General features: G+C 71.2%; 42 protein-coding genes, 1 tRNA gene and 1 other RNA gene (1 of these 44 cut by a window edge). 18 read left to right on the forward strand and 26 right to left on the reverse strand.

Annotation, left to right across the window (positions count from 1 at the left end; all coding sequences use genetic code 11):
• A protein-coding gene (locus D455_RS0108355; protein WP_017570287.1) for a LacI family DNA-binding transcriptional regulator crosses the window boundary here: on the reverse strand, nucleotides 1–539 show its 5' portion. It extends 289 nt beyond the left edge of the window; 539 of the gene's 828 nt are visible here — the first part of the coding sequence; the start codon lies at nucleotides 537–539; its stop codon lies off the left edge, out of view.
• Nucleotides 539–3,007, reverse strand: coding sequence for a glycoside hydrolase family 2 protein (locus D455_RS0108360; RefSeq protein WP_017570288.1), 2,469 nt, complete (start codon nucleotides 3,005–3,007; stop codon nucleotides 539–541). Before D455_RS0108360 ends, D455_RS0108355 begins: the two co-directional genes overlap by 1 nt.
• A gap of 146 nt (nucleotides 3,008–3,153) precedes the next feature.
• Here D455_RS0108360 and D455_RS0108365 point away from each other — a divergent pair, with 146 nt between their 5' ends.
• Nucleotides 3,154–5,337, forward strand: coding sequence for an alpha-galactosidase (locus D455_RS0108365; protein WP_017570289.1), 2,184 nt, complete (start codon nucleotides 3,154–3,156; stop codon nucleotides 5,335–5,337).
• Nucleotides 5,338–5,602: 265 nt separating this feature from the next.
• Nucleotides 5,603–6,853 carry an ROK family transcriptional regulator gene (locus D455_RS0108370; protein WP_017570290.1) on the forward strand — a complete coding sequence of 417 codons (1,251 nt, stop codon included), beginning with the start codon at nucleotides 5,603–5,605 and terminating at the stop codon, nucleotides 6,851–6,853.
• Between the two features lie 9 nt (nucleotides 6,854–6,862).
• On the opposite strand, the gene D455_RS0108375 is transcribed toward D455_RS0108370, so the two are convergent.
• The 4 genes from D455_RS0108375 to D455_RS0108390 all read right to left on the reverse strand — a co-directional run bounded on the left by D455_RS0108375 (nucleotide 6,863) and on the right by D455_RS0108390 (nucleotide 11,483).
• Nucleotides 6,863–7,399 (reverse strand): PadR family transcriptional regulator, encoded by a 537-nt coding sequence (locus D455_RS0108375; protein ID WP_017570291.1) that lies wholly within the window; start codon nucleotides 7,397–7,399, stop codon nucleotides 6,863–6,865.
• A 29-nt stretch (nucleotides 7,400–7,428) separates the two neighbouring features.
• Nucleotides 7,429–8,286 (reverse strand): Rieske 2Fe-2S domain-containing protein, encoded by an 858-nt coding sequence (locus tag D455_RS0108380; protein ID WP_017570292.1) that lies wholly within the window; start codon nucleotides 8,284–8,286, stop codon nucleotides 7,429–7,431.
• A 121-nt stretch (nucleotides 8,287–8,407) separates the two neighbouring features.
• Nucleotides 8,408–10,417, reverse strand: coding sequence for an NADPH-dependent 2,4-dienoyl-CoA reductase (locus D455_RS0108385; RefSeq protein ID WP_017570293.1), 2,010 nt, complete (start codon nucleotides 10,415–10,417; stop codon nucleotides 8,408–8,410).
• A 142-nt stretch (nucleotides 10,418–10,559) separates the two neighbouring features.
• Entirely contained in the window at nucleotides 10,560–11,483 is a 924-nt protein-coding gene (locus tag D455_RS0108390; protein WP_017570294.1) for an alpha/beta fold hydrolase, read from the reverse strand.
• A gap of 137 nt (nucleotides 11,484–11,620) precedes the next feature.
• On the opposite strand from D455_RS0108390, the gene D455_RS0108395 reads away from it, so the two are divergent.
• Entirely contained in the window at nucleotides 11,621–11,935 is a 315-nt protein-coding gene (locus tag D455_RS0108395; RefSeq protein ID WP_017570295.1) for an ArsR/SmtB family transcription factor, read from the forward strand.
• A gap of 99 nt (nucleotides 11,936–12,034) precedes the next feature.
• On the opposite strand, the gene D455_RS0108400 is transcribed toward D455_RS0108395, so the two are convergent.
• Nucleotides 12,035–13,066 carry a mechanosensitive ion channel family protein gene (locus D455_RS0108400; protein WP_040684709.1) on the reverse strand — a complete coding sequence of 344 codons (1,032 nt, stop codon included), beginning with the start codon at nucleotides 13,064–13,066 and terminating at the stop codon, nucleotides 12,035–12,037.
• A gap of 277 nt (nucleotides 13,067–13,343) precedes the next feature.
• On the opposite strand from D455_RS0108400, the gene D455_RS0108405 reads away from it, so the two are divergent.
• Both D455_RS0108405 and D455_RS0108410 read left to right on the forward strand, forming a co-directional pair.
• A complete protein-coding gene (locus tag D455_RS0108405; RefSeq protein WP_017570297.1) occupies nucleotides 13,344–13,544 on the forward strand; it encodes a type 1 glutamine amidotransferase family protein in 201 nt (66 codons plus the stop codon).
• A gap of 32 nt (nucleotides 13,545–13,576) precedes the next feature.
• Nucleotides 13,577–13,912, forward strand: coding sequence for a hypothetical protein (locus D455_RS0108410; protein WP_017570298.1), 336 nt, complete (start codon nucleotides 13,577–13,579; stop codon nucleotides 13,910–13,912).
• Between the two features lie 403 nt (nucleotides 13,913–14,315).
• Here D455_RS0108410 and D455_RS0108415 read toward each other — a convergent pair.
• Nucleotides 14,316–14,400: transfer RNA gene (locus D455_RS0108415), tRNA-Ser, on the reverse strand.
• An 83-nt stretch (nucleotides 14,401–14,483) separates the two neighbouring features.
• Nucleotides 14,484–15,836, reverse strand: a complete 1,353-nt coding sequence (locus D455_RS0108420; RefSeq protein WP_017570299.1) for a DUF2252 domain-containing protein — start codon at nucleotides 15,834–15,836, stop codon at nucleotides 14,484–14,486.
• 133 nt (nucleotides 15,837–15,969) lie between these two features.
• On the opposite strand from D455_RS0108420, the gene ffs reads away from it, so the two are divergent.
• Both ffs and D455_RS0108425 read left to right on the forward strand, forming a co-directional pair.
• Nucleotides 15,970–16,065: signal recognition particle sRNA small type (gene ffs, locus D455_RS32640), an RNA gene on the forward strand.
• Nucleotides 16,066–16,172: 107 nt separating this feature from the next.
• Nucleotides 16,173–18,365 (forward strand): DNA polymerase III subunit gamma and tau, encoded by a 2,193-nt coding sequence (locus D455_RS0108425; protein WP_017570300.1) that lies wholly within the window; start codon nucleotides 16,173–16,175, stop codon nucleotides 18,363–18,365.
• Nucleotides 18,366–18,486: 121 nt separating this feature from the next.
• Here D455_RS0108425 and D455_RS0108430 read toward each other — a convergent pair whose 3' ends face one another.
• A complete protein-coding gene (locus D455_RS0108430) occupies nucleotides 18,487–19,122 on the reverse strand; it encodes a TetR/AcrR family transcriptional regulator (RefSeq protein WP_017570301.1) in 636 nt (211 codons plus the stop codon).
• A gap of 119 nt (nucleotides 19,123–19,241) precedes the next feature.
• On the opposite strand from D455_RS0108430, the gene D455_RS0108435 reads away from it, so the two are divergent.
• A complete protein-coding gene (locus D455_RS0108435) occupies nucleotides 19,242–19,448 on the forward strand; it encodes a DUF6243 family protein (RefSeq protein ID WP_017570302.1) in 207 nt (68 codons plus the stop codon).
• Nucleotides 19,449–19,527: 79 nt separating this feature from the next.
• On the opposite strand, the gene D455_RS0108440 is transcribed toward D455_RS0108435, so the two are convergent.
• Nucleotides 19,528–20,697, reverse strand: a complete 1,170-nt coding sequence (locus tag D455_RS0108440) for an rRNA adenine N-6-methyltransferase family protein (protein ID WP_026122439.1) — start codon at nucleotides 20,695–20,697, stop codon at nucleotides 19,528–19,530.
• Between the two features lie 224 nt (nucleotides 20,698–20,921).
• Entirely contained in the window at nucleotides 20,922–22,058 is a 1,137-nt protein-coding gene (locus D455_RS0108445; RefSeq protein WP_083922179.1) for an alkene reductase, read from the reverse strand.
• 68 nt (nucleotides 22,059–22,126) lie between these two features.
• Here D455_RS0108445 and D455_RS0108450 point away from each other — a divergent pair, with 68 nt between their 5' ends.
• Nucleotides 22,127–22,474 (forward strand): MerR family transcriptional regulator, encoded by a 348-nt coding sequence (locus D455_RS0108450; protein ID WP_017570305.1) that lies wholly within the window; start codon nucleotides 22,127–22,129, stop codon nucleotides 22,472–22,474.
• Nucleotides 22,475–22,551: 77 nt separating this feature from the next.
• Here D455_RS0108450 and helR read toward each other — a convergent pair whose 3' ends face one another.
• Complete coding sequence (gene helR, locus D455_RS0108455) at nucleotides 22,552–24,672, reverse strand: RNA polymerase recycling motor ATPase HelR (RefSeq protein WP_017570306.1); 2,121 nt, start codon at nucleotides 24,670–24,672, stop codon at nucleotides 22,552–22,554.
• A 372-nt stretch (nucleotides 24,673–25,044) separates the two neighbouring features.
• Here helR and D455_RS0108460 point away from each other — a divergent pair, with 372 nt between their 5' ends.
• The 4 genes from D455_RS0108460 (at nucleotide 25,045) to D455_RS0108475 (ending at nucleotide 28,828) form a co-directional block, all read left to right on the forward strand.
• Nucleotides 25,045–25,389 carry a YbaB/EbfC family nucleoid-associated protein gene (locus D455_RS0108460; protein ID WP_017570307.1) on the forward strand — a complete coding sequence of 115 codons (345 nt, stop codon included), beginning with the start codon at nucleotides 25,045–25,047 and terminating at the stop codon, nucleotides 25,387–25,389.
• 330 nt (nucleotides 25,390–25,719) lie between these two features.
• Nucleotides 25,720–26,319 (forward strand): recombination mediator RecR, encoded by a 600-nt coding sequence (recR, locus tag D455_RS0108465; protein WP_017570308.1) that lies wholly within the window; start codon nucleotides 25,720–25,722, stop codon nucleotides 26,317–26,319.
• Nucleotides 26,320–26,498: 179 nt separating this feature from the next.
• On the forward strand, nucleotides 26,499–27,770 hold the full coding sequence (locus D455_RS0108470; protein WP_083922180.1) for an aspartate kinase: 1,272 nt from the start codon (nucleotides 26,499–26,501) through the stop codon (nucleotides 27,768–27,770).
• A complete protein-coding gene (locus tag D455_RS0108475) occupies nucleotides 27,767–28,828 on the forward strand; it encodes an aspartate-semialdehyde dehydrogenase (protein ID WP_017570310.1) in 1,062 nt (353 codons plus the stop codon). Before D455_RS0108470 ends, D455_RS0108475 begins: the two co-directional genes overlap by 4 nt.
• Before the next feature lie 83 nt (nucleotides 28,829–28,911).
• Here D455_RS0108475 and D455_RS0108480 read toward each other — a convergent pair whose 3' ends face one another.
• The gene (locus D455_RS0108480; RefSeq protein ID WP_026122440.1) at nucleotides 28,912–29,655 is read right to left on the reverse strand and encodes a GntR family transcriptional regulator; all 744 of its coding nucleotides are present in this window, start codon (nucleotides 29,653–29,655) and stop codon (nucleotides 28,912–28,914) included.
• 366 nt (nucleotides 29,656–30,021) lie between these two features.
• Here D455_RS0108480 and D455_RS0108485 point away from each other — a divergent pair, with 366 nt between their 5' ends.
• Complete coding sequence (locus D455_RS0108485; RefSeq protein WP_026122441.1) at nucleotides 30,022–30,372, forward strand: PLD nuclease N-terminal domain-containing protein; 351 nt, start codon at nucleotides 30,022–30,024, stop codon at nucleotides 30,370–30,372.
• Nucleotides 30,373–30,503: 131 nt separating this feature from the next.
• Nucleotides 30,504–31,151 (forward strand): hypothetical protein, encoded by a 648-nt coding sequence (locus tag D455_RS0108490; protein WP_017570313.1) that lies wholly within the window; start codon nucleotides 30,504–30,506, stop codon nucleotides 31,149–31,151.
• Nucleotides 31,152–31,153: 2 nt separating this feature from the next.
• Here D455_RS0108490 and D455_RS0108495 read toward each other — a convergent pair whose 3' ends face one another.
• The gene (locus tag D455_RS0108495; RefSeq protein ID WP_017570314.1) at nucleotides 31,154–31,528 is read right to left on the reverse strand and encodes a DUF952 domain-containing protein; all 375 of its coding nucleotides are present in this window, start codon (nucleotides 31,526–31,528) and stop codon (nucleotides 31,154–31,156) included.
• A 72-nt stretch (nucleotides 31,529–31,600) separates the two neighbouring features.
• A complete protein-coding gene (locus D455_RS0108500) occupies nucleotides 31,601–32,023 on the reverse strand; it encodes a hypothetical protein (protein ID WP_017570315.1) in 423 nt (140 codons plus the stop codon).
• A 337-nt stretch (nucleotides 32,024–32,360) separates the two neighbouring features.
• Here D455_RS0108500 and D455_RS0108505 point away from each other — a divergent pair, with 337 nt between their 5' ends.
• Nucleotides 32,361–33,038, forward strand: a complete 678-nt coding sequence (locus D455_RS0108505; RefSeq protein WP_017570316.1) for a hypothetical protein — start codon at nucleotides 32,361–32,363, stop codon at nucleotides 33,036–33,038.
• Nucleotides 33,039–33,076: 38 nt separating this feature from the next.
• Nucleotides 33,077–33,253, forward strand: coding sequence for a hypothetical protein (locus tag D455_RS34135; RefSeq protein WP_017570317.1), 177 nt, complete (start codon nucleotides 33,077–33,079; stop codon nucleotides 33,251–33,253).
• Here the strand turns inward: D455_RS34135 and D455_RS0108515 are convergent.
• The 5 genes from D455_RS0108515 to D455_RS0108535 form a co-directional block, all read right to left on the reverse strand.
• Nucleotides 33,223–34,314, reverse strand: a complete 1,092-nt coding sequence (locus tag D455_RS0108515) for a hypothetical protein (protein ID WP_017570318.1) — start codon at nucleotides 34,312–34,314, stop codon at nucleotides 33,223–33,225. The two genes, D455_RS34135 and D455_RS0108515, sit on opposite strands and share 31 nt — an antisense overlap.
• 297 nt (nucleotides 34,315–34,611) lie before the next feature.
• The gene (locus tag D455_RS0108520) at nucleotides 34,612–35,925 is read right to left on the reverse strand and encodes a dihydrolipoamide acetyltransferase family protein (protein WP_017570319.1); all 1,314 of its coding nucleotides are present in this window, start codon (nucleotides 35,923–35,925) and stop codon (nucleotides 34,612–34,614) included.
• A gap of 15 nt (nucleotides 35,926–35,940) precedes the next feature.
• Nucleotides 35,941–36,954 (reverse strand): alpha-ketoacid dehydrogenase subunit beta, encoded by a 1,014-nt coding sequence (locus D455_RS0108525; protein ID WP_026122443.1) that lies wholly within the window; start codon nucleotides 36,952–36,954, stop codon nucleotides 35,941–35,943.
• A 13-nt stretch (nucleotides 36,955–36,967) separates the two neighbouring features.
• A complete protein-coding gene (pdhA, locus tag D455_RS0108530; RefSeq protein ID WP_017570321.1) occupies nucleotides 36,968–38,074 on the reverse strand; it encodes a pyruvate dehydrogenase (acetyl-transferring) E1 component subunit alpha in 1,107 nt (368 codons plus the stop codon).
• A 605-nt stretch (nucleotides 38,075–38,679) separates the two neighbouring features.
• Nucleotides 38,680–39,357, reverse strand: a complete 678-nt coding sequence (locus tag D455_RS0108535; RefSeq protein WP_017570322.1) for a GntR family transcriptional regulator — start codon at nucleotides 39,355–39,357, stop codon at nucleotides 38,680–38,682.
• Nucleotides 39,358–40,102: 745 nt separating this feature from the next.
• Between D455_RS0108535 and D455_RS0108540 the strand changes: the two genes are divergently transcribed.
• The gene (locus tag D455_RS0108540) at nucleotides 40,103–40,867 is read left to right on the forward strand and encodes a phosphatase PAP2 family protein (protein WP_017570323.1); all 765 of its coding nucleotides are present in this window, start codon (nucleotides 40,103–40,105) and stop codon (nucleotides 40,865–40,867) included.
• Nucleotides 40,868–41,068: 201 nt separating this feature from the next.
• Here D455_RS0108540 and D455_RS0108545 read toward each other — a convergent pair whose 3' ends face one another.
• The 5 genes from D455_RS0108545 to D455_RS0108565 all read right to left on the reverse strand — a co-directional run.
• Nucleotides 41,069–41,581, reverse strand: a complete 513-nt coding sequence (locus D455_RS0108545) for an SRPBCC family protein (protein ID WP_017570324.1) — start codon at nucleotides 41,579–41,581, stop codon at nucleotides 41,069–41,071.
• Between the two features lie 249 nt (nucleotides 41,582–41,830).
• Entirely contained in the window at nucleotides 41,831–42,064 is a 234-nt protein-coding gene (locus D455_RS0108550) for a hypothetical protein (RefSeq protein WP_017570325.1), read from the reverse strand.
• A 25-nt stretch (nucleotides 42,065–42,089) separates the two neighbouring features.
• Nucleotides 42,090–42,992 (reverse strand): polyphosphate polymerase domain-containing protein, encoded by a 903-nt coding sequence (locus D455_RS0108555; protein WP_017570326.1) that lies wholly within the window; start codon nucleotides 42,990–42,992, stop codon nucleotides 42,090–42,092.
• Nucleotides 42,989–43,591 (reverse strand): DUF4956 domain-containing protein, encoded by a 603-nt coding sequence (locus D455_RS0108560; protein WP_017570327.1) that lies wholly within the window; start codon nucleotides 43,589–43,591, stop codon nucleotides 42,989–42,991. Before D455_RS0108560 ends, D455_RS0108555 begins: the two co-directional genes overlap by 4 nt.
• Nucleotides 43,592–43,791: 200 nt before the next feature.
• The coding region (locus D455_RS0108565) for a winged helix-turn-helix domain-containing protein (protein ID WP_017570328.1) at nucleotides 43,792–44,090 on the reverse strand (299 nt) is incomplete at its 5' end.

Raw genomic sequence — 44,090 nt, forward strand, 5'->3', positions numbered from 1 at the left:
GCCGTGAGCCTCTCCCCGGCCTCGTCGGAGTAGTCACCCTCCACGATCACAGGGTCGGCCACCCCGGCCGCACGGCAGGCCGCCACGAGGGCCTCCGTGCGGGCGCGGGTGTGCAGCAGGTCCGCGGGGCCGGTCAGCCGCGCGACGCGCCGGTGGCCCAGGTCCAGCAGGCGCGCCAACGCCTCCCGGACCGGGGAGGCGTGGTCGGTCCGGACGGAGGGCGTGCCGGGGTCCGGGTCGGGGCCCCCGGCGATCACGGCGGGCAGTCCCAGTTCGCGCAGTGCGGCGGGGCGTTCGTCCCCGTAGGCGGGGTTGACCACCACGACCACGTCGACCAGGCGCCGCTCCGCCCACCTGCGGTAGGCGGCCAGCTCGGCCTCCCGCCCGGTCACCAGGTGCAGCAGGACCGCCATGTCGCGCTCGGCCAGCCGTTCCTCGATCCCGGCGATGAACTCCATGAAGAAGGGCTCGGTGCTCAGCAGACGGCGCGGCCTCGCCAGGACCAGACCGACCGCGCCCCCGGCCCCGGACCCGCCCATCAGGCCCGCCGGACGTGCAGCGAGTTGGCCGAGCGCAGGACGGGAGCGGAGGTCAGCGCCGCGGGGTCCACCTCCGCGTCCGTCCGCACCATGAAGCCGTGCGTCTCACCGGCCAGCAGGTCCACGAGCATGTCGTCCACCCGGGCGTCGGGGGCCACCCGGTCGGCCATCACGGAGACGTCCCTGGCGAAGGACGAGGCGCGCACCTCCACCCGGTAGCCGCCCTCCACGGGAGTGGCGGTGGCGGTCAGCGCGTCGGGGTCGTAGGACAGGTGGACGTCCTCACGGAAGGGCCGGACGAGGCGTGCGTCCTCGGTCGTGACCACGAGCACCTCCTTCTTCGCGTCCCCGGCCGCGAGCAGTTCCCGCGCCAGGTCGAGCTCCGCCACGGAACGGGGCGGCACGGCCAGGTCGAACCCGTCCGTGTGGAGGACCTCGCCACCGAAGGCCCGGCGTTCCGCCCGGACCGGCGCGGACCAGGCCTCGTCGGTGTCGTTCACGGCCACCAGGACCAGGCGCCCGTCCCGGGGCTGGACGGTGAGCAGGCGCGGCGCGTAGGCGCGGCGGAGCCCGTACCAGAGCGGCTTGGGCCGCTCGTCACCGTCCACGGCCGCCCAGGAGGTGACCGGCCAGCAGTCGTTGATCTGCCAGACCAGGGAACCGGCGGTGCGCGGCCACCAGGACCGGAAGTGCTCGACGCCGAACGCGACCGCGCGGGCCTGGTTGAGCTGGGTGGCCCAGTGCCAGTCCTCGAAGGTGCGCGGCGTGGTCAGGTGCGCCTTCATGCCGCGGTCGAGCTTGCCGTTGCCGTCCTCGGCCTTCTGGTGCAGCAGGAAGGCGGGGGAGACGGGGGTCAGCGGCTCGTCGTGCACCCAGTCGGTGAGGGTGGCCCAGGTCGGCGGGCCCTGGAATCCGAACTCGGAACAGAACCGGGGCACCTGGTCCTGGTAGGCCCGGTAGTCGGTCTGGTTCCACACGTCCCACTCGTGGCGTGTGCCGTGCCCCTCGTCGTTGGGGTGGACCTCGTCCAGGGCGAAGCGCGGGGTGTAGGGGCTGCCGTCGGAGTAGAACCGCGTGGGGTCGAGCTCGGCGACGATCCGGGGGAAGAGGTCGGTGTAGTAGCCGTGGCCCCAGGTGCGGCCCTCCAGCTGCTCCTGCCAGCCCCAGTCCATGAAGCCCCAGAGGTTCTCGTTGCCGCCGTTCCACAGGGCGAGCGAGGCGTGCGAGGTCAGGCGCGCGACGTTCTCCCTGGCCTCGGCCTCGAACTCACTCCACAGGGGCTCCTCCTCCGGATAGGAGGCGCAGGCCAGGAGGAAGTCCTGCCACACGAGGACGCCGCGCTCGTCGCAGACGTCGTAGAAGTCCTCGCTCTCGTAGATGCCGCCGCCCCACACGCGCAGCATGTTCATGTGGGCGCCCACGGCCTGGTCCACGCGCCTGGCCAGGCGCTCGCGCGTGATCCGGGTGAGGAAGTGGTCGTCGGGGATCCAGTTGGCGCCCTTGACGAAGATCGGCTTGCCGTTGACCACGACGGTGAAGGGGGTTCCGTGCTCGTCGGGCTCGGTGTCCACGGTGATCGTGCGGAATCCCACGCGGCGGGCGGCGGAGTCCAGCGGCCCGTCGCCGCCCTCCTCGGTCAGGGTGACGGACAGGTCGTACAGGGGCTGGTCGCCGTGGCCGACCGGCCACCACAGGCGGGCGTCGGGCACCTCGACGACGACCACGCCCGAGCGCTCGCCGGGCGCCACGGTCGCGGTGGCCCGCCGCCCGGCGACCTCGGCGGCCAGGACGAGGCCGGTGTCCTCCCCGGCCCGCTCGACGTCGGCGTGCACCTCGACACGTCCGGTGCCGTCCTCGCCGACGGTGACCAGCGGGCGCACCTGGGACAGGCGCGCGGTCCGCCACCGCTCCAGGCGTACGGGCTTCCAGATCCCGGCCGTCTGGAGGTCCGGCCCCCAGTCCCAGCCGAAGGAGCAGGCCATCTTGCGGACCATGTTGAACGGGTGGGTGTTGACGTGCGGCCGGGCGCCGAGCCTCTCGCGCGTCTCCTCGGCGTACTCCAGGGCGGAACGGAAGGAGACCACGAGCTCGTTGGTCCCGGCGCGGAGCGCGTCGCGCACGTCGAAGCGGTACCCGCGGTGCATGTTGGCGGTGGTGCCGAGTTCGACGCCGTTGAGCTCCACGGTCGCCACCGTGTCCAGGCCGTCGAAGGCCAGGTCGACGCGCTCGTCGGGGCCGGCCGCCTCGGCCTCGAACGAGAGGGCGTAACGCCAGCCGACGCGGTGCGCCCAGGCCAGCTCGGTCTCGTTGGTGTCCAGGTAGGGCTCGGGGATCAGCCCGGCCGCCAGCAGGTCGAGGTGGGTGCTTCCCGGGACCTGGGCGGGAACGGAGCGGCCCGCGACGTCCTCGGGGACGGGACCGGTGGTCGCGGACAGCTGCCAGCCGTCGTGAAGGGTGTGACGGATCATCTGTGCCTCTCCGGGCAGGGATCGGGGGACCGCTCGGGGGTGCGCGGTCGTCGTCGTTGCCGGTACCTCTTGCGTGGACCGGCCATGTCGGAGATTCTTACTTTTCTGAACAAAGTAAGTCAACCCTGTTCCCGACCACGAAGGACGTGGCGACCGTGGCATCGCACCACCCCCTCCCCGGCGGCTCCGACCTCCCGCACCTGCGCGCCGCCGGAGTGAGCCTCCTCCTGGACCTGAGCGGCGGAGCCCTGCCCCGGATCCTGCACTGGGGCTCGGACCTGGGCGACCTCTCCCGCGAGGAACTGGCCGACCTGCGGCTCGCCCTGCGCGCGCAACCGATCGGGTTCTCCGTGGACGGACCCGTGGACGTGGCCGTGCTCCCCGAGCAGTCCGCCGGATGGCTCGGCACCCCCGGCCTCGTCGGCAACCGGGGCGGCGCCGACTTCTCCACCGCCTTCCGCGTGCGCGAGTCGGCGGTGGAGCACGGTTCTCCGGCGGGCGGGCGCCTGGCCGTCCGTGCCGAGGACGCCGGAGCGGGGCTCGCCCTGGACCTCGTGATCGAACTGACCCCCTCCGGCCTGGTCCGCCAGTGCGCCACCGTCACCAACGAGGGCGGCACCCCCTTCTCCGTGGACGCCGTCAACCTCACCCTGCCCGTCCCGGCCGAGGCGGTCGAGCTGCTCGACTTCACCGGCCGCCACATGCGCGAGCGCAGCCCCCAGCGGACCGCCTTCACCCAGGGCCTGCGCGTCCGGGAGAACCGCACCGGGCGCACCGGATACGACTCCGCCCACCTGCTGGCCGCCGGGACGCGCGGTTTCGACAACCGCTCCGGAGAGGTGTGGGCCGTGCACACCGCATGGTCGGGCAACCACCGCACCTTCGCCGAACGCACCTACCACGCGGTGTCCCTGCTGGGCTCCGGCGAGCTCCTGCTCTCCGGCGAGGTCGTGCTGGAGGCGGGCGGGTCCTACACCACGCCGTGGCAGTACGGCTCCCACGGGCACGGTCTGGACGAGGTGTCCGCGCGCTTCCACCGCCACCTGCGCTCGCGTCCGCACCATCCCTCCGGCCCGCGTCCGGTGGTCGTCAACACCTGGGAGGCCGTCTACTTCGACCACGACCTCGACCGGCTGCGCGCACTCGCCGACGCCGCCGCGCGCGTGGGCGCCGAGCGGTTCGTGCTCGACGACGGCTGGTTCGGCTCGCGCCGCGACGACCGACGCGGCCTCGGCGACTGGTACGTCTCCGACGAGGTGTGGCCGGACGGGCTGGGGCCGCTCATCGACCACGTCACCGGGCTCGGGATGCGGTTCGGACTGTGGGTCGAACCGGAGATGGTCAACGAGGACTCCGACCTGGCCCGCGCGCACCCCGACTGGATCATGGCCGCCGGTGACCGGCTGCCCCGACCGGCGCGCTCCCAGCAGGTGCTCGACCTGGCGCGTCCCGAGGCGTTCGCCCACGTCCTGGAGCGCCTGGACGAGCTGCTGTCCGCGTATCCCGTCGCCTACCTCAAGTGGGACCACAACCGGGACCTGGTCGAGGCAGGACACCGGCCGACCGGACGCGCGGGGGTCCACGGGCAGACCCTGGCGGTGTACCGGCTGATGGACGAGCTGCGCCGACGCCACCCGGGGGTGGAGATCGAGTCCTGCTCGTCCGGCGGCGGACGGGTGGACCTGGGGATCCTGGAGCGGACCGACCGCGTGTGGGTCTCCGACTGCATCGACGCCCTGGAGAGGCAGGACATCCAGCGGTGGACCAACGCGCTCGTCCCGCTGGAGCTGATGGGCACCCACGTGGGGTCGGGGACCGCGCACACCACCGACCGCCGCCACGCCCTGGACTTCCGGGCCGGGACCGCCCTGTTCGGCCACTTCGGGATCGAGTGGGACCTCACCCTCGCCGACGCCGACGAACTGGAGCGCCTCCGGGAGTGGGTGGGACTGTACAAGGAGCTGCGCGGGCTGCTGCACACGGGCACCGCCGTGCACGGGGACCATCCGGATCCGGCGGTCCGGGTGCACGGCGTGGTCGCCGAGGACCGGTCCGAGGCGGTCTACGCGATCGTCGCCACCGGAACCTCGGAGTCGTACCCGACCGGGCCCGTCCGGCTGCCGGGCCTGCACCCCGAGTCGGTCTACCACGTCCGCCCGCAGGCGCCCGGAGACGTGCCCGACGGCAACGCCCACCGGTGGGGCGTACCCCTGCCGTGGTGGACCGCCGAGGGGGTGCGCGTCAGGGGCGGGGCGCTGGAGGGCGCGGGCCTCCAGGCGCCGGTGCTCTTCCCGGAACGGCTGGTGCTGGTGCGCGCCACCCGGGTCTGACCGGCCGTGCCGGGAGGGAGCGGGGGAGGATCCCGGTTCCCTCCCGGGCGACGGCCGAGGACTCCCGGCTCCGGACCGTGTCCGGTCACCGAAGCAGGGTGTCACGTCCGAGGTCCGGTGTGACGTGCGCGTCCGCCGGACTTGCCGTTGCCGCGTGAAGGAGCGACACTTCATCAGGCAGGTGAAGAAAGTAGCGGAAGGGGACGTTCCTCCCCAGCCGCGACCGTTGCTGGAAAGTCCGATCATCGAGGGTGCGGAGGTTACGGTGGGCGGGTCGTCACGGGCCATTCCGCACACGACGAGCAGGGCGGCGGTCCTCGACGTCATCCGGGCGGCGGGCACGATCAGCCGCGTCGGGCTGGTCGAGGCCACCGGGTTCACCGGGGCCACGATCTCCACCGTCGTCCGCGGGCTCATCGACGACGGGCTGGTCCTGGAGACCGGACGCGCCGAGTCCACCGGAGGCAAGCCCCGCGTGCTGCTCCGACTCGATCGGGAGGCGCGCTACGCCGTGGGCGTCCACATCGACCCCATCGGCATCACCTACGCCCTCACCGACCTCACCGGTGCCGTCGTGTCCCGGATGACCCGTGCCGGGATCGGCGACGAGGACCCCGCCGAGATCACGGCGCGCATGGCCGGGCAGGTGGACGCGCTCGTGGAGGGCGCCGGAGTGGACCGCGAGCGGGTGCTCGGGGTCGGGCTGGTGGCGCCGACCGACGGGCTCCACCGGCACCCGTCGCTGCGGCGCTGGGCCGACTACCCCGCGGCCGAGGAACTGGAGAACGCCGTCGGCCTGCCCGTGGTCCCGGGCAACGACGCGACCGCCGCCGCCCTCGGCGAGTACTGGTCCGGCGTGGTCAACGGGTCCACCATCTTCGCGGCCGTGTACATGGGCACCGGCGTCGGCGCCGGGGTCCTGGTCAACGGCATTCCGTACGCCGGGGCCAGCGGCAACGCCGGGGAGATCGGGCACGTGTGCCTGGACGTCGACGGCCCGTTGTGCTGGTGCGGCGGACGCGGGTGCGTCGAGGCGATCGCCGGTCCCGCCGCCGTCGTGGCGGCGGCCCGGGCGGACGAGGCACTCGCGCGGACCGCGGACCTGACCCGCGAGGGCGGCCGGACCCGGCCGTCGGTGGCGGCGGAGTTCACCGCCGTGGTCCGTGCGGCCCGCCAGGGTGAGCCCACGGCGCGCGCCCTGCTGGACCGCTCCGCCCGCCACCTGGCCGTGGCGGTCCGCACCCTGGCCAACGTGATGGACGTGGACCTGCTGGTGCTGACCGGTTCGAGCCTGGCCGTGGCGGGGTCGGTCTACCTGCCCGTCATCCAGCGGGAGCTGGACCGGGCGTTCTTCGCCCGCGCCACCCATCCGGTCGAGGTGCGGCTGTCCACCTCGGCCGCGACCGCGCCCGCCATCGGCGCGGCCACCATGGTCCTCCAGTCCCAGCTGGTGCCGATGAGCCCGGGGCTGCGGCTGCCCGGGAACCTGGCGGAGGTCGAGGCGTCCCAGGGCTGAGGCACCCTGTCAGCCGGATCCCTCCAGCTCCTCGATGGCGCGGGACAACCACGACACCCACCCGGCCTCCACGTCGATCCCGCCGAGCAGGACCAGGCGCTGAACCCTCTCCCGCTCGGTGGTCGGCCCGCCGGGGTAGTCACGCCGCTCGAACGCGCGGTACTCCTCCAGCCGCAGCAGGTGCAGGTCGCGGTGGCGGCGCAGCTCCGGCACCAGGCCGCGCACGCCCACCACCCCGGCCGCGCGCAGGCGCAGCGGCAGCGGGTCCCGCGCGACCCGGGGATCCTCGCGTACGTCCACCCACCGCTCCAGTTCCTCCCGCCCGGCGGGCAGCACCTCGTACTCCTTGCGCTGGCCGCGGGTGGGGACCTCCGCGGGCAGCGCCCGGATCAGTCCCGTCCGTTCCAGCTTGCCCAGCTCCCGGTAGATCTGCTGGTGGGTGGCCGACCAGAAGAACCCGATCGAGCGGTCGAAGCGCCGGGCCAGCTCCAGGCCGGACGAGGGCTTCTCCAGCAGGGCGGTCAGGATGGCGTGGGGCAGGGACATGGGCGCATTCTAGGCAGCCCGCGGGCACGTCACTCCTCTGGTTCGCGCAGGCGGACCATCACCCTTCCGTCCACGACCGACGCCTCCAGGGTCTCCAGCGAGGCGGTGGCGGGTCCGTGCACGACCATCCCGTCGTCCAGGTGGAACTCGCTGCCGTGCCAGGGGCAGCGCACGCATTCGTCCACCCGTTCGCCCTCCGCCAGGGGAGCGCCCATGTGGGGGCACGCGCCCAACAGCGCGGTCACCGAACCGCCCGTCCGCGCCACCACGACCGGAACGCCGTCCACGTCACCGCCATCGAGCCCGCCGTCGGCGAACCCGTCCAGCGGGCCGAGGTCGTGCCATCCGTCGGGCACCAGGTCGGCGAGGTAGTCGGCGCTGTTGGCGCCCGCCGCGCGGTAGTAGGCGATGTGTCCGCCCAGGGATCCGCTGAACCCGATGATGCCCACACCGGTCAGGGCCAGGAACTTCCCCCAGCCCTCCCGGCCGCGGGCCCGGGCCAGCGAGGAGGCGCCGAACAGCAGGGTGCCGACGCCGTTGGCCGCCGCGTGCACCACGCCCACGCGCTGCTGCCGCTCGTGCTGCTGCGACCAGTCCGCCAGGCCGCTCACCACCGACGGAAGGGTGGTGAGCAGACCGGCGTTGACCAGCGCGTGCGCGCTGCGGCGGTGGTCTCCTGGCAGCATGTCCAGCAGCACCGCCGCCATCCAGGTGCCGATGGGCAGCTGCACGAGGATCGGATGCGTGGGATGCCCGAGCTGCACGCCGTGCAGGGCGTCGCGGACAGCGCCGGACGGGATGCGTTCGGCCAGACGTTTCATGCGGGAGACCGCGGGATCGAGCCGTTCGTCGCGTTCGATCCCGCGGATGCGTTCACCGAGTCTCATGGTGCTGCGGCTACCCCGGGTGCGCGCGTGTCACTCGCGCGTCACCGGGTTCCACGGATCCTTGAACCCGACTTTCCCGAAAACTCCCCGGGGGACCCGTCCGGAGCACCCGGGGCGGGGATCACAGGGCCGCGGCCAGGCGGGTGCCCTGGTCGATCGCCCGCTTGGCGTCCAGCTCGGCCGCCTCGTCGGCGCCGCCGATCAGGTGGGCCGCGCGCCCCGCCGCGGTCAGCTCCTCGGCGAGGTCCCGGCGGGGCTCCTGGCCCGTGCACACCACGACCGTGTCCACGTCGAGCACGCGCTTCTCCCCGCCGACGGTCAGGTGCAGCCCCTCGTCGTCGATCCGGTCGTACTCGGCCCCCGCGACCATCTCCACGCCGCGGTGGCGCAGTTCCAGGCGGTGGATCCATCCCGTCGTCTTGCCGAGCCCCGCGCCGACCTTGGTGGTCCTGCGCTGGAGCAGGTGCACACCGCGCGGCGTCGCCGGGCGCTCGGGCTTCCGGAGCCCGCCCCGGGAGGCGGGGTCGTCGTCCACGCCCCACCTGCGGAGGAACTCGTCGGTACCGACCCCGTCGCCGTCGTCGGTGAGGAACACGGACACGTCGAAGCCGATACCGCCCGCGCCGACGACCGCCACCCGGTCGCCGACCTCGACGTTTCCGCTGAGGACGTCCACGTAGCCGACCACCTTGGGGTGGTCCACACCCGGAATCCCCGGCACACGCGGGGTGACGCCCGTGGCGAGTACGATCTCGTCGTAGCCGTCCAGGTCGGCGGCGGTCACCCGGGTGCCGAGCCGTACGTCCACCCCGTGCTTGTCGAGCTGGACGCGGTAGTAGCGCAGGGTCTCGTCGAACTCCTGCTTGCCCGGCACGCGGCGGGCCAGGTTCAGCTGGCCGCCGATCTCCCCGGCCGCGTCGAACAGGGTGACCGCGTGCCCGCGCTCGGCGGCGGACACGGAGCAGGCGAGCCCGGCGGGGCCGGCGCCGACGACGGCCACGTTCTTCCTGAGGCGGGTGGGGGAGAGCACGAGTTCGGTCTCGTGGCAGGCGCGCGGGTTCACCAGGCAGGAGGTCACCTTGAGGCTGAAGGTGTGGTCCAGGCAGGCCTGGTTGCAGCCGATGCAGGTGTTGATCTCCTCGGGGGTGCCCGCCGCGGCCTTGGCGACGAAGTCGGGGTCGGCCAGGAAGGGGCGTGCCAGGGAGACCATGTCGGCGTCGCCCCCGGCGAGGACCTCCTCGGCGACCTCGGGGGTGTTGATGCGGTTGACCGCGACGAGCGGTACGGACACCAGGCCCTTCAACCTGCGCGTCACCCAGCTGTAGGCGCCGCGCGGCACGGACGTGGCGATGGTGGGGACGCGCGCCTCGTGCCAGCCGATGCCGGTGTTGATGATGGTCGCCCCGGCCTCCTCCACGGCCTTCGCCAGGCGGACCACCTCGTCGAACGTGGAGCCGCCGGGGACCAGGTCGAGCATGGACAGCCGGTAGACGAGGACGAAGTCGTCGCCGACGCGTTCGCGCACGCGCCGCACGATCTCGACGGGGAAGCGCATGCGGTTCTCGAAGGAGCCGCCCCACTCGTCCTCACGCCGGTTGGTGGCCTCGGCGATGAACTGGTTGATCAGGTACCCCTCGGAGCCCATGACCTCCACGCCGTCGTATCCGGCGTGCCTGGCCAGTTCGGCCGCGCGGGCGAAGTCATCGATGGTCCGCTCGACCTCGTCGCCGGTGAGCGCGCGCGGGGTGAAGGCGCTGATGGGGGCCTGGATCGCGCTCGGCGCGACCGAGTCCTCGCTGAAGGCGTAGCGGCCGGTGTGCAGGATCTGCATGGCGATGCGCCCGCCCTCGCGGTGCACGGCGTCGGTGACCACGCGGTGCTCCTCGGCCTCCGCCTCGGTGGTCATCTTCGCGGCACCCGTGTACGTGGCGCCCTCGGCGTTGGGGGCGATGCCGCCGGTGACGATGAGACCGACGCCGCCCCGGGCCCGCTCGGCGTAGAAGGCGGCCATCCGCTCGAAACCGCCCGGCACCTCCTCCAGACCGACGTGCATGGAGCCCATGACCACGCGGTTGGGAAGGGTCGTGAAGCCCAGGTCCAGCGGTTCCAGCAGGTGGGGGTAGTCGCCCATGTCGTCTCCTCGCGCGGTGCCTCGCGGGCCGGTGTCCGGCCGACCCGACCTCATTATGCAACAAGTTGCAAAACTGGACGCGAGTGCCCTCGGCGATCCGGTGCCCGGCGCGGCGGAGCGCCGCCGCGCCGGGAGCGGAGCGTCAGGCGAGGAAGGACTCCAGCGCGTCGACGACGGCCTCGGGCCGCTCCTCGGGGATGTAGTGGCCGCAGTCGTCGACCGCGACCACGCGCACGTCGGTGCCCTTGGCGGGCATCACCTCGCGGAGCGAGTCGTGGTTGCTCAGCACGCCGCCGAGCACGAGGAGCGGCGCCGTCACGGGCGCGTAGGTCCGCTCGTCGGCGATGTCGGTGGTGAACGCCCGGTACCAGGCGTTGCCCGCGCGGACGGCGTCGGCGGTGGAGAGGGCGCGGGCGTAGACCTCGCGGGAGCGGTCGTCGATGGAGGCGGGGTCCTTGGTGATGTGTTCGGCGAGCCAGTCGACCAGCACGCGGGCGCGCCCCTCCAGCAGCTTCTCCGGCAGCCCCAGGACCTGGTTGAAGGCGAACCACCACAGGAGGGGGCTCCCGCCCTCACCCAGCGGGGTGTTCACCGGCTGGCCGTGCTCGGGAAGCAGCCGGTACTCCGCCCACCCCCCGTCCGGGTGCGCGACGTCCAACATGCAGATCCTCCGCGTCGCCTCGGGGTGGTTGGCCGCGTACGCGTAGGCGACCATGGCGCCGATGTCGTGACCGGCGATGTCCACGGACCCCAGGTCGAGGTGGCGGACGAGCTCGCGGATGTCGCGCGCCATCGTCCTCTTGTCGTAGCCGTCGGCGGGCTTGGCGGAGCCGCCCATGCCGCGCAGGTCCACGGCGATCACCCGGTGGCGGCGTGCGAGCGCGGGCATGACCCTGTGCCACTGCCACCAGGTCTGCGGCCAGCCGCCCAGCAGGAGCAGGGGGGTGCCGGAGCCGCCCTCGACGTAGTGCAGGCGGACGCCGTTGACGTCGGCGTGGTGGCTGGTGAAGCCGCCGTCGAGCGAGCGCGCGAGTTCGGCGTCGTCCAGCGGGTGGGGTGTGGTCATGGGGGTTCCTCCGGGGTCGGGCGTCGCCCACGGCGGGCGGCGATCAACGTTCGAATGTACGAGATCATCGTACTAACGAACAGTATGTGTCAACCCCGTGCTCGCCGATCGGTACGGCATCCGCGTACAGTGGCGCCATGGCCGTACTGCACCATCCCGACACCTCGGAGATCGAGCTCGTCGACGTGCTGGCCGCCCTGGGACACCCCGTCCGTCTGGACGTCGTGCGAGCGCTGGCCGACGGCGAGGAGAGGTTCTGCGGGGAGGTCCTCTCCGGTATCCCGAAGTCGAGCATGACCCACCACTGGAGGGTCCTCCGCGAGAGCGGGGTCATCCACCAGCGCCGCGCCGGACGCAGGCTCTACATCACGCTGCGCCGCGACGAGCTCGACACCCGCTTCCCCGGCCTGCTGGACCTGGTCCTCTCGGACCGCGTCCCGGGCGGGGCCTGACCGGGACGCGGCGACGCCGGTGGGGGCGCGGGGCCAGACGCGACGCGTCCCCCGTCCCAGCGGAGGGACGGGGGACGAGGCGCCTGGTCGCGGGCTCCGTCAGTTGTGCTGACTGCCCATACCGGTGACGTGTCCGTTGCCGTCCGAGCCGGCCTCCGCGCCGTTCCCGTGGCGCATCCACACCGTGCGCTGCTGGAAGGGAATCCTGATCCCCGCGTCATCGAACGCGTCCTTGACACGCCGGCGCAGCTGGCGGGTGATGCCCCACTGCTGCAACGGCACCGTCCTGACGACCATGCGGACCGTGACGGAGTCGGCCTCCAGGGCCTGCACACCCCACACCTCCGGGTCCTCGATGAGGAACTTGCCGTGTTCGGGGTCCTGGCGCAGCTCGGCTCCGGTGCGCTCCAGGACCTCGTAGACGGTGTCGAGGTTGGAGCCGTGGTCGACGCTGACGTCGAGGATGGCGCGGGCCCAGTCCTGGCTGTCGTTCTTCACGCGCATGATCTCGCCGTTGCGGATGTACCACAGCCCGCCGTCGAGGTCGCGGATCTTGGTGATGCGCAGGCCGACGTGTTCGACCGTGCCGATCGCCTCGCCGAGGTCGACGATGTCGCCGACCCCGTACTGGTCCTCCATCATGATCAGCAGGCCCGCCATGTAGTCGGCGACCAGGGACTGCGCGCCGAAGCCGATCGCCAGTCCGACCACGCCCGCGCTGGCGAGCAGCGGGCCGAGCGCGATGCCGACCTCACCCAGGATCATGGCCAGCGCCGTGATGGTGATGACGACGGTGACGATGCTGTTCAGCACCGTTTCCAGGGTCTTGGCACGCTGCTCGCGCCGTTCCTTGGCACGGGTGTCGCCGCGCTGGAGGACGGCCATTCCGCGGCCGTTCCGGCGGGGCTTGTCGCCGTCACCGTCACCGTTCTGGACGGGCTGGGTGATGCGCTTCAGGGCGCGGTTGATCATGCGCCTGCCCACGGCCCGTGCCAGGACGGCGACGACGATGATGAGGAGGATGCTCAGGAGCGTGCTGACGAGAGCCCCGGCGTTCTCACTCAGCCAACCCGGCACGCTGAGGGCCTGCTCGGCCAGCCCCTCTTGGGCGAGGTTCATGTGGGGTGACATGGGATGGTTGCCTTCTTGTTCGTAGGGACGGAGGTCTTCCGGGTCGGCGTCCAGGAGGGAGTGTGCGCGGAGCCTGCGCTGTTGGATGCGCACCCGTCACTTCTGCCCCGACCGTCCCCCCGAGGGTAGGGGGGACGAACCGCCCGGTCAGGTGAAGGGCGAGGAGGGAGAGGGAGGTCGCAGCGGGGCCCGTCACCGGCCGTCGGTGCCGCGGAAGGCGCGTCGGTAGGCCTGCGGGCTGGTGCCGACGACCTGTCGGAAACGTTCGCGGAACGCGGTGGGGGAGCCGAACCCCGCCCGCGTCGTCGACGACGGCGACCTGGTGACCGCTGCCGGGGTCACCTCCGGGCTGGACCTGGGCCTGTACCTGCTGGAACGCGAGGTGGGCCCGCGCGTCGCCCACTCCGTCGAGCGGCTGTTCTCCCACGAGCGCCGCGGCGTCGTCTGGCGGGCCGAGGGCCCCGAGGCCGTCGCGTGAACCGCCCGCACACCACGAGGAGCACAGAGGACATGTCGGTCGATGGAACCTGGGACCTGACCATCACCACGCCGGTCGGCAGGCTGCGGCCGACCGTGCGCATCACCGGGGAGGGCGGCGAGCTGACCGGAACCGCCCTGGGTGCCGGGGAGGAGGTGGAGCTCACGGACCTGGCCCTGGACGGTGACCGCCTCACCTGGCGCCAGGCGGTCACCAGGCCGATGCGCCTCGACCTCGCCTTCGACCTGACCGTCGAGGGGGACCGGATGGCCGGGACGTCGAGGGCCGGGCGGCTGCCCGCCTCCAGCGTCGTGGCCCGGCGCCGGACGGACGACGGTTCCGCAGAGGCCAACGGAGACCGAAACTGAGGCTGCGAACGACGAAGGCCCCGACCGGTGTCCGGTCGGGGCCTTCCGCCTGCTGGCCCCTCGGGGGTTTCGGAGGGTCGTCCCCCTGGGAGATGCTTCGGCCCGTGGGGAGGACGACCGAGGGTCGTCGACCATCACGGGCTCTTCGGGGGTTTCGGGGGGTCGTCCCCCTGGGAGATGCTTCGGCCCGTGGGGAGGACGACCGAGGGTCGTCGACCATCACGGGCTCTTCGGGGGTTTCGGGGGGTCGTCCCCCTGGGAGATGCTTCGGCCCGTGGGGAGGACGACCGAAGGTCGTCGACCACCACGGGCTCTTCGGGGGTTTCAGGGGGTCGTCCCCCTGGGAAATGCTTCGGCCCGTGGGGAGGACGACCGAAGGTCGTCGACCACCACGGGCCGCTCGCGGAGGATAGGGGATTCGAACCCCTGAGGCGTTGCCGCCAACACGCTTTCCAAGCGTGCGCCCTAGGCCACTAGGCGAATCCTCCGCGAACAACTCTACATGCCGTCACGGAGTGCTCTGAACAGGTTTTCGCGATCTCCCGGAAGCACCCGTGCTCCGTGCCCGGGTTCACGGGACGCGGCTGGAGGTCACCCCGCTGATGGCGTTGTTTCGGAAGGCGTCCACGAACAGCGAGTGGTCGGCCCGGGTCTGGGCCGCGTACCGGTGCGCGAAGTCCACGCACCACCGCGTGAACTCCGTCTCGCGGCCGTCGAGCACCTCCATGACCGCCTCCTCCGTCTGGCCGCGCACCAGAGTGGCGTCCGCGTGCGAGTCGGACACGCAGTGCGCCTTGGCGGTGGCACGACCCAGGTAGTCCAGCACCGGCGCGATCTCCGCGGGCTCGGTGAGGTCGTTCCAGTCCAGGTCGTTGGTGTAGGGGGAGACCTCGCTCACCACGAAGCCCACGCCGTCCAGCTCGGTGTGGCCCAGCAGCGGGTCGGCGTGCGCCTGGAGCGCGCGTTGGGACACGGCCGTGCGGTGCCCGTGGTCCCTGAAGTAGTCCATGATGCGCTGGTCGGTCACCACCCGGGACGGCGCGGCCACGTTGCCCTGCTTCATGGACAGCACGATGTCGTTGTCCCACGCCTCCGACTGGCCCTCGATGAGCAGGGTGTAGGCGGGCAGGCCCGCCGAGCCGATCCCGAAGCCGCCGCTGCCCACCACGTCCTTGACCGCGTAGTTCAGCGACGCGAACCGCCGGTCCTCGGGGATGGTCCCCAGGTAGGTCTCGTAGGCCTTCATGACCCGTTCCCGCTCGGCGTCGTCCAGGCGCCGCGCCCGGGGACCCTCGGTGAACCGGCGGGTGTACCCGTCGCGGGTCGTCATGGACGTCAGCATCTCGGCGCGGCTGTTGAGCCGTGTCCTCTGGAGTACGTCGTGCACGGTGCCGTCGGTGTTGCCCAGCTTGAGCGAGAACTCCGAGTCGCGGGACGTCGTCGCGAACTCGCGCACCTGGCTGATGTAGGCGTTGACGTAGTGCGGTACGAGCAGGCCGATGTCGTTGTCGGACAGGGCCTTCTGCCAGCCCATGACCCCGATGCTGGCCACGAACCTGAGCACGTCCCAGGTGAAGTGGCCGAGGTAGGCCTCGTCGAAGTCGTTGACGTCGAACACCAGACGGCCGGTGGAGTCCATGTAGGTGCCGAAGTTCTCCGCGTGCAGATCGCCCTGGATCCACACCCGTGAGGTTCGTTCGTCGGCCCAGGGGTCGTCCATGTCCGAGACGTCGTTGTAGAAGAGTGCTGCGCTGCCCCTGTAGAAGGCGAAGGGGTTGGCCGCCATCTTGCGGAACTTGACGCGGAACGCGGCGGGGTCGGAGGCCATCAGGTCCGAGAAGGCGTTCTCCAGGGTGGCCACGATGAGGTCGCGGCGGTCACGGGAGCTGTCCGTGGTGTCCAAGGGGTCGATCATGCCGTCCATGGTCTCTCCGAGAGCGGTGTTTGCTCCAGTTGTGACGCATGCACCCGTTCCGTTCGTTCCCACGGATCCGTCCGAAGGACGGGATGTCGCGCAGACGGTTGCCCGAGCAGTCCGGAGGTCGGATACACTCGAGGCAGACCCCTCGTGCGGCGTCACCCCATGAACCTCCCCAGGGCCGGAAGGCAGCAAGGATAAGTGGGCTCTGGCGGGTGCGCGGGGGGTCCTTCTCTTTCTCCGGCCCGGTCGAACCCCTCCCGGTCTGCGCCAACCGGCGCGAGTTGTCACCGCTCGCGGGTTGAATGGACACGTGGCAGGGACCAGGGGAGTGATCACACCGTGAGCATCGCGCTGTACCGCAAGTACCGCCCCGCGACGTTCGGGGAGGTGCGCGGGCAGGAACACGTGACGGACCCGCTGCGCCAGGCGCTGCGCAGCGGACGGATCAACCACGCCTACCTGTTCAGCGGACCGCGCGGCTGCGGCAAGACCACCAGCGCCCGCATCCTGGCCCGCTCCCTCAACTGCGTGGAGGGCCCCACCCCGGACCCCTGCGGCACCTGCGACTCCTGTGTGGCGCTGGCCCCCGACGGCGGCGGCAGCATCGACGTCATCGAGATCGACGCCGCCTCCCACGGTGGTGTGGACGACGCGCGCGACCTGCGCGAACGGGCCTTCTTCTCGCCGGTCAACTCGCGCTACAAGATCTACATCATCGACGAGGCGCACATGGTGACCCGCGAGGGTTTCAACGCGCTCCTCAAGCTGGTGGAGGAACCCCCGCCGCACCTGAAGTTCGTGTTCGCGACCACCGAGCCCGAGAAGGTCATCGGAACGATCCGCTCGCGGACCCACCACTACCCGTTCCGCCTCATCCCGCCGAGCACCCTCAAGGAGCTCATGGAGGACCTGCTCAAGCAGGAGGGCATCTCCTACGACCAGGCCGCGCTGCCGCTGGTCGTGCGCGCGGGCGCGGGCTCGGCGCGTGACACGCTCTCGGTCCTGGACCAGCTCATCGCCGGTTCGGGCGAGGACGGCATCACCCGTGAGGGCGCCGTCTCCCTGCTGGGTTACACCGACTCCAGCCTGCTCGGCGAGATGGTCGACGCGCTCGGCGCCCGCGACGGTGCCGCCGTGTTCGGGTTGATCGACCGCATGGTGGAGGGCGGCCACGACCCGCGCCGGTTCACCACCGACCTGCTGGAGCGCTTCCGCGACCTGGTCGTCCTGGCCGCCGTGCCCGACGCCCTGGACAAGGGACTGATCAACGTCGCGCCCGAGGCGACCGAGCAGATGAAGGACCAGGCGTCACGCCTGGGCCCGGCCGAGCTCACCCGCGCGGCCGACATCCTCAACCAGGGCCTGACCGAGATGCGCGGGGCCACCGCGCCCCGGCTGCTGCTGGAACTCATGTGCTCGAGGGTCCTGCTGCCGGGCACCGACGGAGACCAGGGGGTGGCCCTGCTGGCACGTCTGGAGCAGATGGAGCGCCGGATCGCCTCCGGTGCCGTCGCTCCTCCCACGGCGCCGGGCCGACCCGCCTCCGCGCCGGTCTCCCCGACGGTTCCCTCCGAGCCCGTGCGGGCGGCCCCCGCGCCTTCCGTCACCGCTCCGGCACCTGAGGCCGCACCGGCCGCACCGGCCGCGCCGAGGCCCGAACCCGCCCCGGCCCCCGCCGAACGGAGTGCCGAGCCCACGGGCTGGGACGTCCCGGCCCGGCCGAGCGCTCCCGCGCGAGCCCAGGCACCCGCTCCGTCCGGCGGCCCGCTCGACCTGGGGCGTGTGCAGGGCGCGTGGAGCCAGATCCTGGAGTCGGTCAAGGGCCGACGCCGGTTCACCTGGATGGTGCTGAGCGGCAGCGACGTCCGTCCGGTCGGTGTGGAGGGCAACACCGTCCTGCTCGGCTTCGCGCGGCCCAACGACGCCAAGGGTTTCAGTAACAGCGGCAGCGACCAGGTGGTCGCCGCCGCGATCCAGCAGGTCCTCGGGGCGGAGGTGCGCGTCGCCGCGGCTGGCAGCGCCGCCGCGGCGTCCGCCGCGCCCGCGCGCAGGCCCGAACCCGCGCGTCCGGCGGAGCCCGCAGGGTGGGACGCGCCCGCGCGACCCGGCGCACCCGAGCCCGGACCGGCTCCGGAACCCGCCCCGGCACCGGGGCCCGCTTCCGAACCCGCGCCCGCGGCGGAGGCCGCACGGGCAGCGCGGCCCGCACCGGACGGTCCACCGCCCGACCGCATCGTCACCGGGCTCCAGGAGCCGCCGCCCGACCCCTACGAGGACGCGTCCGCCGCGCCCCCGCCCGAGTACGGTGACCCGTCGTCCGCGGAGCCCTCCCGGGCGTCGAGTCCCTCCCCGGAGCCCGCCCGGCGGCAGCCGGAGTCCGGGGCCCCCTCGGCCGCCACGGGAACGGCGTCCCCGGGCGGTTCCGCGCCCTCGAACGGCTCCGCGTCACCGGGAGCCGGGCTCATCGAGTCCGAGCTCGGCGGCCGGGTCATCGAGGAGATCGAGCACGAGGCACCGGACGCCTCCCTGTGAGGCGGTGACCGCCAGGGTTCCCCGGCTCGCCGCCGTCGACACCCCGCGGTGACGCGGCAAGCGGAGACCCGGGAGCCCTGGGATCGTCCGCGGGAGGGTCCCGCGCGTTTCCCGTCCCCGGTCAGACCGCCTGGCGGTCCCGGGGGCGCAGGGCGCGCAGCACCGTGTCGACCAGTTCGTCCACGTACTCGTGGGTGAGCGGCCCGGTGCGCAGCAGCCAGCGGTGGTGGATCGGTCCGGTGAACAGTTCCACGGCCAGCCCGAGGTCGGTCTCCGGATCGACCTCGCCCGCGTCCACGGCGGAGCGCAGCCGGTCCCTGATCGCCTCGGTGTTGGGACGGAGCAGCCGCTCACTGACGGCCTCGGCGAAGTCCGGGTCGTTCTGGAGTTCGGTGGTGAACGCCCGCGTGGTCCGGTCCATCTCGGGGATGCGGAACTCGTCCACCGTGGCGCGGAACACCGTCTTCAGGTCCGCGGCCAGATCGCCGGTGTCGGGCAGGGGATCACCCGCGTTCCCGCCGGTCAGCGCAGTGAAAACGTCGAAGACCACGGCCGCCTTGGACGGCCACCAGCGGTAGATGGTCTGCTTGCCCACCCTGGCCCTGGCGGCGATCGCCTCCATGGTCAGCTTCGCGTATCCGACCTCGCCCATCAGCTCGGTGGCGGCGTCGAGGATGGCGCGGTGCGCGCGTTCGCTGCGGCGCCGGGGATCGGGGCCTCGGCGGTTCCGGGACTCTCCCTGTGCGGTGTTCTCCATACCCGCCACGGTAGCCGCTGAAAAATGACGAGACGTATCGTCTTGACTTCGCTACCCTCTCCGGAGTTGGATCAACTCAGCGAGACGTCTCGTCTCGCACAGAGGGAAAGGAGGTCCGCATGGCCAGGAACGGCAACAACCTTCTCGGCGTCGGCGGACAGCGCACCACCGTCTCCCGCTCCACTCTCCGCGGGGGCAAGGCCGGCGGCAAGGGAGGACCCAGCGCCGACGCGGTGGAGCACAAGCAGGAGCTCCTGCGCAAACTCCGGGAGAAGAGCGGCAGGAACCCGAAGAGGCCCGAGAGCGGTGTCGAGGGACGGGTGTGAGCGCGCGGCGGCGGCCCCGCCGCGGGGTCACCGCTACTCACCGCCGCCCGAGGGGGATCCGGTCCTCGGGCGGGCGAGGTCACACCTTCCAGCTCCGGCTCTCCGGCGAGTCCAACCACACCCGGTGCGTGCCGTCGGCCTCCACCGAGAGCCCGAACCGGTCGGGTCCGGGCTCGCCCAGATCCGTCCACAGCTCCAGGGCCTCCTCGAACTCGTCCCAGATGCTCCTCGGGCCGCCCTGCTCGATCATCCACGAGGTGCCGTAGGGATACACGCGCACCCACGAGCCGCCGTCCTGGTCGAACACCCACACGCCCGACCCGGTGCCGATCCAGCGCCGCCGCACCCGCCAGCCGGGCACCATCACCGACAGCGCGAACGCTGACGGGAACGCCATCAGCGACGCCATGGGGTCGGTCTGGGTGAGCCGGTACTCGTCGGGCTGCTGCCCCGAGTCCCGCACCAGACGCGTCGGGGCGTCGGCGGAGCGCAACGGCACGAACCCCACACCCCCGTGGAAACTCGCCCGCGCGGAACCGTCCCCGGGGCACTCCATCCGCGCGATCACCCCGGCCCCCTCCAGCAGCCCCCACGGGCACACCACCAGGCCGTCGGGGCGCAGCTGTTCCATCCACGCGGGCGGTACCCGTCGCACACCGCAGGTCGAGGTGATCCGGTCGTAGGGGGCGTTGTCCGGGCAGCCCCCGTACCCGTCGTCCAGGAGGATGGTGGGGGAGTAGCCCTCCACGCGAAGCCTCTCCCGGGCGCTCCCGGCCAGGCGGGGATCGATCTCCACGGAGGTGACGGCGCCGTCGCCCAGCCGGTGTGCCAGCAGGGCGGTGTTCCAGCCGGTCCCGGTGCCCACCTCCAGGACCTTCTGCCCGTTGGCGAGGTCGGCCAGTTCCAGCAGGCGGGCGAGCACCCTGGGCGCCGAACTGGACGAGGTCGCCGCCTCCGCGCGCTCCCGTGCTTCCTGTTCCCGTGATGCGAGCTCCTCCCCCGGCTGCGGGAGGCCGAACTCGTCCACCCGGGTGACGATGGCGTTGTCGGCGTACACGGCCGCGAGCCACCGCTCCGGGTTGCTGTTGGCGTTCAGAGCGGTTCCGTGTGCGGTCAGCGCGCCCGTCTCGGGGATGAACCGGTGCCGGAGCACGGCCCGGAACGTGTCGATGAGGGCGGCGTCGGTCAGCGTGCCGTCCGCGACCATCGCCTCGACCAGCGCCGAGTGGCGTTCCCTGGCGGTTAACACGTCCTCAGTCCCCCGTGGTTTTTGGTCCTGCCGTCGGCGCCCGAGAGCGCCGCCGGGACTTTTGTGCCCCGCGGGGCACCATTTCAACCGAGAGTGATGTTAGTACCACTCTTCGCTCCCGACCCTGGTGGAAACCCCGGGAGTCGCCCCGGGCCGTGGACGGGGAGCGGGACCGGCCCCGGTGTCCCTCCCGACCCGGGGGCGGTCCGCGCGCCTCCCGCGGGCTATCCCGCCGTGGCGGCCGGGGGATAGTCCACGTACCCCCGGGGGCCGGAGATGTAGTGGAAGTTCTTTTCCCGGATGCGTGCCCAGGGAATCCCGGCGGCGATCCGCTCCACCGCGTCCGGATTGGAGATGTAGGGGCGTCCCACCGACACGAGGTCCGTGCGCCCGTCCGCCACCAGCCGGGCGGCGCTCTCCGGGGTGGTCTCCTCGTGCTCACCGGTGTTGCCCACCAGGGTCCCGCTCCAGCGCGGACGCAGGTCGTCCAGGGCCGGGTAGGCCGGATCATCCGTGACGTGCAGGTACGCCAGCCCGAGCGGGTCCACGGCGGCCAGCAGTTCCCGGTAGACGGGCGCCGGATCGCGTTCGACCATCCCGAATTGGGGGTTGCCCGGCGCGATCCGCAGTCCCATCCGCTCGGCGCCGACCGCGTCGGCCACCGCCTCGGTCACCTCCACGGCGAACCGGATCCGTCCGGCCGTGTCTCCTCCGTAGCGGTCCGTGCGCAGGTTGGTGTTGTCGGCGAGGAACTGGTGCGGCAGGTAGCTGTTGGCCCCGTGGACCTCGACCCCGTCGAAGCCCGCGCGGATCGCGGCGCGTGCAGCGTCGGCGTGGTCGGTGACGGCCTGGCGCACCTCGGCGGTGGTCATCGCGCGCGGGACCACGGAGTCCACCTTGCCGTCGAGCGTGTGCAGGGGTCCGGGCGCGCGCACCGCGGAGGGCGCGAGGGGAACGCCGCCGTCCTGTCGGTTGGCCGGGTGGCCGTTGCGTCCCGCGTGCATGATCTGGGCGAATATCCGGCCGCCCGCGGCGTGCACGGCGTCGGTGACCCGACGCCAGGCCTCCACCTGCTCCTCGGTGAACAGGCCGGGCTGGTTGAGGTACTGCTGACCGGTCGGGCTCGGCGCGATGCCCTCGGAGACGATCAGCCCCGCTCCGGCGCGTTGCGCGTAGTACTCGGCCATCACCGGCCGCGGGACCGCGCGGCGGTCGGCGCGCAGGCGGGTCATGGGCGCCATGACCACCCGGTTGGGCAGGGTGAGGCGGGGAAGCGCGTACGCGTCGAGCAGCGGATTCACTGCCGTCCCGGCGGCCGGACCGGCGGTGGAGGACGTGGCGTTCCTGCTTGTCGTGTTCATGAGCCGAGCGTAGAATCTGACATCCATGTCAGATTCAACCCCTTGTGCTGCACATCACAGGAGGAGCGGTGCGCATCGGTGAGCTGTCGCGGCGGACCGGGGTCAGTCCCCGCTCGCTGCGCTACTACGAGGAGCAGGGGCTGCTCGCCTCCGTCCGGACCCCCGGCGGGCACCGCGAGTACGGGGAGGACGCCCTCGAACGGGTCGACCGCATCCAGTGCCTGTTCGCCGCGGGACTCAACAGCGACACCGTGCGCGAACTCATGCCCTGCATGTACGCCCACGAACGCGGCGACCCGGCGCCCGACCTGCTGGACGGGCTCCGGGCCGAACGAGCGCGCGTCGACGCCGCCATCCGCCAGCTGGAGCGGACCAGGGACGCGCTGGACGTGGTGATCGGCAACGCCGCCTCCTGACGCCGGGTGCCGCGACGTTGACGGAAACCCAGGGTCCGGGTGGGGCGGTCGGCTCCGATCGGCGAGGTCAGGGGAGATCAGGGGCTCGTGAGGATGACGAGCCGCTGTGTCGCCCGGGTCATCGCGACATAGCGGTCGACCGCTCCCTCGATGCCCCCGCCGAACCTCTCCGGGTCGACGAGGACGACCAGGTCGAACTCCAGCCCCTTCGCCATCTCCGGGGTCAGCGACCGGACGCGGGAGGTCGCCCGGAACGCGGGGTCGCCGATGACGCAGGCGGTCCCCTCCGCGTTCTCGGCGAGCCAGGTGGCGAGGACCGTGTCCAGGTCCGCGACGGGTCCGTGGACGACGGGGACACCGCCGCTGCGGATGGATGTCGGCACGTTGGCGTCCGGGAGCGCGGCCCGGATGACCGGTTCGGCCTCCGCCATGACCTCCTCCGGCGTCCGGTAGTTGATGCTCAGGGAGGCCAGGGTGATCCGGTCGAACCCGACCCGTTCGAGCCGTTCCCGCCATGACTCCCCGAACCCGTGCCTGGCCTGGGCGCGGTCCCCCACGATGGTGAAGCTCCGGGACGGGCACCGGAGCAGCAGCATCTGCCACTCCGCGTCGGTCAGCTCCTGTGCCTCGTCCACGACGACGTGAGCGAACGGACCGGCGAGCGGGTCCCGTTCGGCGCCGGGCAGCGCGCTCTCGTCGACCAGGCTGTTGCGCAGGTCCCCTCCGTGCAGCATCGTCACCAGGCCCTCACCGTCGTCGTCGGCTTCGAGCAGGTTGTCGATGACGGCGGACATGCGCTCGCGTTCGGCCGCCTCGGCCGCCTCGTACCGCCGCCTGCGCCGTGACGCCTCCGGGTCGCCGAGCCGCCGGTGCGCCGCGTCCAGGAACGGCAGGTCGGACACCGTCCAGGCCTGGGGGTCCTCGCGCTGCAACGTCCGGACCTCGTCGACGTCGAGCCAGGGAGCGCACCTGCGCAGGTAGGCGGGTACCGACCACAGGTCTCCGACGAGGTCGGTCGCCTCGATCAGCGGCCACGCGCGGTACAGGGTCCTCATCAGCTCCGTGTCCCGTCGCAGCGACGCCCGGAGCATGTCGGGTGTGACGTCCTCGTCGTCATGCTTGTCCGCCAGGATCGCGACCAGTTCCTCCAGGATCTGGTCGCGTGCCTCGTTGTGCGGAACGCCCGGGTCCAGCGACGCGAACGCCTCGGCCCAGTCGTCGGGGCCCAGCCAGAGATCGAACCAGTCCGTCGTGACCGTCATCCCCCGAGTGGGCGGCTGTTCGTAGAACCTGACGGCCGGTTCGATCGCCTCCACCAGGTCCGCGGACGCCTTCAGACGGGCGACCTCGGGGTCGGCCTCGTCCACCGCCGCGGCCCCCTCGGGGACGAGGTCCCGCAGGGTGCGGGTCCGTACGCCCTCCTCCCCGAGACTGGGGAGGACGTCGGCGACGTAGGCCAGGTAGGGCTGGTGCGGACCGACGAACAGCACACCGCCCCGACGGTGGCCGAGACGCGAGTCGGAGTAGAGGAGGTGGGCGGTGCGGTGCAGGGCGACGACGGTCTTCCCCGTACCCGGGCCGCCGTCGACGACGAGCGCGCCGCCGGAGCCCGCGCGGATGACGGCGTCCTGGTCGGCCTGGATGGTGCCGAGCACGTCCCGCATGCGGGACGACCGGTTGGCGCCCAGGCTGGCGATGAAGGCGGACTGGTCGTCGAGCGCGGCGTGCCCCTCGAATCCGTCCGCGGTGAACACCTCGTCCCAGTAGTCGCTGATCCGGCCGCGGGTCCAGCGGTACCTGCGGCGGGGCCNGAAGAACGGTTCGGCCGCGGGCGAGCGCCAGTCGAGCAGCAGACGGCGCCCCTCGCCGTCGGTGAGGCCGGTCCGTCCGACGTACACGGGCTCGGCGCCGTCCTCACCGACGACGCGCCCCAGGCACAGGTCCAGGCCGAAACGGCGCAGGGTGCGCAGACGGGCGGCCATCTGGTGGATCTCCCTGTCCCGTTCCATGACCTCCCGGCCCGTGCCGCGGGGCGCCCTGCGCCTGGCGTCGAGGCGGTCGGACAGCTCGGTGATCGACTGTTCGAGGCTCTCCGTGATGGCCGCGAAGTGCCGCTCGTCGTCGGCGACCAGGGCCGGGTCGGCTTTGGGAGAGAGGTGTTCGGGAAGGTCAAAAGCGCTGGTGGCCTGCGGTTTCACGCCGTCTCCCCTGTGGTGGGTTCTGCTCACGATCGACGATTGTGCGGCATGACCCGGGTCTTGCCGCAAGCCCCGGGGTGCGCTATAAGTTAAGAGTGGCGGGGAGTGCCCGGAATCCTCCCCCGGCCGCCCGGAGCCGAGCGCGGGCGGCGGCCCCTCCCCCCGCGACCGTGGTGCCGCCCGACGTCCCCGAGGCGCGCGGGACGCGCTTCCGGCCCCTTCACCACCGAGCTCGGACCCACGCTTCCGGACGTCACTCGCCGTGCGCGCCCACATGTTCCCTATGACCGGTTACGCTCGCAGCAACAGCGACATCACAGCGAGAACCAGCACCGAGCGTGCGGCGAGGAGACGGCCGTGAACCCTGGCGGAATGGACATGCAGGCCCTGCTCCAGCAGGCCCAGCAGATGCAGCAGCAGCTCGTGGAGGCCCAGCAGGCACTGGAGGACGCCGAGGTCGAGGGCACCTCCGGCGGTGGCCTGGTCAAGGTCAAGCTGAGCGGACGCGGACAGGTCGAGGACATCACCGTCGACCCCCAGGCGGTCGACGCCGCGGACGCCGAGGAGAGCGCCCAGACCGTGGCGGACCTGGTCCTGGCGGCCATCCGTGACGCCGAGGCGCAGGTGGAGCGGCTCCAGCAGGAGAAGATGGGCCCGCTCGCCCAGGGCCTGGGCGGCGGTGGTATGCCGGGCATGCCCGGTCTTCCCGGCTTCTGAGCGGGGACCGGAAAGGTCGCCCGGCCCGGCCTCACGCGCCGTGACCTTGTACCCGTGGCGGGTCCCGACGTACCCGTGGCGGGTCCCGACCGCTCGACCCCGTCGTGGGTACGAGGTCAGCACGTCAGCACGGGCCAGGGTCCATCACGCCACGTCGGCGACGTTTCCGGTCACCTCAGCGGGGGCGCTCTCCGGGGCTGGTCCCGGGGGACCGGCCCCGGGTCCGTCCCCGGCCCGGCCCGTGTACGAGGCGGTCCGTCCCTCCGGATACGGTGGGGAGGAGGGGAGACGGACCGCCCCGAAGATCCGGTCCGACCTGGTGGGTAGGCGATGTACGAAGGCGCGGTGCAGAATCTGATCGACGAGCTCGGGCGGCTGCCCGGCGTCGGTCCGAAAAGCGCGCAACGCATCGCCTTCCACCTGCTGTCCGCCGAGCACGCGGACGTCAAACGCCTCGTCAACGCGCTTGTCGAGGTCAAGGAGAAGGTGCGCTTCTGCTCGGTCTGCGGCAACGTCGCCGAAGAGGACCAGTGCCGCATCTGCCGCGACGCCCGCCGCGACCCCGCGGTCATCTGCGTGGTCGAGGAGTCCAAGGACGTCGTGGCCATCGAGCGCACCCGCGAGTTCCGGGGCCGCTACCACGTCCTGGGCGGCGCCATCAGCCCCATCGAGGGCGTGGGCCCCGACGACCTGCGCATCAAGGAACTCATGACCCGCCTGGCCGACGGCCAGGTGACGGAGCTGATCCTGGCCACGGATCCCAACCTGGAGGGAGAGGCCACCGCGACCTACCTGGCGCGGCTGGTCAAACCCATGGGGTTGAAGGTCACCCGTCTGGCCAGTGGGCTGCCGGTGGGCGGCGACCTGGAGTACGCCGACGAGGTCACCCTCGGCCGCGCCTTCGAGGGTCGCCGCAGCCTGGAGTTCTAGCTCACACTCGCAGTCAATCGGAGTGAAACGCGAATAACCTCCGCCTGACGGGGTAAGCCCGAGCGCTGGTGTGTCAAGACGCCACGCCCTCCCGTCGCAGGTCGGACGGGGTCGACGAGGACGTCGCTGGCTACACTCCATTTCATTGTCTTGATCCCAACTCCTCAGGAGCATCGATCGTGGCCCTAATCGTGCAGAAGTACGGTGGGTCTTCCGTGGCCGACGCGGAAGCCATCAAGCGAGTAGCCCAAAGGATCGTGGCTCAGAAAAAGGCGGGACATGACGTCGTGGTCGTCGTCTCCGCGATGGGCGACACGACCGACGAACTGTTGGACCTGGCCGAGCAGGTCTCTCCGATGCCCCCGGCGCGCGAGCTCGACATGCTCGTCACCGCGGGTGAGCGCATGTCCATGGCACTCGTGGCGATGGCCATCGAGAACCTCGGTTACGAGGCACGCTCCTTCACCGGCTCCCAGGCCGGTGTCATCACCACGTCGTTGCACGGCAACGCCAAGATCATCGACGTGACGCCCGGACGTATCCAGGAGGCCGTCGGCGAGGGCGCGATCTGCATCGTCGCCGGTTTCCAGGGCGTCTCCCAGGACACCAAGGACATCACGTCCCTGGGCCGTGGCGGCTCCGACACCACCGCCGTCGCCCTCGCGGGCGCGCTCAACGCCGACGCCTGCGAGATCTACAGCGACGTGGACGGTGTGTTCACCGCCGACCCGCGCGTCGTTCCCACCGCGCGGCGCATCCCGCAGGTCTCCTACGAGGAGATGCTGGAGATGGCCGCCAGCGGTACCAAGATCCTGCACCTGCGCTGCGTCGAGTACGCGCGCCAGTACAACATCCCCCTGCACGTCCGCTCGTCGTTCAGCCAGAAGCCCGGCACGTGGATCGTTTCGGAAGTCGAGGAAAGCGAAGGCATGGAACAGCCCATCATCTCCGGGGTCTCCCACGACCGGAGCGAAGCCAAGATCACCGTCGTCGGCGTCCCCGACAAGGTCGGTGAGGCCGCGACGATCTTCAAGGCGCTCGCGGACGCCGAGATCAACATCGACATGATCGTGCAGAACGTGTCGGCGGTCTCCACCTCCCGCACCGACATCTCCTTCACCGTCCCCAAGGACTTCGGCAAGGAGGCGGTCGCCGCGCTGAAGAAGGTGCAGGACAAGGTCGGCTACGACTCCCTGCGCTACGACGACAAGATCGGCAAGGTCTCGCTGATCGGCGCGGGCATGCGCTCCTACCCGGGTGTCACCGCCCGCTTCTTCGACGCGATCGCCACCTCGGGCACCAACGTGGAGATGATCTCCACCTCGGAGATCCGCATCTCGGTGATCGTCGAGGAGGACCAGATCGACGCGGCCGTCCGCGCCGCCCACAGTGAGTTCAGGCTCGACGCCGACCAGGTCGAGGCTGTCGTGTACGGAGGTACCGGCCGATGAGTAACCGTCTTCCCACCCTGGCCATCGTCGGCGCCACCGGCGCCGTGGGCACCGTGATGCTGGACATCCTGACCCAGCGCGAGAACGTCTGGGGCGAGATCCGCCTCGTCGCCTCCCCGCGCAGCGCGGGCAAGGTCCTGAGCGTGCGCGGCGAGGACGTCGTGGTCCAGGCCCTGGCCCCCGAGGTCTTCGACGGCGTCGACGTCGCCATGTTCGACGTTCCGGACGAGGTGTCCAAGGAGTGGGCGCCGATCGCCGCCGCCCGCGGCGCGGTCGCCGTCGACAACTCCGGCGCGTTCCGCATGGACCCCGACGTCCCGCTCGTGGTGCCCGAGGTCAACGCGGACCAGGTCCGCAACCGCCCGCGCGGCATCATCAGCAACCCCAACTGCACCACCCTGTCGATGATCGTGGCGATCGGTGCCCTGCACCGCGCCCACGGCGTCACCGACCTGGTGGTCTCCTCCTACCAGGCCGCCTCCGGCGCCGGCCAGGAGGGCATCGACACCCTGCGCGACCAGATGGCCAAGGCCGGTGCCGACCGCAGCCTCGGCGAGAAGGCGGGCGACGTGCGCGCCGCCGTCGGCGAGCTGGGCCCGTTCCCGGCGCCGCTGGCCTACAACGTCGTGCCGTGGGCGGGTTCGCTCAAGGACGACGGCTGGTCCTCCGAGGAGCTGAAGGTCCGCAACGAGTCCCGCAAGATCCTGGGCCTGCCCGACCTGCGCGTCTCGGCCACCTGCGTCCGCGTCCCCGTGATCACCACCCACGCGCTGGTCGTCCACGCGACCTTCGCCGACGAGGTGACCGCCGACGCCGCCCGTCAGGTGCTCGGCTCCGCCGAGGGCGTCGTGGTCCAGGACGACCCGGCCAACGGCGAGTTCCCGACCCCGGCCGACGTCGTGGGCACCGACCCGACGTGGGTCGGCCGTGTCCGCCAGTCGCTGGACGACCCGAGGTCGCTGGACCTGTTCCTGTGCGGGGACAACCTGCGCAAGGGCGCCGCGCTGAACACCGCGCAGATCGCCGAGGTCGTGGCCAAGGAGTTCACCCAGGCCTGACCGCACGGGTTCTTCCGCCGGTCGTCGACCGGTGAGGGCGGTGGTCTCCTTCCTTCGTGGAGGAGGCCACCGCCCTTCTCGTGTCAGTACCGGCGCGGGTCGCCGGAGCGGCGGGGCCGGGCCAGTGTCAGTTTGTAGAGGAGTCGACACTGCTCGGCCGACCCGATGAGGTCGGAGGTCTCCACCGGCCGGTTGCCGCTGAAGTGGGTGCGCTCCACCACCAGCACGGGCACCCCCGGCGCCGAACCGAGCAGGGAGGCCTCGGAGTCGCGCAGGGCGCGTATGCCCACCTCCTCCACCACGCGGTCGACCGGGTGGCCCGCCGCGCTGAGCCGTTCGAGCAGTCCGGTGTTGGGGGCGCTGTCGAAGGGTGTGCGCAGGGTGCCCACGGTCAGGGCCGCGGGCTCCCAGGACCGGTGCAGGGTGATGGGCAGTTCCGAGGACAGCCCACGCGAGGTGGTGCGGTACACCGGGTCGCCCTCGCGCAGCCGGAGCCGGGAGCTCAGCGGCGGGGAGCACTGCTCCTGCTGGGTGCCGATCGCCTCACGGCTGAGCCGTCCCAGACCGGAGCCGGAGGAGGAGTCGGTCCGGCAGATCCGGAAGAGTTCGGGGACGGTGCGTACGTAGTACCCGGAGCCGGGGCGGGACTCGACCAGACCCTCGGTGACCAGGAGTCGGAGCGCGGTGCGGGAGATCTGCTCGCTGACGCGGTAGGAGCGGGCCAGCCGGGTCCGCGAGGGGAGTCGCGTGCCGGGTGGCAGCTCCCCGCTCAGGATCGGCTCGCGCAGCTGTTCGGCCAGCCAGAGGTACCTGGGTTGCCTGACCACGGTCACGGGGTCCCGGTCGTGGTGCCTTCCGTCGTCCGTTGGCCTCTGTGCCTCCCCGGCGGAACGGGGGTGGGGTGGTGTTCACGGATGCCGGTTCCGCCACCGTCTCCGGTGCGGACTCCGGTGGTGAGGAGGGGAGTGAACCTGCCAGATCGCCGAAGCTCGCCCATGGTTCCCAGTAAAGCAGCGGAAAAGGCCTGGTAGGGCGCGTTCCTGGAAAGTCGTTGCCCGTAGTCGATGGCGGGCCACGGTATCGGAACCCGGGCCGGAGGCCTCGGAAACGCCCGAAACCAGGAAATAGACGGGAGCTCGTACCTCAACGGTTACCCTGCGTAACAACAGGAGTGTGCCTTGCTGGGGGGAAACATGATCACGAGTCTCGCGGACACCGCGCGGACGGCAGCCACCTGGATGAGTGGGATCACCGCGATGGTCCTGTTGTTCGTCGTTCTGGCCCTGCTGGCGCTGACGCTCGCGGCGGTCGTCTCGGCGCTGGTCAACCGTGACACGACAGGGGGCGGCAAGTTGCTGTGGGTCATCTTCGTCCTCTGGTTTCCGCTGTTCGGGGCGATCGCCTGGTTCGTGGTGGGCAGGAGGGGACACCTCAACCGTTTCCTCGGCATCGACAAGGGCAGGGCGCGCCACACGATTCCGGTCAGCGTCGGCCAGCACAGTGACGCCGTTCCCCAGCGGAACGGCAGTCTGCGCCACGTCTGAACCCGCGGGGGAGCCCCGGAACCGGTCCCGGTTCCGGGGCTCCCCCGTGTCGGGGATCCCGTGGACGACCGCGACGACTCCGCCCACCCGGGTATCAACCCGGTGACGCACACCTGGAGGGGGACCGGGAGATGACCAAGCACGCCGACATCGCCCACGCCGTGGTGGACGAGGCGGGGACGACCCTCGCCGCCGAGGCCGGGATCAGGCTGGGGGGCAGGCCCGCCGCGCTGTGGCAGCTGCTGGTGCTGGTGAACCTGCTGTCCGCGCGCATCTCGGCGGAGATCGCGATCGCCGCCGCCAGGGAGCTCAACGAGGCGGGTGGCACGACCCCGGACGGGATGGCCTCGCTCAGCTGGCGGGACCGCGTGGACGCGCTGGGTCGGGGGCACTACGTGCGCTACGACGAGAGCACCGCCACCCGGCTGGGGGAGTGCGCCGACCGGGTGCGCGAGGAGTACAAGGGGGACCTGCGCAGGCTCGGAGAGCGCTCCGAGCACAGGGCCCACAGGGTGGAGTCGATGCTCCAGGAGTTCTCCGGTATCGGGCCGACGGGCGCCGTGATGTTCTGCCGCGAGGTCCAGGCGGTGTGGCCCTGGCTGCGGCCCTACACCGACAAGTACGTGCTGGGCGGAGCCAGGAAGGTCGGCCTGCCCAGGGACGGGGACAAGCTCGCCAGGCTCGTGGAGGGGGACGACATCGTGCACCTGGCGGCCGGGCTGGCCCGGATCGCACGCGACGGCGACCTCGCCGACCGCGTCCGCGAGAGGATCGGGTGAGGTCAGGGGCCGTCGCCGGGCGCCCCGATCCCCGTGTACCGGCCCGAGGCGTCGCGGCGCATGTGGAGCACGTCCACCACGGACGCGCGCGGGATCGGCCCGTAGACGTGCGGGAAGAGGACGCCGCGTCCCGCCTCTCCCGGAGGCGGGGCGGGCTCGGGCGCCTCCCAGCGCACCTCGCAGCCGACCGCGTCGGTGTCGATGACGAGGGCGACCATCTGCTCCGTGGCCTCGGCGTACAGCGCGTTCGCCACGGCCAGGAGGGTGGGCGCGTCCGGTGAGGCGTGCACGAACCCCTGGGTGTACAGGGACTCGGCCTCGACGTCACCGCCGGAGTTCCAGCGTCCGAGCTCGGTCATGTGCAGCACGAGGGGCATGCGGCCGACCGTACACCAGGGTTTGTCCACAGCCTGTGGACGGTGTGTCGCGGAGGTCCACACGTGAACCGGTCAGTGACGCCGCGTCAGGTGCGCGACGCACGCCCCGGTCAGGATCACCACGGACACCACGGCCAGGGCGGTGGTCACCGGATTGACCCAGACGGGGACGATGTCCACGGCCCCGCCGTACGCGGAGGGGCACACGGTGCTGAGGGGGAGGCCGCTGTGGAACACCGGGTATTCCTTGGAGCCCGCGTTGGACATGCAGGTGTCGTCCGGAAACAGGCCGGGGGAGTACTTCAGCCACGCGTAGCAGTAGAGGGCGAACGCGCTGGTGAGCACCACCAGGGCGAGGGGGATCAGCGACCGGGGCGCCACCACCTCCGTCCAGGGCCAGCCCCGCTTCGCGAGTTTGCCGACCCGTCTCAGGAGGAGGAAGACGGGGCCGAGGAACACGACTGACGCCAGCAGGCACAGGAGGAGAAGGAGCATGGAACATGGTCGCACGCCCGCCCGGGGGCGTGCGGGCCGAGTCGTCGGCGGCGGAGGTCGAACCCCCCGAGGAGCGGGTGGGGCCGTCGCCATGATGCCCGGCCGCCCCGGGAGAGCGTCCGTCCGGGCCGTGCCTTTGAGGGCGACGCCGACGGTGGCGGCGCCATGGGCACCGTTCCCCTGGGGTTCCGGCTGATGCTTCCCCGGTCTCGTCCGGTCCCCGAAAGGTGGGGGAGGGAGCCGTAGTGCGGATGGAATGAGGGGCTTCGTTTTCCTTGTGTATAGTTCGGAGATACGAAGTAAGGATTTCCGGGGGCGTCAGAGAGGATGTACGACCATGGCAACGGAAAGCGCCGGGTACCCGAAGCCCGGGTTCCGCTCCCCCTCGCCCTCGGGGTTCGTCTACGTCGGGTTGTCGGTGGACCCGCCGCACACGCCCCTGGTCAGGAGCAGCGCCGAGCGCGATGACGCGATCGGGGAGTGCCTGTCCACGGCCCGGCGGCTGTCGAGCCGCGACGACGTCCTCCGGGCCAGGGTTTTCGAGGCGGTACTCATACCGCCTCTGAAGGGTTCACCCCGCTTCGACGTGATGATGCTCGTGGAGACCGCCTCCCCCGAGCGCAACGGTGACGTCGTCGCCTCCGCGGGGTTCGACCAGCTGGGCGCCGACCTGGTCATGCCCGCCGACAACCCGGCGCGTATCGGCGATCCGGAGAGCCCCTCCACGGGGATCTACCTGTTCAACCACTTCACCGCCCCGGACGGGGACGCGGGGGTCCGCGTCTGGGAGGGACTGGCCGGTTGGTACACCGCCAAGACCGGTGTCGACAACTCGATCCCGCTGCGGTCGGTCGGCGACGAGCGCTTCGCCTTCGTCAACTACGCGCGGCTTCCCGGCGGAGCGGCGTCCTTCATGGTCAACCAGCTCGTCCGTCCGAGCTTCCACCGGTTCGTGCGCGGGCGGCTCAGGGCCAACGGCATGGTGGCGCTGCCGATCCTCTGCCGACCGGTCTGACCGGGCACCGCGAGCAGCGCGACTGGAGGGAGAGGGGCATGGCGTACGGAGAGGCGCGGCTGGTCATGGAGCAGACCCCGCGCGAGATCATCGAGTTCGTGCTAGACCTGCGCGAGTACCAGACAGAACCCGTCGGAGTCATCGACGCCCCGGTCGTGTCCGGCCGGGGCATCGTGCGGGCGGCTCAGGGGTTGGTCCTCACGGCGAGTCCGTAGTCGATGACGTGGTAGTCGTCGTCCGACCCGTCCTCCGAGGGGAACCCGACGTGGTCGGCCCAGTCGGTCAGCGACAGGTCCGCGGGAGAGGGGATCCCGAGTGCCTCGGCGGTCTCGATCACCATCATCGCCAGCCGCACCCCGTTGACATCGTCGTAGGGGTACCTCGGCGAGTGGTAGGCGATCTCCTGGCGCCGGTGGCGCTCCTCAGTGGACTTGGTCCAGCCCAGCTCCTCCGGCGTGGGGGTATCCGGGCCGAAGAGGTCGGCCACCGCGTCGTCCAGGCCGAGCTCCCCGTGTTCACCGAGCTCGAACTGGAAGACCCAGGGCCCGCCCTCACCCGGGATCAGACCGTGGAAGCCGAAGGAACGCGAGAGGCCCAGGGCGGTCAACTCGGCGGGCAGGGTACGCAGGGAGTCGGCCAGTGACCTGCCGTACCCCTTCCAGTCGGTGTGTCGGGTGATGCCGGCGAAGAACATACCGGAGTTGTCCCTGACCGGGCGGGTGCCGATGAACCCGCCCACGGTCCCGGCCCCGTGTTCGCGGTTGTACCAGAACCACCCCTCGGCGGGACCGTTGGGCAGAAGCGACAGCATGGGGCCCTCGGTGCCCGCCCGCAGTTCCAGGCTGTTCTCCCGTCCCCTCCACCGCATGAAGGGAGCGCCCCAGTGGGGGACGTCGTCGTGGAAGGAGGCGGTGGTGTCGTCGGCGCCGAGGACATGGGGCTGGACGAATTCTGCACGGAGGCTCTCGGCGACCTCCCCGAACGCCTCAACGTGTTCCCTGACCCCGCCCCGGACCTCCTTCGCGAGGAAGTGCAGACCCACGTACTCCTCCGTGGTCACATGGATCTCCATGAACTCGTTCGCAGGCCGCAGGCGGCCCTCGCCGAAGTCCTCCCCGGCGCGCAGAAGCGGCCCCCGCCCGCCGTCGACCCACTCCCAGCCCTCGCGGGTGGCCATCGCGCGCAGGTCCGCCTCGGTCCACTTCCCGGGGGAGAGGCGTCGAAGTCGGCGGGCGAGCCCCACGACGTCACTGACTGCCCGGGTTCCCTGGACCATGCTTCCTCCCACGTGTCGTTCGGACCGCACCGATCATGGCAGGTGCCGGTGACGGAACGGGATCGGCGCGCACCCGAACGAAACCACGGGTGTCCGGTCGAGTGTCCACAGCCTGTGGACGGAGGACCCGGAATCCGGACCCCGGTGCTTCGCCGCCATGTCGACTCGTCGGCATGGACATCTGTTCACTCGTCCACAGGTCGTGGAGGCGACATGTCGACGCCACCCCGGAAACGACGGGCGCCCCGACCGTTCCCGGCCGGGGCGCCCGTCACGTGTGCGGAGCGCGCGTCTCCCCTACAGGAGGATCCGCATCGGCTCCTCCAGGATCTCGGCGAGGTCCTTGAGGAACGCGGCGCCCACGGCGCCGTCCACCGCGCGGTGGTCCACCGACAGCTCCAGGGAGATCCGGTTGCGCGCGACGACCTCGCCGTCCACGACCACCGGCTCCTGGCGCATCGCGCCGACCGCGAGGATCGCCGCCTCCGGCGGGTTGATCACCGCGGAGAAGCTGTCCACGCCGAACATGCCCAGGTTGGACACGCTGAACGTGCCGCCGCTCATCTCCTGCGGCTTCAGCTTGCCGTCACGGGCCTTGCCCGCCAGCTCACGCGTGTTCGTGGAGATCTCCGACAGCGTCGCCTTGTCCGTGTCGTGCAGCACCGGCACCACCAGCCCGGCGTCCACGGCCACGGCCACGCCCACGTTGATCCGGTGGTGCTGGAGCAGCTTGTCGTCCACCCACGAGGTGTTCACCGCCGGGTGCAGCTTGAGCGCCGTCGCGCTCGCCTTGACGATCAGGTCGTTGAAGCTGACCTTCACGCCCGTGCTGGACAGCTGCTCGTTGATCTGCGCGCGGAAGGCCTTGAGGGCCTCGGCGTCGATCGTGCGGCGCAGGTAGAAGTGCGGCACCGTCTGCTTGCTCTCGGTCAGGCGGCGCGCGATCACCTTGCGCACGTTGCTGACCCTGAGCTCCTCGGAGTCGCGGCCGTCGTCGAAGGCGGGTGCGCTCACGGCCTTCTCGGCCGCGGGCTTGGCCTCCTCCTTGGCCCGTGCGGCGGGAGCGGCCTCCTCGACGCCCCTCTCCCGGGCGGCCTCGATGTCGGCGCGCACGATCCGGCCCTTGGGACCGGAGCCCTGGATCCTGTTGATGTCCAGGCCGTACTCCTTGGCCAGCCGCCTGGCCAGCGGGGAGGTGCGCGGACGCGGGGCCTCCTCGCCGCCGGGGGGCGGCGCGGGCGCCTCGGAGGGCTTCTCGGCCTCGGTCCCCCTGGCGGCCTCCTGGATCTCCTCGGCCTTCTCCGCCTGCTCCTCCTTGGCGGGCTCGGGCCCGGCCTCCGCACCGCCGTCGCCGGACTCCTCGGGCACCGCGTCCGGGGAGTCGGCGATCACACCGATGACCGCGCCGATCGGCACCGTCTCACCCTCGGAGACGGACTGCTTGACCAGGAAGCCGTCCTCGTAGGCCTCGTACTCCATGACGGCCTTGTCGGTCTCGATCTCGACCAGGACGTCACCGGAGGCGACCTTGTCGCCCACGTTCTTGACCCACGTGCTGATGACGCCTTCCTCCATGGTGTCGGAGAGGCGCGGCATCTGGATTTCGCTCATGCTGGGAATCTCCCTCTACCCGACCCGTTTGCCGACGGCGCTCAGGGTCTCCTTGATGGCGGTGCTGATCGACTCGACCGACGGCAGGGCCGCCGTTTCCAGCGGCTTGGCGTAGGGCATGGGCACCTCCGCCATCGCCACGCGGCGGACCGGGGCGTCCAGGTAGTCGAAGGCGCCCTCCTGGATCGAGGCGGCGATCTCCGCGCCGATCCCGTAGGTCAGCCAGTCGTCCTCGCAGATCACGGCGGCACCGGTCTTCCTGACCGAGTCCACGAAGGTCTGGCGGTCCAGCGGACGCAGGCTGCGCAGGTCCACGACCTCGACGTCGATGTCCTCCTCGGCCAGCTTCTCGGCGACCTGGTTCGCGACCATGGCCATCCGGGAGTAGCCGATGAGGGTGATGTCGCTGCCCTCGCGCGTGACCTTGGCCCGGCCGATCGTGGCGACGTTGTCGTTCGACGGCTCGGCGTAGTCGTCGGCGACCTCGCCCTTGGAGTTGTACAGCCCCAGGTTCTCCAGGAACAGGACCGGGTCGTCGTCGCGGATGGCCGCGCGCAGCATCTCCGACGCCTCGGCCGGGGTGCTGGGAGCGAGCACCTTCAGGCCGGGGATGAAGGAGTAGAACAGCTCGATGTTCTGCGAGTGCGTGGCACCGAGCTGCTGGCCGCCGCCACCGGGAGTGCGGATGACCATGGGCACGCTCGTCTGTCCGCCGAACATGCCGTAGATCTTGGCGGCGTGGTTGATGATCTGGTCGATGGCGATCAGCGAGAAGTTGATCGTCATCAGCTCGACGACCGGGCGCAGGCCCAGCATGGCCGCGCCGATGGCCGAACCGACGAAGCCCTCCTCGGCGATGGGCGTGTCCTTGACCCTGCGGGGGCCGAACTCCTTGAGCAGGCCCTCGGTGATCTTGTAGGAGCCCTCGAAGACGCCGATTTCCTCGCCCATGACGAGGACGTTCTCGTCGCGGACCATCTCGGCGCGAAGGGTGTCCCGCAGAGCCTGGCGGTAAGTGATCACAGACATGTGGGTTCCTTCCCTACTCCGCGAACACCGGGTCGGCGGGCATGCGGGTGGACTCGTTGGGCACCGGGGTGGCGTAGGTGTAGTCGAAGAGCGTGGAGACCTCCGGCTGCGGGCTGTTCTCGGCGAACTCCGCGGCCTCGGCGACCTCGGCCTTGACGGAGGCGGCGATCTCGTCGCGCAGCTCGTCGGTGAGGATGCCCTCCTCGCTGAGCTTGGCGCCGAACAGGACGATCGGGTCGTTCTCCTCCGAACGCGCCTCGGTCTTCTGCTCGTCGGTGCGGTACTTGGCCGGGTCGACCACCGAGTGGCCCTTCATCCGGTAGCTCCACGCCTCCAGCAGGAACGGGGTCTGCTCCTCGCGGGCGCGCTCGATCAGCCTGGACGCGGTGTCGCGGACCGCGAGCACGTCGCGGCCGTCCACGCGCTCACCCTCGATACGGAAGGCGGCGCCGCGCTTGTACAGGTCCGGCTCGGCGGAGGACATCTCGACCGTGGTACCCATGCCGGTGAAGTTGTTGACCACCACGAAGACGATCGGCAGGTTCCACAGCTTGGCGATGTTGAGGGACTCGTGCCAGGCGCCGATGTTGGTGGTGCCGTCGCCCATCTGGCACATGACGACCTCGTCGCCGCCGCGGTAGGAGATGGCCAGCGCGGCACCGGTGGCCAGCGGCAGCTGACCGCCCACGATGCCGTAGCCGCCGAGCATGCGGGTCGCGGTGTCGTACATGTGCATGGAGCCGCCCCAGCCCTTGGACACGCCGTCGACGCGTCCGTAGAGCTCGGCCATGACCCGCTTGGGGTCCATGCCCTTGCCGATCGCGTACCCGTGGTCACGGTAGTTCGTGAACAGGTAGTCGCGCTCCTGGAGGGCGGTCATGAGGCCGACGACGGTGGCCTCCTCACCGAGGTTGAGGTGGCAGTAACCGCCGATCCGCGCCTGGGTGTAGGCCTGCGCGGTGCGCTCCTCGAACCGCCGGACGAACATCATCTGGCGGTAGTAGTCGAGCAGGGTCTCGGGCTTCTCGTTGGCGATGCCGGGGGAGGTGTCCTTACGACCGCGACGCCGGGTCCCTGAGGACCTGGCGGTGCGGCCCTTCGGCTTGGCCGTGTCAGCCATGGTGTGCCTTTCTACGTGCGAGAAGGCCTGTCGCCCCGGTCTGTGGACCGGGGAACCAGGCGCGCCGTGATCCCGCTGTCGGGCGTGATCGCGGCGTGCGTCCCCGCCGGGCTCATACGGCGGTGGCGCTCTGTGGCTGTTGCGGGGTGCGTTCCGGGGGAGTGTGGCTCGTCCTCCCTGGACGCAGGGCGCTGGTGGGGTCTCGTGTGCAGTTGTCCGCCGGACCCCTGACCGCATTGCTTCCCGGTCTGCACCTGCCTAAGCATGCGTGGTCCGACGCGGATGGTGCCGGTCACGCGGATTCGTCCACCGGCCGGATGAACGACTCCACGCGCCCGGGAGGGGCCGCGCGTGTGTGACGTGCGTCGCGCACACTCTACGGTCTGATCGATGATCGATCAATACAACTGTACGTCAGGGACTCCCGACCAGGCACGACGGGGCAGAGGGGCGCGACGTTCCGCGAGCGGGGCGCCGCGTACCGGACCAGGCCGGTCGGGTCGTCACCGTGGGCGGGGCCGCGGAGGGGCGGTGTGACCGCGAAGGAGCGGGATCGGAGCGGACGCCGGCACGGGACCCTGACGGCGAACGGATCGGGGCCGGTGTCAGCGCGTGACCCCGTGCGACTTCATCGCCGCCTCCACGTAGTTGAGTACGTGGTCGCTGAGCATCTGTCCCACGGAGGGGTCGCCCTCACGGAAGGCGCGCGTGATCTGGGCGTGGTCGGCGGCCTTGGCGTGCAGCTCCATGTTCAGCCAGCGCACCGACAGCGCGGTCCACACCTCCACGCCCAGCGACTCCCAGGTGTGCAGCAGCACGCTGTTGTCGGCGGCGCACACGATCTCGCGGTGGAACTCCACGCTGTGCCGGATCTGCTCGGACACGTCGCCCCGCGCGGTCGCTTCCTGGAGCGCCTCCACCTCCCGCTCCAACCGGGAGGGGTCGGCGGCCAGCCGGGGCGCGGCCAGCTGCGCCGCGACCAGTTCCAGACCGGCGCGCACGGGGTAGATCTCGGCCATGTCCTGAACCCCGAAGGCCCGTACCCGTGCGCCCTTGTTCGGGACGGTCTCGATCAGGCGCAGACCCTCCAGCTCGCGCAGCGCCTCGCGCACCGGGGCCTGGCTCACCTTCAGCTCCGTGGCGACGCGGCGCTCCACGATCCGCTCGCCGGGCTGCCAGCGCCCGGACAGCAGGCCCTCGACCAGTACCTGCCGGATCTGCTCCCTGAGCGGCTCACGGGCCAGCTTCGAGGGATCATCCGGCAGCTGTGGCAGGTCGACCATCCAGGGCCCTTCCGTCTCACGGCCAGCGCACGGCTCGTGTGCTGGCCGGTGCGCTCGGCGTCGTACAAGCTCCTTGAAGAGTGCCACACACCCGCGGGTCAACCGGACAGCAGGCCTCGAACCGCTAACGGAAGGCTCACGAACAGGTCGCATGGCGGTGAACCGGCGCCGTCCAGCACCGGGGCTTCCGGCAAAGTCCGAGGTGGTGGCAGGCGTACGTGTGCCACCACACCAACAACACGGGTAGGGGTCCAGGTAGGCTCATCTGTCGGCAATATTCACACAAAGCTGCGCGGAGCGTGACACACGTAACGACGAGGAGTTCGATCAGGACGCCCTGACCTGCGCCGATCATCACTGGGCCACCGCGCCCAGCGCAAAGTAGACGCCACTGTCGACCCCCTTGTTCCTCGGACACCGATCCTGCCCAGCGGCCGGTTCACGACACAGCGAACCAGTCCCAAGGAACGGCCGTCGAACGGAGTGGGCGGAAGATACCGATCCATCCGCCACGTCCACCCCGAGTCGGCCCTGAGGACGTCAGATCAGTCCCAGCAACCGCGGCTAGCCGTCCCCCACGCTTCACAAGTGCCACAGGCAAGCCCACGACGTGTGAGACAGCACTGAGCACATGACGCACTCTTCGAGGACCCGACAACATCCACGGGCCAGGCAGTTGACCACACCACACGACAGGAAAGAGCGGACGGCCCCGCTCGCGGGTCCGTACAGCGGACCGATCCCCGTGGTGCGTACCGCTCCGTACGCCCCCGGGCGCCCCGTCGTGCGCGCGGTCAGATGGCCCAGTGTGAGCGAGATCGCGTGGGGAATCGCCTCGGACCGCCTCGCCATCATGCTGGCCGTGGCGCTGATCGTCATGACCATGCTGGCCGCGGGCCCGCTGCATCCGGTCGACAACTTCCTGAACGAGCTTCCCCGGCCCTACTGGGACGTGCTCCGGGACCCGATGATCCTCTGGCCGGACACGGTCGCCTCCCGTGCGGTCGCGCTGCCGGTCCTGGGCGCCACCGCGCTCCAGCTCGCCTACTGGCACCGCAGTTGGCGTCCGATCGTGCTGGGCGCGGTCGGGGTCGTGGGAATGATGTCCCTGGTGGCGGTGATGAAGCTGGCGATCAGCCGGGGGCACGCCAAGGACTTCGATCCGGACTTCTTCATGGGCCCGGGCAACGTGGCCTTTCCCTCGGGACACGGGGCGAACGCGATCCTCATCTACGGTCTGGTGCTGTTCCTGATCATCCGGTTCGCGGCGGCCCGACCACACGTCATCCGGCGCTTGGGGTACTGCATCGTCGGTATCGCCCTGCTCCAGTCCTGCGTCTCGATCTACCTGCACTTCCACTGGTTCACGGATCTGGTGGCGGGGATGGTCGCGGGGGGGTTCGCGCTGCGGGTGACCATCCGACTGGACCGGATGATCCCGTCCGGACGCACCAAGGAGTGGTGGCCCTGGTACGGCGCGAAGGACCGCGAGCTCCCCGCGAGGGACTGAGCCGCCCCGAGATCTCCTCCACGGCGCCCGTCGGACCCCGGTCCGGCGGGCGTCTCGCGTGTGCGGTGCCCGCGCGTCCGATGTCCGCGGGATCGTGGATGTCGATTTCCCGGCGTGTCGATATGTCGACATGTCGACCGGGAGGGATGCTGGTGAACCGCGGGACGGAGCCCGCCGGGGGAGCCGTTGGGCCCTCCGTGGTCAGCGTCCGCTCTCCACCAGTTCCCGCATGAGGGCCAGACGTTGGAGGAACATCCGGTCCATCACGAACCTTAGTACAGTTCGGTCCACAAGGGGACCCAGGAGGCTGGCGAATTCCACCCGATCGGTGTACGCGGTTCCGGTCCCGTCCGGCGCGACCGAGTGGGTGTGCCGGAAGTACCGGAACATCCCCCGCAACTGGAGGTCGGTGAAGTGCTCGCCGTCCTCGAAGGAGTCGATGACACCGACCCAGCGCACGGGGAGCACACCGGCCAGGCGCCAGCGCAGCACCATCGTCTCCCCCTCGGCGAACCCCTGTTCCGGCCAGCTCAGAACCCGCACCCCGTCGGGCATGGAACCCTCCAGGCCCTCCCGGCTCGTGCAGAACGCGAACACCCGGCCCGGCGGCGCGTCGAAGTACGCCGTGTAGACCGCCGTGCTCGTGGCACGGGGCCGCTCGGTGGTGTGCGGGCCGCTCAGGAACCCGCGTTCGTCGATCTCGTGTCCGGCCATGGCCCCTCCCCGTCGGGTGGGGCTGTGCCTACCCGCCAGGCGCGCGGGGTATCCGGACGCGGAAGCCCGGGAGAGCGTTTCCCACGGTGCCGGACCCGGGAACATCCAGAGCGTCGTGGAGTCCCTCTGGTAGCGGGAGGGACGTGGCGACAGGCCACCGTCCCGATCGGATACGGGACGGTGGCCACCTCGCTACTCCCCTGAGGTTTCACGTGAAACCTCTTCGCAGGTCGGCGGAGGACGGGGGCGTCAGCCGAAGAGGTCCTCGGGACGCTCCACCCTGGCGGAGCGCCGCGTCCACCTCTCCGGGGTCTCCAGGTCGGTGCGGGCCTCGACGCGCTGGCGCACCTTGGCGGGAACGGTGGATCCGCGGGCGTCGAGGAACAGCGGGACACTGTTCGCGGCTTCCTCGGCACGGCCTTCCTCACGGCCCATGCCGACGTACTCGCGGGCGAAGTCGCTCTGCCACTCATGGGCGTCCACGGCCGTCAAGCCCTCCGGCGCGCGGTCAGCGGGTGAGGGGTGTCCCCACCCGTGCCCGTTCCAGGCTGGACGGCACCGGTGGCTCCAGGCACGCACCCATCGCCCGGTGCCACCGGTTCCCCCGCAGCCGGGGCTCCAGAGCGGCCACCGTCGCCCCGTACTTGGTGAACCGCGCCTCCCGGAACCCGTGCTCGTGCAGCCTCCGCTCCGTCGGGGTGAGCCCGCCGCGCGTCTTGACCTCCAGCAGCACCATGTCCGGCCGCATCCGCACCGACCAACCGCACCGGTACCCGACCAGGGCGGTGTCCACCGTCACCCGCTCCTCGCCGCCGAAGGCCACCACGGTGGTGCGCCGGTAGTCGGTCACCGCGCTCGCCTCCAGTACGTCCGGCGCCTCCACGCCGTAGGAGAGCAGGGTGTCGTCCAGGAACCTCCGGGCCTCGGGGGTCATCCGGTCCGGTGGCCCCGCGTAGGAGATCCGCGTCTTGTCGGTGATCCCGCGAGCGCCCTTGAGCTTGATCTCGAACATGCGCGTGTCCGTGTCCACGTACGTGCGCGTCCTGGCCTTGAAGCGCACCCGCCGCCCCTGCCGGTGGTCCTGGAAGGTCCGCAGGCCGGGGGTGTCCAGGTAGGTCGACGAGTACCGGAACTCCCGCCGTCCGTCGATCGTCAGCACTCCGAACCGCTCCCCGGCGCCCGCGAACAGCGGGTTCAGCAGCTCGGCGGGCACCAGGTACTTGCGACAGGTCCGGGTCACCAGCGCGGCGCGCTCGTTGATCTCGGCGAGCGACATCGGGCGCAGCGCCGCCAGAGCCGGTGGGGGTGCGTCCACGGGAGCGGGAGTGTCCACGGGTCCGAGGGTTTCCACGGTCACGGAGGCCTCCACGGGTGCGGGGCTGTTCACGGGAGCGAGGACGGCGGTGCTCATCGTCCGCCCATCCAGCCCATCAGCGGGGCGGAACCCCGCCCGTGCGGAGCGGACACCGGCCGGGGCACCCGGAACCGCACGTCCACGACCATCAGGTCACGCACGTAGTCGACCTCGGTGACCTCGATCCTCCCCACCCGGGCACGCAGTCGCGCCTCCAGGTCCTGGCGCAGCGCCACGGGGTCCTCGTGCACCACGTCCAGGGTGAGCAGGCGCCGCTCGTGCCGCGAGAGCAGACGCGGGTGGTCGGCCACGTACAGCCCGGAGAGCAGCAGCACGTTGAGGCCCAGCAGCACCCACGGCACCGAGGCGGCCACCGCGTTGACCAGCCCCAGGGCGATCGCCGTGAAGTAGTACCCGATCTCTCCCTGGCTGATCAGGTCGGAACGCAGCCGCAGGATCGACAGCACACCGAACAGTCCGAAACCGACCGCCAGACCGACCTCCTGGTTGGTCAGCATGGACACCACGGCGAAGATGCCGGTGTTGAGCGCCACGTAGGCGAGCAGGAGGTCGCGCCGTCCGTGGCGGCGGAAGTAGATGGCGTACGAGAGGAGCGTGATCGCGGTCGTGTTGACCGCCAGGGCGAACCAGAACATGGTGACCATCCTGCGGACGTGCGGTGAGGAACCCGTGAGGCCCGGATGAGGGAACCCTCATCTTCGTCATACGGCGGTCACGGACCACGAACGCGGGAGGGGCGGGGGCTTCACCGACACCCCCGCCCCGTGGTCACCGGAGCCGTCCCCGGCCGCCCGGGACCCTCCGTCGGGTCCCGGCACCACCCGGATCCTCCGTGTCACCCGGTCAACCGGTATCCCATGCCCCGCACGGTCACGATCCGCTCCGCGCCCACCTTGCGGCGCAGCGCCCGCACGAACACGTCCACCACGTTCGACCCCGGGTCGTAGTCGTAGCCCCACACGTGCGACAGCATCTGCTGCCGGGTCAGCACCTGGCCCGGGTGCCGCATCAGCAGTTCCAGCAGCGAGAACTCGCGCGCGGTCAGATCCACGGACGCCTCCTCCACCGCGACCCGCCGCGTGCGCAGGTCCAGGGCCAGGCCGCCCGCGCGCAGCACCGTCAGCTCGGCGGGGC

This window comes from Nocardiopsis halotolerans DSM 44410, assembly GCF_000341065.1.
Classification (GTDB): Bacteria; Actinomycetota; Actinomycetes; order Streptosporangiales; family Streptosporangiaceae; genus Nocardiopsis; species Nocardiopsis halotolerans.

Coding starts and splice junctions, on each gene's coding strand:
- D455_RS0108360 (WP_017570288.1), bottom strand. CDS start 3,007: ATGATCCGTCACACCCTTCACGACGGCTGGCAGCTGTCCGCGACCACC.
- D455_RS0108375 (WP_017570291.1), bottom strand. CDS start 7,399: ATGTCCCTGCCCCACGCCATCCTGACCGCCCTGCTGGAGAAGCCCTCG.
- D455_RS0108380 (WP_017570292.1), bottom strand. CDS start 8,286: ATGAGACTCGGTGAACGCATCCGCGGGATCGAACGCGACGAACGGCTC.
- D455_RS0108385 (WP_017570293.1), bottom strand. CDS start 10,417: ATGGGCGACTACCCCCACCTGCTGGAACCGCTGGACCTGGGCTTCACG.
- D455_RS0108390 (WP_017570294.1), bottom strand. CDS start 11,483: ATGACCACACCCCACCCGCTGGACGACGCCGAACTCGCGCGCTCGCTC.
- D455_RS0108395 (WP_017570295.1), top strand. CDS start 11,621: ATGGCCGTACTGCACCATCCCGACACCTCGGAGATCGAGCTCGTCGAC.
- D455_RS0108400 (WP_040684709.1), bottom strand. CDS start 13,066: ATGTCACCCCACATGAACCTCGCCCAAGAGGGGCTGGCCGAGCAGGCC.
- D455_RS0108410 (WP_017570298.1), top strand. CDS start 13,577: ATGTCGGTCGATGGAACCTGGGACCTGACCATCACCACGCCGGTCGGC.
- D455_RS0108420 (WP_017570299.1), bottom strand. CDS start 15,836: ATGGACGGCATGATCGACCCCTTGGACACCACGGACAGCTCCCGTGAC.
- D455_RS0108430 (WP_017570301.1), bottom strand. CDS start 19,122: ATGGAGAACACCGCACAGGGAGAGTCCCGGAACCGCCGAGGCCCCGAT.
- D455_RS0108435 (WP_017570302.1), top strand. CDS start 19,242: ATGGCCAGGAACGGCAACAACCTTCTCGGCGTCGGCGGACAGCGCACC.
- D455_RS0108445 (WP_083922179.1), bottom strand. CDS start 22,058: ATGAACACGACAAGCAGGAACGCCACGTCCTCCACCGCCGGTCCGGCC.
- D455_RS0108460 (WP_017570307.1), top strand. CDS start 25,045: ATGGACATGCAGGCCCTGCTCCAGCAGGCCCAGCAGATGCAGCAGCAG.
- recR (WP_017570308.1), top strand. CDS start 25,720: ATGTACGAAGGCGCGGTGCAGAATCTGATCGACGAGCTCGGGCGGCTG.
- D455_RS0108475 (WP_017570310.1), top strand. CDS start 27,767: ATGAGTAACCGTCTTCCCACCCTGGCCATCGTCGGCGCCACCGGCGCC.
- D455_RS0108485 (WP_026122441.1), top strand. CDS start 30,022: ATGATCACGAGTCTCGCGGACACCGCGCGGACGGCAGCCACCTGGATG.
- D455_RS0108490 (WP_017570313.1), top strand. CDS start 30,504: ATGACCAAGCACGCCGACATCGCCCACGCCGTGGTGGACGAGGCGGGG.
- D455_RS0108495 (WP_017570314.1), bottom strand. CDS start 31,528: ATGCCCCTCGTGCTGCACATGACCGAGCTCGGACGCTGGAACTCCGGC.
- D455_RS0108500 (WP_017570315.1), bottom strand. CDS start 32,023: ATGCTCCTTCTCCTCCTGTGCCTGCTGGCGTCAGTCGTGTTCCTCGGC.
- D455_RS0108505 (WP_017570316.1), top strand. CDS start 32,361: ATGGCAACGGAAAGCGCCGGGTACCCGAAGCCCGGGTTCCGCTCCCCC.
- D455_RS34135 (WP_017570317.1), top strand. CDS start 33,077: ATGGCGTACGGAGAGGCGCGGCTGGTCATGGAGCAGACCCCGCGCGAG.
- D455_RS0108515 (WP_017570318.1), bottom strand. CDS start 34,314: ATGGTCCAGGGAACCCGGGCAGTCAGTGACGTCGTGGGGCTCGCCCGC.
- D455_RS0108520 (WP_017570319.1), bottom strand. CDS start 35,925: ATGAGCGAAATCCAGATGCCGCGCCTCTCCGACACCATGGAGGAAGGC.
- D455_RS0108525 (WP_026122443.1), bottom strand. CDS start 36,954: ATGTCTGTGATCACTTACCGCCAGGCTCTGCGGGACACCCTTCGCGCC.
- pdhA (WP_017570321.1), bottom strand. CDS start 38,074: ATGGCTGACACGGCCAAGCCGAAGGGCCGCACCGCCAGGTCCTCAGGG.
- D455_RS0108535 (WP_017570322.1), bottom strand. CDS start 39,357: ATGGTCGACCTGCCACAGCTGCCGGATGATCCCTCGAAGCTGGCCCGT.
- D455_RS0108545 (WP_017570324.1), bottom strand. CDS start 41,581: ATGGCCGGACACGAGATCGACGAACGCGGGTTCCTGAGCGGCCCGCAC.
- D455_RS0108555 (WP_017570326.1), bottom strand. CDS start 42,992: ATGAGCACCGCCGTCCTCGCTCCCGTGAACAGCCCCGCACCCGTGGAG.
- D455_RS0108560 (WP_017570327.1), bottom strand. CDS start 43,591: ATGTTCTGGTTCGCCCTGGCGGTCAACACGACCGCGATCACGCTCCTC.